Genomic DNA, 45827 nt, shown 5'->3' on the forward strand with positions numbered 1-45827 from the left:
GGCGAGGTCGTCGTGGTTGTCGATCTCGACCCACTTGACGTCGCCGATCGGCGCCACGTCGACCTTGAAGCCGCGGTTCACCAGCTCCTGGTAGCCGTCCTCGTAGTACAGCTGCGGGTCCCGCTCGAAGGTCGCCTTCAGCGCGTCCGCCAGCTCGGCCGCCGCCTCGCCCTCGATCAGCGTGACACCGATGTACTCGCCGGTCGCCTCCGCCGGGTCCATCAGCTTGGTGATCCGCTGCACGCCCTTGTCCGGGTCGACGACGACCTTCATCTCCTCGTCGGCGAGCTTCTTCACCGTGTCGAGCGCGAGGATGATCTTCTTGCCGTCGCCGCGGGCCGCGAGCAGCGTCTTCTCCACGGAGACCGGGTGCACGGTGTCGCCGTTGGCGAGGATCACGCCGTCCTTGAGGGCGTCACGGCCGCACCACAGGGAGTAGGCGTTGTTCCACTCCTCGGCCTTGTCGTTGTCGATGAGGGTGAGCTTGAGGCCGTACTTCGCCTCCAGCGCCTCCTTGCGCGCGTACACCGCCTCCTTGCGGTACCCGACGATGATCCCGACCTCGGTCAGACCCACCTCGGCGAAGTTGCCCAGGGTCAGGTCCAGCACCGTCAGGCTGTCCTCCGCGCCCTCGGGCCCCACCGGCACCAGCGCCTTGGGCAGGGTGTCGGTGTAGGGGCGCAGACGCCGTCCGGCGCCGGCCGCCAGCACGAGGCCGATCATGCGGGTTCTCCTTCGTCGTGTACGGCGGGTGAGCCGCCCTTGTGGGCGGCGACCCAGAAGCGGATGCTCTCCACGAGCACCACGAGGGCGACGGCCACGGCGAGGACCGTGAGCGCGACCTTGAAATCAGTGGCGGTGAGCAGGACGGCCAGCACGGCGATCAGCAGCGTGCGCCCCTCGTGCCCCCCGATCGCCCGCACCAGCAGGCGCGGGGGCGCGCCCGCGTCGCCGCGGATGCGGTAGACCGTGTCGTAGTGATGGTAGGCGACCGCGGACACCAGTCCGAAAGCTGCCGGAAGTGCCCCGTTCACGTCCGCTTTGGCCGCCAGTACGAGGACGGTGCCGTACTCGGCGGCGCGGAAGAACGGGGGGACGAGCCAGTCGAGGGCGCCCTTGAGGGGGCGGGCGACGGCCAGGCCGGAGGTCAGGGCGTACCCGAGCGCGGCGACCGCCGGCCAGGGGCTGCCGAAGCCGGTCAGCGCGGCCGTGGCGACGACGGCGGCGCCGCCGAGGAGGGCGACGGCCGGGGCGGTGAAGCCGGGCAGCCGGCGGGCGGGCCGCTTGAAGGCGGCGGCGAAGCCCTCGGCGAGGGGGCCCGAGTCGGCGAGGTCGGCGAGCGCCTGCGCCGCCCGGTCCGTCCGCCGCGCCTTGCGGGTGAGCGAGCGCAGCACCCGGCCCGCGGTGGTGTACGTCGCGGCGAAGGCGCAGCCGATCAGCAGGACGTAGAAGGTGATCCGCGGGGTGGTGGCCGCGGTCAGGACGGCGATCATGGCCCAGCGTTCGCCGATCGGCAGGACGATCATGCGGCGCAACCAGACGGTCCAGCCGACGCTGTCCAGCCTGTCGGAGAGGGCGGCGGTGGGGCTGGTGTTGGCGGTGGCGTCGTGGTTGGCCTCGTTGAAGGAGAAGTCCACGACGTGCCGGCAGGTCTGGAGGACCATCGCGCCGAGGGCGAGGGCCCACACGTCGTCGCCGCCGCGGGCGGCTCCGAGGGCGAGGCCGGCGTAGTAGGCGTACTCCTTGGCGCGGTCGAAGGTGGCGTCCAGCCAGGCGCCGAGCGTGGAGTACTGCAGGGAGTAGCGGGCGAGCTGCCCGTCGGTGCAGTCGAGGACGAAGGAGGCGATCAGCAGGATGCCGGCGGCGACGAAACCGCCGCGGGTGCCGGTGGCGGCGCAGCCCGCCGCTATGAGCGCGGTGAGCAGCGAGGCGGTGGTGACCTGGTTGGGGGTCAGACCGCGCCGGGCGCACCAGCGGGCGATGTAGCGGGAGTAGGGGCTGATGAAGAAGGTGGTGAAGAAGCCGTCGCGGCCTTTGACGGCCGACTTCAGGCGCACGGCCTCCTCGTCGACCGAGGCCACCGCCTGCCGTGCCTCGTTGCGGGCCTGCGGGTCGGCGGGGACGGCGGCGACGAGGCTGCCCAGCTCGGGCCGGTGCACGGCCTCGCCGTCGGCGTCGAGGACGGCGACGATCCGGTCGGCGAGGCTGTCGACGTCCCTCACGATCGACGCTCGCGCGGGGGCGCCCCCACCGGCCGTGCCGGCGCCGGCGGAGTTCTCGCGGGCCATCGCCCGGGTCAGCGCCTGGCGGGCGTCCGGCTGGGCCGTCACGGCACCCGGGACGGCGGCGAGCGGGAAGCGCGGGTCGGTGAGGCCGAGGCGCAGGGCGTGCAGGTGGCCCACGAAGCGGGCGTCGACCACGGCGACCCGTTCCCCGGCGGGCACGCGGGCCAGCAGGGTCTCGGCGTCGGCGGCGTCGGCAGCGGGGCGCACGTCGAAACCGAGGGACCGCAGATCGTCCTCGATCGACGAACCGGGGACCGGCTGACCGGTGAGGATGGCGGTCGACAACCGAACTCACTCCCTGGGTGCCGACGCCGGGGCGCCGGGCCTGTGCATGGTGGGGCGCCCGTGCCTGCGGCACCCGGGCGGCATGTCGGCAGAGGCTATCGGATGCCCGGAGCGCCGCGTTCACCGCCCGTTTCACGGTCGGTCGCCGCGACGTGCACCCGTCTTTGCCGCGATCATCATCGTGGATCCGGGGCCCGCCCCACAAACCGCGCTCCCAGAACGGACATCGTGGACATCGCGCCGGGTGGTGAGTCGTCCGCCCGGCCGAACGGCGCCGCCGCAGTCCGTCGCCGGCGGACGCCGGTGGGCCGGGCCCGCGCTGCTGCGGCGCTCTGACCTGGGCAACGTTTTTGCAGGTCAGGGCACATGACAACGGTGTTCAGTGCCGCGTTGCGGATACCCCCCTCCCGTAGTTGACTGTGCTCCGGACGCACACGGAGAGGCGGCTTTCATGGGGGCTGGGCACGATCACGGGCACGGGCACGCGCACGGCGCTCCCGCCGGCGGCACGGTGACCGCCGCGTACCGCGGCAGACTGCGGGTGGCGCTGGCGATCACCCTCACCGTCATGGTCGTCGAGATCGTGGGCGGTGTGCTCGCCGACTCGCTCGCGCTGATCGCCGACGCGGCACACATGGCGACGGACGCGGTGGGCCTCGGCATGGCGCTGCTGGCGATCCACTTCGCGAGCCGCCCGCCGAGCGACCGGCGGACGTTCGGGTACGCCCGCGCGGAGATCCTGGCCGCCCTCGCCAACTGTCTGCTGCTCCTCGGGGTCGGCGGTTATGTCCTGTACGAGGCGATCGAGCGGTTCATGACGCCCGCCGGCACCGAGGGCGGGCTGACCGTGGTGTTCGGCGCGGTCGGCCTGGTGGCGAACATGGTGTCGCTGACGCTGCTGATGCGCGGGCAGCGGGAGAGCCTGAACGTGCGCGGCGCCTTCCTGGAGGTCGCGGCGGACGCCCTGGGCTCCCTGGCCGTGATCGTCTCGGCACTGGTGATCCTGGGCACGGGCTGGCAGCCGGCCGACCCGATCGCCTCGCTGGTCATCGGCCTGATGATCGTGCCGCGCACCTTGCGGCTGCTGCGCGAGACGCTCGACGTGCTGCTGGAGGCGGCACCCAAGGACGTGGACATCGCCGAGGTGCGCTCCCACATACTGGCGCTGGACGGGGTGGAGGACGTCCACGACCTGCACGCCTGGACGATCACCTCGGGAATGCCGGTGCTGTCGGCGCACGTGGTGGTGAGCACCGAGGTGCTGACCGCGATCGGCCACGAGAAGATGCTGCACGAGCTGCAGGGCTGCCTCGGCGACCACTTCGACGTGGAGCACTGCACCTTCCAGCTGGAGCCCGGCGGCCACGCGGAGCACGAGGCCCGGCTGTGTCACTGAGTCCCCGGCTCCGTCGCTGAGTCCCCGGCCCTGTCACCGGTTCTCGGACGGTTCCCGGTTCCCGCCGCCGGGCACGATCTTCTACCGGGTCCCCTTCCGGCGTCCGACCGGTGACGGCCGCGGCCCGCGCCGCCGGGCGCGGGGACATGCGGGTGCGCCGCGAAGTGCCGGGAGTGCCGGATTCGTACGGCACACTTGGGGCGCGAGGACCGATGCGAAGGATGGGTATGCCGATCACACCTGCCGCCGAGACGCACAGCTCGTCGAGCGGCGCCGCAGACGCGATTTTGCTGGAACTGGTCGACGAGAACGGCGTCACGATCGGCACCGAGGAGAAGCTCGCCGCGCACCAGCCGCCGGGGCTGCTGCACCGCGCCTTCTCCGTGTTCCTCTTCGACGAGCGCGGCCGGCTGCTGCTCCAGCAGCGCGCGCTGGGCAAGTACCACTCCCCCGGCGTGTGGTCCAACACCTGCTGCGGTCACCCCTACCCCGGCGAGGCGCCCTTCGCGGCGGCGGCCCGGCGGACGTACGAGGAGCTGGGGGTCTCCCCGTCGCTGCTCGCCGAGGCGGGCACGGTGCGCTACAACCACCCCGACCCGGCCTCCGGTCTGGTCGAGCAGGAGTACAACCACCTGTTCGTCGGCCTGGTGCAGGCACCCGTGCGGCCCGATCCCGAGGAGGTGGCGCAGACGGCCTTCGCGACCCCGGCCGAGCTGGCCGAGCGGCACGCGAAGGACACGTTCTCGGCGTGGTTCATGACGGTGCTGGACGCGGCCCGTCCCGCGGTCCGGGAGCTGACGGGCCCGTCCGCCGGCTGGTGAGGCGCCCCTACGGCAGCTGAGCGTGTTTGAGCGGCAGGGCGGCCCAGATCACCTTGCCGCCGCTCGCCGTGTGCGCGACGTCGCAGGCCCCGCCGGCCTCCCGGGCGATCTCGCGCACCAGGAGCAGTCCGCGTCCGCCGGTCCGGCCGTGGTCGGCCTCCAGGGCGGTCGGGCGGTAGGGGTGGTTGTCCTCCACGGACACCCGGACCCACTCGGGGCCGACGGCGACCTCCACGGCGAGCATCGGGGACAGCAGCGCCGCGTGCCGGACGGCGTTCGTGACCAGCTCCGAGACGATCAGCAGCAGGCCCTGGGTCACGTCGTCGGAGACCGGTACCCCCTGGCGCAGCAGCAGGTCCCGCACGGCGTGCCGGGCCTGCGGGACCGAGACGTCGACGGCGGGGGCGGTGAACCGCCAGACGCCTTCGTACGGCAGCGGCCCGGTGGGCCCGGTCTCGTCGGGGGCCGCTGCCGGGCCCTCTGGGCGTGGGCCGGGCCCGCGCCCGTGGTTGTCCATCGTCCGGTCGCCACCCTTGCGCTCGATTGTCACCACACCCCTGAGTGTTGGTAACGAGTCGCTCCGCTCCGGAGACCTGAACACAAGTCGGCGGATATCGAGCGTTTCTGATCGTTGGCGTATGACACGGTCAGTTGTGGGACTGTTCCTGCCCCGCTTGCGCCGACTCGGCGAACTATTCGGGTTGTACGGGTTTGGCGGCTCCCGCACCCGTCCGCCCGACCGGTTCCGCGAGAGGTCCTTCCGGGGCCCTGCCCGGGCCCCGATAGCATCCGGCGCATGGAGCCGCAGCTGCTGCACCGGGTCGCCGACTCGGTCGCCACCGTCGTCGTCCACCACCCCGCCAAGCGCAACGCCATGACGGCCGCGATGTGGCGGGCGCTCCCGCCGCTGCTCGACGCCCTGGCGGGCGATCCGGCGGTGCGGGCGCTGGTGCTCACCGGCGAGGGCGCGACCTTCTGCGCCGGGGCCGACATCTCGGCCCTGCGCGAGTCGGCCGAGGAGGCGCAGGGGCTCGCCGTGCGCGCCGAGGAGGCGCTCGCCGCCTTCCCCAAGCCCACGCTGGCGGCGGTCCGGGGGCACTGCGTGGGCGGCGGGGCCCAGTTGGCCGCGGCCTGCGATCTGCGGTTCGCCGAGGAGGGGGCGCTGTTCGGGGTGACGCCGGCCAAGCTGGGCGTCGTCTATCCGGCGTCCGCGACCCGGCGGCTGGTGTCGCTGGTGGGGCCGGCCACCGCCAAGTACCTGCTGTTCTCGGGCGAGTTGATCGACGCCGGGCAGGCACTGCGCACGGGCCTGGTCGACGAGGTGCTGCCCGAGGGCGAACTCGGCAAGCGCGTCGCGGAGTTCACCCGGATCCTGGTGTCGCGCTCGCAGCTGACCCAGGCCGCGGCGAAGGAGTTCGCGGACGGGCGCACCGACCGGGACGCGCACTGGTCCGCACAGGCACGCGGCAGCGGCGACACCGCGGAGGGCGTCGCCGCGTTCCTGGAGCGCAGGCAGCCGCGCTTCACCTGGAGCGTGCCTACGTCAGGATGAACCGGCTCCTGCCGCGGAACTCCTCGACGAGGTGCGCGGGCGCCTTCTGCGGGGACCCGGCGTCGTAGGGCGGCTGCGGGTCGTACTCGGTGAGCAGCTGCACGGCCCGGGCGTGGTCGTCGCCGGCGATCCGGCCGAGCAGGGTGAGCCCCATGTCGATGCCGGAGGAGACGCCGGCCGCGGTGACGTACTTGCCGTCGGTGACCACCCGCTCCCCCGTCGGCTCGGCGCCGAACCGCTTCAGGAAGTCCAGGGCCAGCCAGTGCGAGGTGGCCCGGCGGCCCCGGAGCAGCCCGGCGGCGGCGAGCAGAAGGGAGCCGGTGCACACCGAGGTGGTCCAGGTGCTGGTGGCGTCGGCGGTGCGCAGCCAGTCCAGCAGGGCCTCGTTCTCCATCTGCGGGGTCTGCCCGGGTCCGCCCGGGACGACGACGATGTCGGGGGCCGGGACGTCCGCGAGGGTCCTGTCGGCGGTGAGGGCGAGGTTCCCGGTCTCGTTGCGGACCGGGCCGGTCCGCTCGGCGACGAAGACGGTCTCGGCGTCCGGGAGGCGGCCGAGGGTCTCGTACGGGCCCACGGCGTCGAGTGCGGTGAAGCGGTCGTAGAGGACGATGGCGATCTGCACGGGTTTCCTTCCCATGGTGTCGGCGGTGGTGCGGGGCTCAGTGGACGGGGGCGGGACGGAACCGGCGGCGGTACTCGGCCGGTGAGGTGCCGAGTGCCCTGAGGAAGGCGCGGCGCATGGCCTCGGGCGTGCCGTAGCCGCTGGCGCGGGAGATCTCCTCGACGCCGTCGGCGGTGTCCTCCAGCAGGCGGCGGGCGTGTTCGAGGCGGACCCGGTCGACGTACCGGCCGGGTGTGGTGCCGGTCTCGGCCTGGAAGGCACGGGCGAAGTGGCGCGGGGAGAGCCGGGCGCGGGCGGCGAGGGACCCGACGCTCAGGTCGGCGCCGGGGTGCTCGGTGATCCACTGCTGGACCTCCCGCAGGGGCTCGCGGCGCGCGGTCTGGGCGGCGAGCTGGGCGCTGAACTGCGACTGGTTCCCGGGCCGGCGCAGGAAGACGACCAGGTGGCGGGCGACGGTGAGGGCCACGTCCCGGCCCAGGTCCTCCTCGACCAGGGCCAGGGCGAGGTCGATGCCCGAGGTGACGCCGGCGGAGGTGGCGATGTGCCCGTCCCGGACGTAGATGGGGTCGGGGTCGACGTCGACGGCCGGGTGGTCGCGGGCGAGCTTGTCGCAGTAGGCCCAGTGCGTGGTGGCCCGGCGCCCGTCCAGGAGTCCGGCCGCGGCGAGCAGGGCCGCCCCGGTGCACACGGAGACCAGTCTGCGGGCGCGGGGGCCGTGCCGGCGCAGCCAGTCGGTCAGGCGCGGGTCGGGCCTGCGGGTGCCCTGGCCGCCGGGGACCAGGAGGGTGTGCGGCTCCGGCGCGGCGGCGAGGGCCAGGTCCGGTACGAGGGCCAGTCCGCTGGAGGTGCGCACGGGGCGCCCGTCCAGGGAGGCCGTCCGGATGCGGTACATCCCCGGCGTGTGCTTCTCGGCGCCCGCGAAGACCTCCACGGGGCCGGTGACGTCGAGGCTCTGGACGTCGTCGAAGAGGACGACGAGGACGGTTCGCTGCGCCATGCACACGATTGTTTTCCCACCCGGCGACGGCCGCAATGACGAGTTCCCCACCTTTCCTGCCATGCCGCGCGGGGCCGTGGAGGGCGTACTGAGCGGTTGGTAACGTGCGCGGCATGACGACTGCCACCCTCGACGGACGCGCCGCGCGCCGCTGCCACAACGCGCTCAACTCGCTGCACTCGACGCACTACTTCTCGCCCGACCTGGGCCGGGAAGCGGGTGCTCTCGGCATCACCGAACCCCAGGCCGTCAACTTCGCGGTGCGGGCCGCCGCCCTCGGACCGGTCGGGGCCGGTGCGGTGGCGGCGACGTTCTACAACTACAAGTACGAGCTCGTCGCCCGGCACGTGCCCGCGGTGTGGGCGACGGCCGGCCCGGAGCAGGTCCTGGCCGCGCGCCTGCGGGCCGTCGACGCGACGCTGCGCCGCCTGCTGGGCGAGGACGCCGTGACGTCCGCGGACATGGCGGAGGCCGCCCGCCTGGCGCTGCGGGCCGCCGAGGGCTGTTCGCGCAGCGCCCGCCCGCTGTACTCCGCCCACGCCGATCTGCCCGTGCCCGAGGAGCCCCACCTGGCGTACTGGCACGCCGCGACCCTGCTGCGCGAGCACCGGGGCGACGGGCACCTCGCCGCGCTGATGGCCGCCGGTCTCGACGGCCTGGAGGCGCTGGTGACCCACACCGCGACCGGCAAGGGCCTGGCGCCCAAGTGGGTCTTCAGCACCCGTGGCTGGACGCGGCAGGAGTGGGACGCGGCGACGGCCCGGCTGCGGGACCGGGGCCTGCTCGACGAGGACGGCGAACTGACCGGGCGGGGCGTCGCGCTGCGCGAGGAGATCGAACACGAGACGGACCGGCTGGACGCGGCCCCCTACGCGCACCTGGGCGACAAGGACGTGGCGCGCCTGACGGAGCTCGCGGCGGCCTTCGCACGCACCGCGCTCGGCGCCGGTGCCTTCCCGGCGGACCTGCTCGGCAAGCGGTGAGCACGGCGGCCCGGCGCGTCCCCCGGGCATGCCGGGCCGTCGCCGAGGTACCCGTGCCTCTCCCGGCCGCAGGGGCCGGGAGAGGAAAGGAGTTCTTCGTGTTCCGTGCCATCGCAGACGTACTGCGCCAGATCGGCGGCGCCGTCGCCACCGTGGTGACGCTTCCCTTCCGGGCCCTGGCCCGGCTCTTCGGCGGGGCCTCGTCCGCCGGACACGGCCGCAGGGTCTGAAGCCCCCGGGCGGCTCACCGGGAGCCACGACCGGCCGGTGCGGCGCCCTGATCCCCGATTGTCGGCACCACCTGCCACAATTGCCGCGCAACCTCAGTGAGAAGGCGGTACGGGATCGTGACGACACCCGGGTCCAGCGGGTCCATTGCACCAGGGTCCATCGAAGGCAGGATCGCCGAGGAGCTCGGCGTACGGGAGCGGCAGGTGAAGGCCGCGGTGGAGCTGCTCGACGGCGGCTCGACGGTGCCCTTCATCGCCCGCTACCGCAAGGAAGCCACCGAGATGCTCGACGACGCGCAGCTGCGCACGATCGAGGAGCGGCTGCGCTATCTGCGTGAACTGGAGGACCGGCGTTCGGCGATCCTCGACTCGGTGCGCGAGCAGGGCAAGCTCACCGACGAGCTGGAGGCGCGGATCCGCGGGGCGGAGACCAAGGCGCGCCTGGAGGACATCTACCTGCCGTTCAAGCCGAAGCGGCGCACCAAGGCGCAGATCGCGCGCGAGGCCGGCCTGGAGCCGCTGGCCGAGGGGCTGCTCGGTGATCCGGGCGTCGACCCGCTCGCCGCGGCCGCCGCGTTCGTCGACGCCGCCAAGGGCGTGGCCGACGCGCAGGCCGCGCTGGACGGGGCCCGGGCGATCCTCACGGAGAAGTTCTCGGAGGACGCCGACCTGATCGGGGAGCTGCGCGAGCGGATGTGGACGCGGGGCCGGCTGGCCGCCAAGGTGAAGGAGGGCAAGGAGGAGGCGGGCGCCAAGTTCGCCGACTACTTCGGCTTCGCCGAGCCGTTCACCGAGCTGCCCTCGCACCGGATCCTGGCGATGCTGCGGGGTGAGAAGGAGGAGGTCCTCGACCTCGTCCTCGAACCGGAGGAGCCCACCGACGGTCCGTCGTCGTACGAGGGGATCGTCGCGAGCCGGTTCGGGATCGCCGACCGCGGCCGGCCCGGCGACAAGTGGCTCGCCGACACGGTCCGCTGGGCCTGGCGCACCCGCATCCTGGTGCACCTCGGCATCGACCTCAGGCTGCGGCTGCGCACGGCCGCCGAGGACGAGGCGGTGAACGTGTTCGCCGCGAACCTGCGCGACCTGCTGCTGGCCGCCCCGGCCGGTACGCGCGCGACGCTCGGCCTCGACCCGGGCTTCCGCACGGGTGTCAAGGTCGCCGTGGTCGACGCCACCGGCAAGGTCGTGGCCACCGACGTGATCCACCCGCACGTCCCGGCCAACCGCTGGGACGAGGCGATCGCCAAGCTGGCGCGGCTGGCGAAGGAGCACGCGGTCGAACTGATCGCCATCGGCAACGGCACGGCGTCCCGCGAGACCGACAAGCTCGCCGGGGAGCTCATCGCCAAGCACCCGGAGCTGAAGCTCACCAAGGTGATGGTGTCCGAGGCGGGCGCCTCCGTGTACTCGGCCTCCGCCTTCGCCTCGCGGGAGCTGCCGGACATGGACGTCTCGCTGCGCGGCGCGGTGTCCATCGCCCGCCGGCTCCAGGACCCGCTGGCCGAGCTGGTGAAGATCGACCCGAAGTCGATCGGCGTCGGCCAGTACCAGCACGACCTGTCCGAGGTGAAGCTGTCGCGCTCGCTGGACGCGGTGGTCGAGGACTGCGTCAACGGCGTGGGCGTGGACGTCAACACGGCGTCGGCACCGCTGCTCGCCCGCGTCTCGGGCATCACCTCCGGGCTCGCCGAGAACATCGTGGCCCACCGGGACACCAACGGACCGTTCAGGTCCCGGGCCGAGCTGAAGAAGGTGCCGCGGCTCGGGCCGAAGGCGTACGAGCAGTGCGCGGGCTTCCTGCGGATCCGGGGCGGCGACGACCCGCTGGACGCGTCCAGCGTGCACCCCGAGGCGTACCCGGTGGTGCGCCGGATGGTGAAGACCACCGGGCAGGAGGTGGCCTCCCTGGTCGGCAACACGGCGGTGCTGCGGTCGCTGAAGCCGACGGACTTCGTGGACGAGACGTTCGGTCTGCCGACGGTGACGGACATCCTCAAGGAGCTGGAGAAGCCGGGGCGCGACCCGCGGCCGGCGTTCCGGACGGCCAGCTTCAAGGAGGGTGTGGAGAAGATCTCCGACCTGTCGTCCGGGATGGTCCTGGAGGGTGTCGTCACGAACGTCGCGGCGTTCGGGGCGTTCGTGGACGTCGGTGTGCACCAGGACGGGCTGGTGCACGTGTCCGCGATGTCGAAGACGTTCGTCAAGGATCCGCGCGATGTGGTCAAGCCCGGGGACATCGTCAAGGTGAAGGTGCTGGACGTCGACATTCCGCGCAAGCGGATCTCGTTGACGTTGCGGTTGGACGACGAGGCTGCTCCGCAAGGGGAGCAGCGGGGGGCGCAGCGGGGTGGGCGGCCGCCGAAGCAGCGGCAGCAGCAACAGCGCCAGGGGCGCGGTGGGGATCGTGGTGGGCGGCAGGCTCCGCCGCCTGCCAACGGGGCGATGGCCGACGCGTTGCGGCGGGCCGGGTTGGCCTAGTCGTCCGGTGCGCCGGGTGCCCCTGCGTTGTGGGGGCGCCCGGCGTTGTGGCTCAGGGGTGGGGTGCGCAGCCCGGCGCTGACGGGGTGCCGCCCGCGGGCTGACGGCATCGACTGCCCGCAGCTAGGTCCGTTCCGTCACCTTGCCGTGGGTCACCTCCAGGCGGCGGGTGACCCTTACGGCGTTCAGCATGCGGCGGTCGTGGGTGACCAGGAGGAGGGTGCCCTCGTAGGCGTCCAGGGCCGATTCCAGTTGTTCGATGGCCGGCAGGTCGAGGTGGTTGGTCGGCTCGTCCAGGACCAGGAGGTTGACGCCCCGGCCCTGGAGCAGGGCCAGGGCGGCCCTCGTGCGTTCGCCCGGGGAGAGCGTGGAGGCCGGGCGCAGGACGTGGTCGGTCTTGAGGCCGAACTTGGCGAGCAGGGTGCGGATGTCGGCCGGTTCGGTGTCCGGGGTCGCCGTGCGGAAGGCGTCGAGCAGCGATTCGGGCCCGTGGAACAGCTTGCGTGCCTGGTCGACCTCGCCGAGCAGGACGCCGGAGCCCAGCGCCGCGTGCCCCGCGTCGAGCGGGACGCGGCCCAGGAGGGCGCCGAGCAGGGTGGACTTGCCCGCGCCGTTCGCCCCGGTGACCGCGACCCGGTCCGCCCAGTCGATCTGGAGGCAGACCGGGCCGAGGACGAAGCCGCCGCGCCGTACCTCGGCGTCCCGCAGGGTGGCGACCACCGCGCCCGACCTCGGGGCCGAGGCGATCTCCATGCGCAGTTCCCACTCCTTGCGGGGTTCCTCGACGACCTCCAGCCGTTCGATCATGCGCTGGGTCTGGCGGGCCTTGGCGGCCTGCTTCTCGCTGGCCTCGCTGCGGAACTTGCGGCCGATCTTGTCGTTGTCGCCCGCCTTGCGCCGGGCGTTCTTGACGCCCTTGTCCATCCAGGCGCGCTGCATCTGGGCCCGGTCCTGGAGGGCCGCCCGCTTGTCGGCGTACTCCTCGTACTCGTCGCGGGCGTGCCGGCGGGCCACCTCGCGTTCCTCCAGGTACGCCTCGTAGCCGCCGCCGTAGAGGTTGATCCGCCGCTGGGCGAGGTCGAGTTCGAGGACCTTGGTGACGGTGCGGGTGAGGAACTCGCGGTCGTGGCTGACGACGACCGTGCCGGCGCGCAGTCCGGTCACGAAGCGTTCGAGGCGTTCCAGGCCGTCCAGGTCGAGGTCGTTGGTCGGCTCGTCCAGCAGGAAGACGTCGTAGCGGGACAGGAGCAGGGAGGCGAGACCGGCGCGTGCCGCCTGGCCGCCGGACAGCGACGTCATCGGCTGGTCGAGGTCCACCGCGAGGCCCAGGGCGTCGGCGGTCTCCTCCGCGCGGTCGTCGAGGTCGGCGCCGCCGAGGGCGAGCCAGCGCTCCAGGCTCGTCGCGTACGCGTCGTCGGCGCCGGGGGCTCCGTCCACCAGCGCCTGGGTGGCCTCGTCCATCGCCCGCTGGGCCTCGGTCACGCCGGTGCGGCGGGCCAGGAACGCCCGGACGGTCTCGCCGGGCCGGCGCTCCGGCTCCTGCGGCAGGTGACCGACGGTCGCCGTCGGCGGGGACAGGCGCAGCTCGCCCTGTTCCGGTGCGGTCAGTCCGGCGAGCATCCGCAGCAGGGTGGACTTGCCCGCGCCGTTGGCCCCGACCAGCCCGATGACGTCCCCGGGCGCGACGACGAGGTCGAGCCCGGTGAACAGGGAGCGGTCCGCGTGGCCGGCGGCGAGGTTCTTGGCGACGAGGGTGGCAGTCATCAGAGCGCCGATCCTAACGGCCGGCGCTCCTCCCGTTCAGCCGGGTTTCCGGCGGGTCACGGCCTCCACCAGCACGCTGCCCGACTCCCTCGCCACGACGAAGGACTCCCCCTTCGCCGTCTTCGGGTCCAGGGGGATGCGGTGGCTGCCCGGTTCAAGGATCCCGTCGAAGACCTCGTGGGTGTGGGTGCGGTTCAGGCGGTCGACGCGGTACGCGGTGAGCCGCACCCGGCAGGGCGAGCTGACCTCGACGTCCGCGGCGCCGTCGGCCGCGGCCAGCCGGGTCAGGCGGCGCCGCTCCACCGGGCCGCGGTCCAGGGCGTGTTCGATCTGGGCGACGAGCAGCGGGACGATCGGGGCGAGGCCGTCGACGTAGGCCACGTCGACCCCGGCGCCGGTGAAGGCGCGGCGGACGGCGGCCCGCTCCTGTTCGCCGACCGAGCGGCCGAAGGCGACGGCTCCGTAGGCGCGCAGTTCGTCGGCCGGGACGTCACCGGCGTCACGGGTGATGTCGGCGCCGATGCCGATGGTGCGCAGCGCGGCGGCGAGCCTGGCGAGCAGGGCGACGCGGTCGCCAATCAGCAGGACGCGGCGGCCGGTGTGCGCGGTGCCGTCGAGCAGGGCGGCCAGCGCCGCGCGGTACTCGGCGCCGGAGAAGCGGAACGGGCCGATGCCGTGGTAGCCGTTGAGCTCCAGGTCGGCGTGTTCGCCGGTCTGCCAGGCGAAGTCCCGCCAGACGAAGTCGTCGCCGTCGCGCCGGATCACGGCGGTCACGGCGCCGCAGGCCAGGTCCTCGCACTCGGGACAGCCGTAGATGACGTACCGGCCGCCGGGCAGCGGGGCGTCGGTCTCCAGCAGCAGGCTGCGGACCTGCGCGGTGAAGATGGCGGGCGGGATGTCGGAGGCGAGCGGCGAGACGGCGTCCAGGTCGGAGAGCCGGAACAGCAGGGGACGTCCGTCGACGATGAAGTCCACGAAGTCCCGGTGGACCTGGTAGTCGCCGTCGGAGAGGACTCCCCCGGCCCGCATCGCCGGTGCCAGACCGAAGGTCGCGTACTCGGCAGCCATGCGGTGAGTATTCCCGGCGCGGCACCGATGTGCGCACGGCGCGGCGTATTCGGTTAACGTCCCGGTGTGGGCAGCGAACCGGGTGACGAGGTCGTCGTGGTCGGCGGCGGGGTGATCGGTCTGACGACGGCCGTGGTGCTCGCCGAGAGCGGCAGGCGGGTGCGGCTGTGGACGCGGGACCCCGTCGAGCGCACCACCTCGGCGGTCGCCGGCGCGCTGTGGTGGCCCTACCGCATCGAGCCGGTCGTGTCGGCGCGGGAGTGGGCGCTGCATTCCCTGGGCGTGTACGAGGAGTTGGCGGCACGGCCCGGGCTGACCGGCGTACGCATGGTCGAAGGAGTGCTGGGCGAGACGGACCTGGACGAGGCCGGCGGCTGGGCCGGCGCCCGGCTGCCAGGGCTGCGGGCGGCGACCACCCAGGAGTACGGCGGGACGGGGCTGTGGGCCCGGCTGCCGCTCATCGACATGCGGGCTCATCTGCCGTGGCTGCGGGAGCGGTTGCTGGCGGCGGGCGGGGTGGTGGAGACGCGGGCGGTGACCGGCCTGGCGGAGGCCGGGGCGCCGGTCGTGGTCAACTGCACGGGGCTGGGCGCCCGGGACCTGGTGCCGGACGCGTCCGTGCGTCCGGTGCGCGGGCAGCTGGTCGTCGTGGAGAACCCGGGCATCCGCACCTGGCTGGTCTCCACCGACCCCGTCTCGGGGGAGATGGCGTACTTCTTCCCGCAGCCCGGCCGGCTCGTCCTGGGCGGCACGGCCCAGGAGGACTCGTGGGCGGCGGAGCCGGACCCGGCCGTGGCGGAGGCGATCGTCCGGCGGTGCGCGGCGCTGCGGCCGGAGATCGCCGGGGCGCGGGTGCTGGAGCACCGGGTGGGCCTGCGGCCGGCGCGGGACGCGGTGCGGCTGGAGCGCGAGGAGCTGCCGGACGGGCGGCTGCTGGTGCACAACTACGGGCACGGCGGCGCGGGCGTGACCGTGGCCTGGGGCTGTGCGCGGGAGGCGGCGCGGCTCGCCTCCCGCTGACCGGGGTCCGCCCGCGTCCGGTCAGTCGTGCTTGTTGCCGATCGGATCGCCCTCCACGTCGGTGCCGGCGCCCGGTCCGATGCGGATCTCGAAATCGCCGTCGTACCGGCGGTGACCCTCGATGACGGCCATCCCGACCGCCTCGGAACCCATTTCGCCGCGCACGATGAGCGGGTCCCGGCGCAGGTCGCGCATGAGGGCGACGCACATGAAGATCATCACGATGACGAACGGGGCCGCCGCGAGGATCGTCAGGTTCTGCAGGCCGGTGAGCGCGTCGCCCTGGCCGCTGCCGACCAGGAGCATGATGGCCGCGACCGCCCCGGTGACCACACCCCAGAACACCACCACCAGACGGCCCGGTTCGAGCGCGCCCCGCTGCGAGAGGGTGCCCATGACGATCGAGGCGGCGTCGGCGCCCGAGACGAAGAAGATGCCGACGAGGACCATCACCAGCAGGCTGGTGACGGTGGCGATGGGGAACTCCCGCAGCACGGCGAAGAGCTGGCCCTCGGGGGTCGTCTCCGCGCCGAGGCGTCCCTGTTCCTGCATCTTCATCGCCGAGCCGCCGAAGACGGCGAACCAGACCAGGCTGACCGTGCTGGGCACGAGGATGACGCCGCCGACGAACTGCCGGATCGTGCGGCCCCGGCTGATGCGGGCGATGAACATACCGACGAAGGGCGTCCAGGAGATCCACCAGGCCCAGTAGAAGACGGTCCAGCTGCCCAGCCAGTCCGCGACGCCCTCGCCGCCGCTGGCCTCGGTGCGGCCGGCCAGCTGCGGCAGTTCGCCGAGGTAGGCGAAGACCGAGGTGGGCAGCAGGTCGAGGACGATGATGGTCGGGCCTGCGACGAACACGAACAGGGCGAGCAGCAGGGCCAGCACCATGTTGGTGTTGGACAGCCACTGGATGCCCCGCTCCACGCCCGAGACGGCGGACACGACGAAGGCAGCGGTCAGCACCGCGATGATGCCGACGAGCAGCCCGGTGCTCACCTTGTCCATCCAGTCCAGTTCCTGCACACCGGAGCCGATCTGCAGCGCGCCGAGCCCGAGCGAGGCCGCGGAGCCGAAGACGGTGGCGACGATCGCGAGCATGTCGATGATGCGCCCGCCCACGCCGTTCGCGTGCTTCTCGCCCATGAGCGGGGTGAACACGGCGCTGATGGTCTGGCGGCGGCGCCTGCGGAAGGTGCTGTAGGCGATGCCCAGGCCGACCACGGCGTAGATGGCCCACGGATGGAGCGTCCAGTGGAAGAGCGTGGTGGCCATGGCCAGTTCCATGCGCTGGCCGGAGTCGGCCGGGTCGGTGCCGGGCGGGGCCGTCGTGTAGTGCGCCAGCGGCTCGCTCACGCCGTAGAACATCAGGCCGATGCCCATGCCCGCGCTGAACATCATCGCGACCCAGGACACCGTGCGGAACTCGGGCTCCTCGCCCTCGGCGCCGAGGTGGATCCGGCCGTAGCGGCTGACGGCGAGCCAGAGCGCGAAGACGACGAACCCGGAGGCGGCCAGCATGAACGCCCAGCCGCCGTTGTGCATCAGGCCGCTGAGCGCGCTGCTGGAGACGTCCTCCAGGGAGTCCGTCGCGGCCGCGCCCCAGACGACGAAGGCGAGGGTCAGTACGGCGGTGACCCCGAACACGACCCGGTCGGTCCGGGGCCGTTCCGGCCCGGCGAGGCCCGCTTCCGAACCCGGCAGCGAGCCCTTCGGGAAGTGATCGTTGTCGCTTGGTCGGTCCTGCGTCACAGGCGGCACCTTTCAGCGAGTCGACGAGGCCGAGAATGACCCCTGGTAGGCCCTTACCACATGTGACGCAGAACTCACCCCATCAGCAGTTCATGTCCGGTTCACCCGCCGTCAGGTGGTATGCCGCGCGCTCGTCGAGCAGCAGCGGCACGAGGGCGCGCAGCGGCTGACGCAGCGGTACGCGGGCGCCGTCGCCGTCCGGGCGCACCCGTACGCCGTGCAGCGCGAGTTCGTCCTTCACCTCCGCGTACTGACCAGGGGTGAGCCGGTACCCGCAGGGCGGGTCCTGGATCACCTGGGCGGGGTCGGGCGGGTCGTTGTCCGCGCCGCCGACGTAGACCGGTCCGGTGTCGGCGAGGCCGGCCAGCCGGGCCGCGCCGGTCGCCGCCTCGATGCGTCCGCGGCGCTCGTCCGAGTAGGCGGACAGGCCGCGCAGCGCGGCGAGTTGGGAGGCGACCCGGCGCCGGTTGTTCAGTGCCTCGTCCCGCTGCTCGGCGTCCGTGAGGGCGTCGACACGGCTCTCGATGAGCAGGCCGACCGCGTGCTTGACGCCGGACATGTTGCGCAGGATGCGTTCCTGGCCGTCCCCGGCGGTCTGTTTGACCGGGTCGCCGGTGACGGGGTCGGTCCAGATGCCGTAGGTGCCGGTCGAGTAGCCGGCCCCCTCGGCGGCGGGGCGGACGTACGCCCGGGACAGGGTCTCGGCCTCGTCGTGGACCGCCGCGTCGGTGTTGAGGTTGCGGGGCCACAGGTCGAACAGGTCCTTGTCGTAGTACGGGGGTGTGGCCCCGTACTCGTGCAGGTCGTAGACGACGTCGGGGCGCCGGTCGCGGACCACGGCGGCCAGGGCGCGTGCCTCGGCCGTGCGCAGGGCGAGGTGGTCGCGGTTGACGTCCACCCCGTCGCCGTTGCCGCGGGTGTCGGCGGCCCGGCCGTCGGGGTTGGCGGTGGGGATCACCAGCACGGTCGTGCGGTCCAGGAAGCGCCGGGTCCGCCGGTCCTCGGCGTACGCGAGGTCGCGGACCGTGGACAGGCAGGCCTCGCGGCCGGAGGGTTCGTCGCCGTGCTGGCTGCACACGAGGAGCACCTTGTTCGGGGCGGAGTGCCTGCCGATCGTGACGAGTTGCAGCGGCCGGCCCTGTTTCGTGGTGCCGATGCGGTCGACGGCGACGCGGGCGCTCGCCCGGTCGGCGGCGGCGAGGAGGGCCTGTTCCTCGGGCTGGGTGGTCCAGCGGGCGCCGTGGGACTGCTCGAAGCCGGTGCGCGGCGGGGAGTGCGGGATACCGGCGGCCTGGGCCGGTGCCGCGACGAGCGACGCGGCGAGGGCGGCCGCGGTCAGGGTCAGGGCGTGGAAACGGTTCACTGGCCTCCGTCCGGGACGCGGTGGGTGGTGTGCGGCGCGGTCACGCCGTCGAGGGGCGTGACCGCGCCCGCCGAAGCGGCCGGTGCCGCGCCGGAGGTGGCCCGGGCGAACGCGGCCGTGCCGCCGACGAACGGTACGCGGGCCGACGTGCGGGAGAGGTCCAGGGTGAGCGTCGGCGTGTCGGCGGGCGGGTCGATGAGGTCCTTGTCGGTGCCCGCGACGATCAGCGCGAGGCGGTGGCCGGCCGGGACGACGTGGTCGGTGGCCGCCAGGTCCAGGGTGATGGTGTGGGCCTTGCCCGGGGTGAGCGGGACGCCCCGCCACTTGGACGCGTGGTTGCCGAGGTCGGCCCAGCCGCGGCTGACGACCGTGTACTCCACGTCGGCCGTCTTGGCCGCGGTCTCCTTGTAGCAGGCACTGTCGCCCGCGGTGCTCGCGCCCCAGCAGGTGCGGTCGGTGAGCGTGGTGATGCCCTCGCCGCCGTCGGCGTAGTCGCGGATCGTGTCGGGGCCGAGGTCGACGAGGACGGCGGAGAGATGGGCCGTCCGGGTGGTCGGGGTCGCGGTCACGGTCACCGTGGAGGAGCCGGACAGGCGCAGGTCGCGGCTGAGCGGACGGGTGACGAACCCGGCCTTGTGCGGGGTCGGCTCGTCGATGTGCGCGGCCCAGTCGGTCTCGCTCAGCGACGGGTCGTCGGTGAAGCTCTCACTGCCGCGGTTCGTGCGCAGGCCGAGGGTGCCGACGCCCGGCCGGTCGCCCTCGCCGGGGTGCAGCGTGGTGGTCCGCGTGCCGCGCGGCGGCCAGCTCTCGGAGGTGACCCACCGGTCGGGGCTGCGTTCGATGTCGGCCATGGGTTCGCGGTCGATGCCGTTGTCGTAGCCGAGGAGTTCGTGGTCGAACCAGCGGTGCAGGGTCTCGACCCACTCGGCGCGGCGGAAGTCGAACGGGTCGACGTGGCCGGTCTGAGAGAGCCAGATCTTGCGGTCGACGCCGTTCTTCGCCAGGGCGTCCCACCAGGGCCCGACGTGCTGCATGCGGACGTTGAGGTCCTGCATGCCGTGGACGAGGAAGACGCTCGCCCGGACCTTGCCCGCGTCCTTCACGTAGTCGCGTTCGGTCCACAGGCGCGTCCAGTCGCCGGTGCGGGGCGCGCCGTCGACGAGCCTTTGCTGGACGGCGTCGCACCGGGCGCGGGCGTCGGGGCTGTTGACGTAGTCCGACAGCCAGTCGGGGCCCGAGCCGTACAGCGGGGCGCCCTTGGTGAAGTAGTAGTCGTACCAGGAGGAGATCGCGGCGATGGGGACGATCGTCTCCAGGCCCTCGACGCCGGTGGCGGCGACGCCGTTGGCGATGGTGCCGTCCCAGCTCTTGCCGATCATCCCGGTGCGGCCGTTGGTCCAGGTGGCCGCGGCGCGCTCGGTGCCGGTGCGGGTGGTGTACGCCTTCGCACGGCCGTTCAGCCAGTCGACGACGGCCTTCGCGGACTGGATGTCGGAGCGGCCGCCGACGTCGACACAGCCGTCGGAGCGGTTGGTGCCGGCCAGGTCGACGCCGATGACGGCATAGCCGCGCGGCACGAAGTAGTTGTCGTAGAACAGCGGCATCTGGACGACGTCGCCGTCGGCGTCGTACGTCTTCTTCTGGCTCTCGTTGCCGCGCCCGCAGCAGGAGTAGTAGGGGCTGGCGTCCATGATGACCGGGATCTTCCGGCCCTGCCGCGCGGGTTCGCGCGGGCGGACGATGTCGACGGCGACCCGGTCGTCCTCGCCGTCGCCGTCCCCGTCGTATCCGGTGTCCACCCAGACGGCCTCACGGATGGCGTCGTCGTAGGAGTGGACGGGTTCGCTGCGGCTCGGGGCGGCCTCGGCCGCCGTGGGCGAGAGGAAGGCTGCCATGAGGGCGGCGGTGGCCGCCGTCGCGAGCGGTCTCCAGATCGTGAAGCGCATGCGTGTCGGCATGCGCGGGACGGTACATCGGTCAACTGCCGGGCAGAAGAGGGCATGCGGGAAGCGCACGGGGATCGTGAGGGAGCCGTGGCGGGTGTCGTATGACGGCCGGATGGCGATCGTGTGACAGCGGCGGCCATGGACACGGCTGGGCTGACAGGGACTCAATAGGATCCGAACAGACTTCCACCTCCTACCGTTTGGAGCCTTCGTGCACCGCAGAATCACCGTGCCGGCCGCACTGGGCGCCGCCTCCGTCATGCTGGCGATCCCGGCCTCGGCGGCGAGCCCCTCCACCGGCGCTCCGGGCATCGGCGACCCCTACTACCCGGCCTACGGCAACGGCGGATACGACGTCTCCCACTACGACCTGCGCCTGAAGTACCAGCCGGCCACCGACCGGCTGGAGGGGACGGCGACGATCCTGGCGCGGACCACCCAGGACCTGACACGCTTCAATCTGGACTTTCTGCTGGACGTCGGCGAGGTGAGGGTGAACGGCGCGAAGGCGTCCTTCGCGACCTCCGGCGAGCACGAGCTGGAGATCACGCCGAAGAGCCCGCTGCGCAAGGGAACGCCCGTCACCGTCGTGGTCCGCTACAGCGGCGTGCCGTCGTCGGAGCAGGCGTACGGCTTCACCAGCTGGCACCGCACCCCGGACGGCGGTGTCGCCGCCAACGAGCCCGAGGCGGCCTGGTGGTGGTTCCCGAGCAACGACCACCCGCTCGACAAGGCCACCTACGACGTGTCCGTGCAGGTGCCGGACGGCACCCAGGCCATCTCCAACGGCACGCTCCAGTCGACCGTCTCGCGGCTCGGCTGGACCCGCTGGAACTGGCGGTCCGACAAACCACAGGCCACCTACCTCGCGACGCTGGCCGTCGGCAGGTTCGACCTCACCACGGGTACCACCGAGGGCGGCATTCCGGTCGTCAACGCGTACAGCAAGGACCTGGGCGCCCGCGACGGCGCGGCACGGGCCAGCGTGGAGCGGACCGGGGAGGTCGCCGACTGGCTGACCGGGTACTTCGGGCCCTACCCGTACAACGCGCTCGGCGGATACGTGCCGAACACGGACACCGGGTACGCGCTGGAGACGCAGACCCGGCCGTTCTACAGCCCGCGGCAGTTCGCGAACGGCTCGAACGTGTCCGTCGTCGTCCACGAGCTGGCCCACCAGTGGTACGGCGACCTCGTGTCCGTGCGCGGCTGGAAGGACATCTGGATCAACGAGGGCTTCGCGCGGTACGCGCAGTGGCTGTGGTCCGAGCACGAGGGCGAGGGCACGGCGCAGGAGCTGGCCGACTACACCTACGCCTCGCATCCGGCGGACGACCCGTTCTGGACGGTGCGGCCCGGTGACCCGGGGCCGGAGAACCAGTTCGACATCGCCGTGTACGACCGGGGCGCGCTGGCCCTGCAGGCGCTGCGGAACGAGATCGGCGACGAGGCGTTCTTCACCCTGCTGAAGGGCTGGCCGCAGAAGTACGCCCATGGCAACGCGTCCGTCGCCGACTTCCGGCGGTACGCCGAGGAGGTGACCGGCCGGCCGCTTGACGCGCTGTTCGACACCTGGCTGTACCAGCCGTCGAAGCCGGCCGCGCCGGCGGCGCGCGCGGCCGCCCTCGCGACGGCGTCGGACGCGCCCGCGCAGCCGAAGTCGTGGAAGAAGATCGCCGCGACGAACGACGTGCACGAGCACTGACGCGCCGGGTGCCGCCCGGCGGTCTACGGTGGGTGCGTGCGCCGGGCGCGCGGACCGGCCGGCGCCGCCGGGCGGACGAAGGAGCCGGACGTGCGGGACGTGGCGATCATCGAGGCTCCCTCCGTGCTGGGACTGCGGCCGAGCGGCGTCGAGGAGCTGCCGGAGGCGCTGGTCGGCGCCGGTCTGGCCGCCGGGCTCGGCGCGGTGCGGGCGGGCAGGGTCGAGCCGCCCGCCTACGACCCCGGGCGGGACCCGGAGACCGGGGTGCTCAATCCGGCCGGGATCGCCGCCTACACGGTCGCGCTGGCGGACGCCGTGGGCGGTGTCCTCGACGACGGCCGGTTCCCGCTGGTGCTGGGCGGTGACTGCAGCGTCCTGCTCGGCAATCTGCTGGCGCTGCGCCGCCGGGGGCGGTGCGGTCTGCTCTTCCTGGACGGCCACACCGACTTCTACCAGCCGTCGGCGGAGCCGGCCGGCGAGGCGGCCTCCATGGAGCTCGCCCTGGCGACCGGCCGCGGTCCCGGCGTCCTGACCCGCTTCGAGGGGCTCGGCCCGCTGGTGCGGGACGAGGACGTGGTCGCCTTCGGCTTCCGGGACACCGAGGAGTCCGCGGCCGCCAGGATGCAGCCGCTGCCGCCCGCGCTGCACGCGATGGACCTCGACGCGGTGCGGGACCTCGGCGCGGCGGAGGCGGCGCGCCGCGCGGTCGGGCTGCTGACCGGCGAGGGTCGCGGCGACGGGTTCTGGGTGCACCTGGACGCCGACGTACTGGACGACGCGGTCATGCCGGCGGTCGACTACCGGCAGCCCGGCGGGCTGGACCCGCGGGAGCTGGAGACCGTCCTGCGGACGGCGCTGTCCGGGCCGGGTGCGGCCGGCCTCGACGTGACGATCTTCAATCCCCGTATGGACCCGGACGGGTCCGCCGCGAGGCTGCTGACCGACTGCCTGCTGCGGGCGTTCGCCGCGCGGGACTGACCTCGCCCGCTCCGGTGCCCGCCGGCCGGGCCGGGTCAGTCCTGGTCGTACACCGTCACGGCGATGCCCCGTGCGACCAGCCGCTCGGTGATGAGCGGCTCGATCCGGGACCAGCTGCCCCCGGCCAGTCCGCAGCCTATGCGGGGCATGTGGACGGAGGCGTCCAGGGCGGTGGCCTCGTCGGCGAGGCGGGCAAGGGCCGTGTCGATCGCCTCGTAGCGGACGGGGACGCCCTTGCTGCCGGTTCTGATGCCGCGCTGGCCGATCATGTTGGCCACCCACACGTACGGCTCGACCCGGACCAGCTGGACGGCGCCCAGCGCGAAGTCGTTCGCCGCGCGGTCGCGATGCCAGGCGCGGTAGGCCGCCTCCGGCTCCGGCCAGCGGCGCGAGACGGCCAGGACGAAGCCCTTGCCCCAGCCGCCCAGGTCGTTGCAGACATGGGCGATCACTTTGACGCCCTTCACCGACGGGACGGTGGCGTCACCCCGGACGTACGTGATCTCCGACATGACGCCACCCTAGGGGCCGCCACTGACAACGGCCCCGGCCTGCTAGTTCGTCAGCTCGGACAGCTCCCTGTCGGTGTTCCGCACGACCCGGCGGCGCACGCCGAACCAGCCGGCGACCAGCATCAGCGCGATCAGGGGGATGAGCAGCAGGGTCTTGCGGCCGACCTCGGGGTCGTTCCACATCATGCCGAGGCAGGCCAGCAGGAAGGCGATCGTGGCGATCTCCGTGACCGGGCTGCCGGGCAGGCGGAAGTGCGGCCGGGTGACCTGGCCCGCGCGGGCGCGGCGGACGAAGATCAGGTGGCAGATCATGATGATCACCCAGGTGCTGATGATGCCCAGGGAGGCCACGTTCAGGACGATCTCGAAGGCCTGGCTCGGCATCAGGTAGTTCAGACCGACGCCGAGCACGCACACCGCGCAGGTCAGCAGGATGCCGCCGTAGGGGACCTGGCTGCGGCTCATCACGCGGGTGAACTTCGGCGCGGAACCCGCCATCGCCATGGAGCGCAGGATGCGGCCGGTGGAGTACAGGCCGGAGTTCAGGGAGGACATCGCGGCGGTCAGGACGACCAGGTTCATCACGTCGCCGGCCGCCGGGACGCCGATCTTGGACAGCACCGTGACGAAGGGGCTCTGGTCACCCGAGTAGACCGAGCCGGGCAGCAGCAGGGCCAGCAGGACGACCGAGCCGACGTAGAAGAGGCCGACGCGCCACATGATCGAGTTCACCGCGCGCGGGACGACCTTCTCCGGCTCGGCGGTCTCGCCGGCGGCGACGCCGACCAGCTCCAGGGCCGCGTAGGCGAAGATCACGCCCTGCATGACCAGGACGACGGGCATCAGACCGTGCGGGAAGACACCGCCGTGGTCGGTGATCATGCTCAGGCCCGGGGTGTGGCCGCCCACGTCGTGCTGGGTGGCCAGCAGGAAGATGCCGATCAGCATGAAGCCGACGAGCGTGGCGACCTTGATGATCGCGAACCAGAACTCCATCTCGCCGAAGATCTTCACCGAGATGAGGTTCACGGCCAGCACGACGGCGAGCGCGATCAGGGCGAGCACCCACTGCGGGATGCTCGTGAACAGGCTCCAGTAGTGCGTGTAGAGCGCGATCGCGGTGATGTCCGCGATTCCGGTCGTCGACCAGTTCAGGAAGTACATCCAGCCGGCGACGTACGCGCCCTTCTCGCCCAGGAACTCGCGCGCGTACGACACGAAGGAGCCGGACGAGGGCCGGTAGAGGACGAGCTCGCCGAGCGCCCTGACGACGAAGAAGGCGAAGACGCCGCAGACGAGATACGCCAGCGCGAGCGCCGGACCCGCGTCGTGGAGGCGCCCTCCGGCGCCGAGGAAGAGGCCGGTACCGATGGCGCCGCCGATGGCGATCATGTTGACGTGGCGCGCCTTGAGGTCCTTGCTGTAGCCGGCGTCGCCCGCGTCCGCGGGCGTCGCAGTCGCCTCGGGGTGGGCGGCGACCTGTGCCGTGTACACGGCGTCCTTGCTCACGGGTGGTTCCACTCTCTGGTGCGCCCGGGCCGGGTGCGCCCGGGTCGTCCGTACAGTGACACGGCCCGCACCACCCATCGCGGCACAGACCAATGCAGCACTTTCCCATGACGCTCCGCTCATACGCGGTGGTTCATGTCACAGAGCGTTACTTCTCACACGATCCCCTCTCGGGCTTGCGTGATGATCACCGGGTTTTCACACCGCGGTCATCGAGGGGGCCCGTGAGGTTTCGCAGCATTGGTGAGACAGCGATACTGCTGAACATGACGACGCCCGACACCGAGGAGCCGACCCTCACGATCGACGAGCTGGCCGCGCGGGCCGGGGTCACGGTGCGCACGGTCCGCTTCTACGGCACCAAGGGGCTGCTGCCCCCGCCGGCGATCGGTCCGCGCCGGGTGGGGCACTACGGCAGGGAGCACCTGGCCCGGCTGGCGCTGATCGAGGAGCTGCAGCACCAGGGCATGACGCTCGCGGCGATCGAGCGGTACCTCGGGCAGCTGCCGCCCGGGCTGACCGCGCACGACCTCGCCCTGCATCGCGCGGTGGTGGCCTCGTGGGCGCCGGACACGGTGGAGACCCTCGGCCGGGAGGAGCTGGACCGGCGGGCGGGCCGGCCGCTGAGCGACGAGGAGGTGGATCGGCTCGCGGCGATGGACGTCCTCGCGCGGGACGGGGACGCCTACCGCGTCGACGCCGGGCTGCTCCGGCTCGGCGTCGAGCTGCTCGACGTGCCCCTGTCCCACGAGACGGTCCTCGCCGCCCGCACGGCCCTCCTCGACCACTCCCGCGCCGCCGCCCGCGATCTGTCCAGGCTGCTGCGCGACGCGGTCGCCGAACGCGACGCGCGGGACGTGAAGTCCCTGTCCGCCCACATGCACCCGCTGGTGGTGCAGGCGCTGCTGACCACGTTCCAGCGGTCGCTGCGGGAGGAGCTGCGGGCGTGGCTCGACGGGGACGGCGAGGAGGACGGGGAGCGGCCCGGCGGCGCGGACGAGGGGTCCGGCCGCCCGGACCGGTGACCGGCGTTGGTCCGGCGGCTCAGCGGCCGTCGGTGAAGACCTCCCCCTTCTCCGCCTTCTCCACCAGCAGCGCGGGCGGCGCGAACCGGTCGCCGTAGCGCTCGGCCAGCTCACGCGCGCGTGCCACGAAGCCGGGCAGGCCCCCCTCGTAGCCGTTGATGTACTGCAGGACGCCGCCGGTCCAGCCCGGGAAGCCGATGCCGAAGATCGAGCCGATGTTGGCGTCGGCGACGGAGGTCAGCACGCCCTCCTCCAGCAGCCGGACGGTGTCCAGCGCCTCGGAGAACAGCATGCGCTCCTGCATGTCCCGGAACGGGATCTCGTACCCGGGCTTGGTGAAGTGCTCCCTCAGACCCGGCCACAGGCCGGCCCGCTTGCCGTCCTCCCCGTACTCGTAGAAGCCGGCGCCGCCGCTGCGGCCGGGGCGGGAGAACTCGTCGACCATGCGGTCGATGACGGCCTCGGCGGGGTGCGGGGTCCAGGTGCCGCCGCTCTCCTCCACGGCCCGCCTGGTCTCGTTGCGGATCTTGCGGGGCAGGGTGAGCGTCAGCTCGTCCATCAGGGAGAGCACCTTGGCCGGGTAGCCGGCCTGCGCGGCGGCCTGCTCCACGGAGGCGGGCTCGATGCCCTCGCCGACCATGGCGACGCCCTCGTTGATGAAGTGGCCGATGACGCGGGAGGTGAAGAAGCCGCGCGAGTCGTTGACGACGATCGGCGTCTTCTTGATCTGCCGGACCAGGTCGAAGGCGCGGGCCAGGGCCTCGTCGCCGGTGCGCTCGCCCTTGATGATCTCCACCAGCGGCATCTTGTCGACGGGCGAGAAGAAGTGCAGCCCGATGAAGTCGGCCTGGCGCTCGACGCCCTCGGCGAGGGCGGTGATGGGGAGGGTGGAGGTGTTGGAGCACAGCAGCGCGTCGGGGGCGACGACGTTCTGGATCTCCTGGAAGACCTTGTGCTTGAGGGAGGTGTCCTCGAACACGGCCTCGATGACCGCGTCGCAGCCGGCCAGGTCGGCGACCTCCGCGGTGGGCGTGATGCGGGCGAGCAGGGCGTCGGCCTTCTCCCGGGTCGTACGGCCCTTGTCGACGGCCTTGGCGCACAGCTTCTCGGAGTAGCCCTTGCCCTTGACGGCCGCCTCCAGGGACACGTCCTTCAGGACGACGTCGATGCCGGCGCGGGCGCAGGAGTAGGCGATGCCGGCGCCCATCATGCCGGCGCCGAGGACGGCGACCTTGCGGACCTGGCGGGGCTCGATGCCCTGGGGGCGGTTGGCGCCGGAGTTGACCGCCTGGAGGTCGAAGAAGAACGCCTGGATCATGTTCTTCGAGGTCTGGCCGGCGGCCAGCTCCACGAAGTAGCGGGCCTCGATGACCTGGGCGGTCTCGAAGTCGACCTGGGAGCCCTCGACGGCGGCGGCCATGATGTTGCGCGGGGCCGGGTAGGGGGCGCCGTTGGTCTGCTTGCGCAGGTTGGCCGGGAAGGCGGGCAGGTTGGCCGCGAACTTGGGGTGCGCGGGCGTGCCGCCGGGGATGCGGTAGCCGGGCCTGTCCCAGGGCTGGGCGGACTCGGGGTTGGCGTCGATGAAGGCGCGGGCCTTGGCCAGCAGCTCCTCACGGGTCTCGGCCACCTCGTCGACCAGGCCGTTCTCCTGGGCGCGGCGCGGGCTGTACTGGGTGCCCTGGAGCAGTACCTTCAGCAGCGCGTCGGTGATGCCGAGCAGGCGGACGGTGCGGACGACGCCGCCGCCTCCGGGGAGCAGGCCGAGGGTGACCTCGGGGCAGCCGATCTTGGAGCCGGGCGCGTCGAGGGCGACGCGGTGGTGACAGGCCAGGGCGATCTCGTAACCGCCGCCCAGTGCGGCGCCGTTGATCGCGGCGACGACCGGCTTGCCGAGGGTCTCGATGCGGCGCAGGTCGCGCTTGATCGCCATGCCGCCGTCGAACAGCTCCTGCGCGGTCTCCGGGGTGACCCGGATCAGGTCGCGCAGGTCGCCGCCGGCGAAGAAGGTCTTCTTGGCGGAGGTGACGATGATGCCGCGGATCGAGTCCTTCTCGGCCTCCAGACGGTCGGTGACCGCGGCGAGCGATGCGCGGAACGCCTGGTTCATGGTGTTCGCGGACTGGTCGGGGTCGTCGAGGACGAGGGTGACGACGCCGGTGTCGTCCTGTTCCCAGCGGATGGTGGTGCTCTCGGTCATGACAGGGTCTCCGTAGAAGTCTCTCGGGTCCGGATCCGGGTTCCGCCGGGGATCAGATGCGCTCGACGATGGTGGCGATGCCCATGCCGCCGCCCACGCACAGGGTGGCGAGGCCGTACCGCTTGTCCTGGCGCTCCAGTTCGTCGACGAGGGTGCCGAGGATCATCGCGCCGGTGGCACCGAGCGGGTGGCCGAGCGCGATGGCGCCGCCGTTGACGTTGACCTTGTCCAGGGACAGGCCCATGTCCTTCACGAAGCGCAGGACGACCGCCGCGAACGCCTCGTTGATCTCGACGAGGTCGATGTCGTCGATGGTCAGCCCGGCCTTGGCGAGGGCCTTGCGGGTGGCGGGGGCGGGCCCGGTGAGCATGATGGTGGGCTCGGAGCCGGAGACGGCGGCGGAGACGATCCGGGCGCGCGGCCGCATCCCGTGGCGGTCGCCGGCCTCCTTGGAGCCGATGGCGACCAGGGAGGCGCCGTCCACGATGCCGGAGGAGTTGCCCGCGTGGTGGACGTGGTCGATCTTCTCGACCCAGTGGTACTTCTGCAGCGCGACCGCGTCGAAGCCGCCGAGTTCGCCGATGTCGGCGAAGGACGGCTTGAGCGCCGCGAGGGAGTCGGCGGTGGTGCCGGGGCGCAGGTGCTCGTCGTGGTCGAGGACGGTCAGGCCGCTGCGGTCCTTCACCGGCACGACGGACCGCTCGAAGCGCCCCTCCTTCCAGGCCGTGGCAGCGCGCTCCTGGGACAGGGCCGCGTACTCGTCGACGTCCCGGCGGGAGAAGCCCTCGATGGTGGCGATGAGGTCGGCGCCGATGCCCTGGGGCACGAAGTTGGTGGCGAGGTTGGTCATCGGGTCGTTGAACCAGGCCCCGCCGTCCGAGGCCATCGGCACCCGGGACATCGACTCGACGCCGCCGGCGAGGACCAGGTCCTCCCAGCCGGAACGCACCTTGGCGGCGGCCAGGTTCACGGCCTCCAGGCCCGAGGCACAGAAGCGGTTCTCCTGCACGCCCGCCACGGTGTCCGGCAGCCCGGCGGCGATGGCCGCGATCCGGGCGATGTCGGAGCCCTGGTCGCCGACCGGGCCGACGACGCCGAGGACGATGTCGTCGACGGCGGCCGGGTCGAGGTCCGGGAAGCGGGACCGGATCTCGTGGATGAGGCCGACGACCAGGTCGACGGGCTTCGTGCCGTGCAGGGCGCCGTTCGCCTTGCCGCGCCCGCGCGGGGTGCGGATCGCGTCGTACACGTACGCTTCGGTGGTCACTGGCAGACCTTTCACTGAGGGTTTCGGGGTGAGGTCAGGAGTCGGGGGACGTCCCAGTCGCGGGCCACGGCGTCGGTGTCGGCGCCCGGCCGGGCGGGCCCGGTGCGGATGGCGGTGGGGGTCGCCGAGAAGCGGGGCGCGGGGGCCGGCTGGGTGATGCCGGCGTGGTCGGTGAAGGTTCCGCGGGCGGCGAGGTGCGGGTGATGCGGGGCCTCCCGGAGGGACAGCACGGGGGCCACGCACGCGTCGGAGTCCTCGAAGACGGCCGTCCACTCGTCCCGGGTACGGGCCTTGAACCGGGCGGCGATCGCCTCGCGCAGTTCGCTCCAGCGGGCGGTGTCGTCGCGGGCCGGCGCCTTGCCGGGGATGCCGAGCAGTTCCATGAACACGTCGTAGAACTGGGGCTCCAGGGCGCCGACCGCCATGTGGCCGCCGTCGGCGGTCTCGTAGGTGCCGTAGAACGGGCAGCCGCCGTCCAGGAGGTTGGCGCCGCGCCGGTCCTGCCAGCCGCCGGCCGCGAGCATGCCGTGGATCATCGCCGAGAGGTGGGAGGCGCCGTCGACGATGGCGGCGTCGACGACCTGGCCGGTGCCGGTGGCGCGCGCGTGGTGCAGGGCGGCGAGGACGCCGACGACCAGGTAGAGGGAGCCGCCCGCGAAGTCGCCGAGCAGGTTGGCGGGGACGGCCGGGGGCGCGTCGGGGGCGCCGATCATGCCCAGGGTGCCGGTGAGGGCGATGTAGGAGATGTCGTGGCCGGCGCGCGGGGCGAGCGGGCCGTCCTGGCCCCAGCCGGTCATGCGGCCGTAGACCAGGCGGGCGTTGCGGGCGTGGCAGGCCCCGGGGCCGACGCCCAGGCGCTCGGCGACGCCCGGGCGGTAGCCCTCGATCAGGACGTCGGCGCGTTCGGCCAGGTCGAGGACGCGGGCGGCGCCGTCCGGGGCCTTGAGGTCGATGATCACCGAGCGCTTGTTGCGGTTGGTGACGTCGTGCGCGGGGTCGATCGCGAGGCCGGGGCCGTCCGGCCGGTCGACGCGGACGACGTCGGCGCCGAGGTCGGCCAGGAGCATCGCGGCGAACGGACCGGGGCCGATGCCGGCCAGCTCGACCACCCGCACGCCGGTGAGCGGGCCGTGCGGTGGCGTCGTCGCCGTGGTGCCTGCCGTGGTCATCGGGCCCCCACTCTGTGACACAACTGATGTAACACCAGCGATGCTAGGAACGTGTTCCAGTCGGCACAAGGCCTGAGCGAGCAAGCGCTTAGCCAATTGTGCCCCGCGGCGCGCGCCGGCCGGGGCACCGTCACCGCGCGTCCAGCTCGGCCGCCAGCCGTCTGGGGGCGATGGCGCGGTAACTCTCCTCCACCCACTCGCACAGCAGCTCGGCCCCGGGTGCGCCCTGCTCCCCCAGCGGGATGCTGACCCAGCCCGATCTGCCGAGTCCGTAGGCGGCGCGCTCGGCACCGGGGCAGGAGAGGGCATGGGCGTGGGCCGCCTCGTCCGTGAGCTTGAGCGTGACGCCCATCGGGTGGCTGCCGTCGGTCACGCCGAGGAAGACGAACACCTTCCTGCCGACCTTCGCGACGGACTCGCCCCAGGGGAACTCCTCGGCGGCGCCCGGCAGACCGAGGGCGAACTCGCGCACTTTCTCCCACTTCCTGAGGGCGTTCCTGGGCACGGCCACCTGGTACCTCCGGGCTCGTCGTCGGGCTCCGCACTCCTCACGCTAGCCTCAGCGACCGACAACGGCGCGTGCTGCGGACCGAGGGGTCGCGGACGGGTGGCGAAGGGGTGTCATGAGCAGGCTGAACAGGGCGGACCGGCCGTACGACGTCGTGCTCTTCGGGGCGACCGGATTCGTCGGCGGACTCACCGCCGAGTACCTGGCCGCCCACGCTCCCGAGGGGCTGCGCTGGGCGATCGCCGGCCGCAGCGAGGAGAGGCTGCGGCGGCTGCGCGAGCGGCTGCCGGGCGCCGCCGGTGCCGGCGTGCTGCGGGCCGACGTGTCCGATCCGGCCTCGCTGCGCGAACTCGCCGGGCACGCGCGCGTGGTGGCCACGGCGGTGGGCCCCTACGTGCGGTACGGCGAGCCGCTGGTCGCCGCGTGCGCCGACGCCGGCACGGACTACCTCGACCTGACCGGCGAGCCCGAGTTCGTGGACCTGATGTACGTCCGCCATGACGCACGCGCGCGGGAGACGGGTGCCCGGCTGGTGCACGCCTGCGGCTTCGACTCGGTCCCGCACGACCTGGGTGTGTACTTCACGGTGCGGCAGCTGCCCGAGGGCGTGCCGCTGACCGTCGACGGCTTCGTGACCGCCGACGCCGCCTTCTCGGGCGGTACGTTCGCCTCCGCGCTGGGCCAGTTCGCGCGCGTCCGGCAGATGCGGGCCGCGGCGCTGGACCGCCGGCGGCACGAGCCCCGGCTGGTGGGCCGCCGCGCGACGACGCCGACGGGCGCGCCGCGGTTCGCCGGGGAGGTCGGGGCGTGGGCGCTGCCGCTGCCGACCGTCGACGCGCAGATCGTGCGGCGCTCGGCGAAGTCCCTGGAGCGTTACGGCCCCGACTTCCGCTACCGGCACTACGCGGCCGTCCGGCACCTGCCCGTCGCGGTGGGCGGCGTCGCGGCGGTGGGCGCGCTGGTGGCGGCGGCCCAGGTCCCGCCGGCCCGGCGCTGGCTGTCCGGCCGGCTCAGGCCGGGGGACGGGCCGAGCCCCGAGAAGCGGGCCAGGAGCTGGTTCTCGGTCCGCTTCGTGGGCGAGGGCGGCGGCCGGCGGGTGTTCACCGAGGTCGCGGGCGGCGACCCCGGGTACGACGAGACGGCGAAGATGTTCGCCGAGGCCGCGATGTCCCTGGCCCTCGACGATCTGCCGCCGACGGCCGGTCAGGTCACCACCGCGACCGCGATGGGCGACGCGCTGACCGGGCGGCTGCGGGCGGCGGGGATCCGGTTCCGGGTGGCCGCGAGCCGCTGACGGCCCGTCTACAGCCCCCAGCCGGCGACGGTGTAGATCATCCCGCCGATCCAGCCCACCCCCGCCAGCACGGCGAGCACCAGCCCGACGGTCACGGCACGCTCGACGGGCCGGCTGGGGTGGGCGACGGGCTTCGGGGCTCGGTGCGAGGTCATGCCCCACAGCCTGTCCGCACCGGCGGCGCCGGACATCCGTACGCGTACTCAGGGCCCGTACTCAGAGCCGTGCGCCCGGACTTCACGTCTCGTTGAGTTCCGACTTGGGACTTTTCCCCACCGGGTTCCTCCCTCACCGGTGCCCTCGTGAGCAAAAGTGCCAAGAAGGAGTTGAATGACACACTTGAAGGCATGAAATTCGTACTCGAAGTCACGATGGACGAGGACGTGTCCGCCGAGGACCGCGCGGGCGAGCTGGGGCGGATCCTGCGGTACTGGGGCGGCAACGTGCGCCACTACGCGCTGCTGCCGGGCGACGGTTCGGCGGTGTACGACTCGGAGTACCGGGAGGTGGGCCGCTGGGCCGTCGAGGATCAGGCCGGGTAGGTGGCCTCCCGCAGCGCCTTCCGGCACAGGGCGTCCGCCCTGCGGGTGGTCTCGGGGAGGCGGTAGGCGGGGGTCAGGGCGAGCGTGTGGGCGCAGGCGTTGTCGAGGCTCACCCGGTGGCCGACGGAGACGAAGACCGGCTTGACGGCGTCGCGCGTGCGCAGCGCGCGCCCGACCTCCTCGGCGCCCGCCAGCAGTGCGGACGTGCTGCCGCGCGGGGCGCCCGGTTCGTCGTAGGTGAAGGTGAACGGGTTCTTGGCCACGCCGATCGTGGGCAGGCCGGTGAGCACACCGAGGTGGCTGGCGAGCCCGAAGCGGCGCGGGTGGGCGAGGCCGTAGCCGTCGCAGACCACCAGGCCGGGCGGGTGGGGCAGGGCGTCCAGGGCGGCGAGGACGGTCGGGATCTCGCGGAAGGCGAGCAGCCCGGGCACGTAGGGGAAGGAGATCCGCCCTACGGCGGTGGCCTCGGCGACGACCGCGAGCGTCGCCGCGTCGAGGACGACGGCCGCCGCCGCGACGACGTCCCGTTCGTCGTCGTAGGCCACGTCGACTCCCGTCACGTGCCCCGTCCCGGGCGGCGGACCGGGCTCGTCGAGCACCACCCGCTCCCGCAGCTCGTCCTGGACGGCGCGGGCCTGATCCTCGGTGGCGGGCCAGCCCGCCGGTATGCGTACGGTCGTCATGGTGGCCATGAGCCTAATGGGGCCGCTCACCGGCGGGCGGACGAGTAGGCTCATGATCATGTTCGTACTGGAGCTGTCCTACACCGCCCCGCTCGATGCCGTCGACGCCGTGCTGCCGGCGCATGTGGCGTGGCTCGACGAGCAGTACGCGAAGGGCGTGTTCCTGGCGTCCGGGCGCAAGAACCCCCGCGACGGCGGGGTGATCATCGCCGTCGCGGGGGACCGGGCGTGGATCGAGGAGATCACGGCGGGCGATCCGTTCGTCGCGGCCGGGGTGTGCGCGTACCGCATCACCGAGTTCGCCGCCACGAAGACGGCGCCGGCGCTGGAGCGGTACCGGGAGCAGCCCGGCTGAGGGCTCCGGCTCACTTGCCGAGCGCGCGCTGCAGCTCGCCCTTGTTCATGTTCGAACGGCCGTGGATGTCCCGGCGCTTGGCCTCCTGGTAGAGCTGGTCGTAGGTGGGCCCCTGGGAGCCCTGCCCCGACCCGGACCGCTGCCCGCCCCGCTTGCCGGACGACTTGTCCTGCGTCGAGGTGCGGCTCGCGCTCTTGGACTCGCCGGACCGGGCGCGTTCCTTGTTCACCGTCCGGGCCGCGATCTCCTTGGCGCGGCCGGTGCTCTCGCCACGGTCCTGCGCGCTCTCCTTGATGTGCTCGTACTGCCGCTCCCGCTTGGAGCTCGAACCGCGTGGCATGTCCGCTCACTTCCTTTCCCGTTCAGCGAACGGATACCCACGTTACGGACAAACACGGCACCCCGCGCGGCGTCAGCGTTCCAGCCGGGCCACCCGCCCCCGTTCCCCCGCGGCCCAACAGCTCAGCTCCGGGGTGCAGTCCACGGTGTCGTACGAGCCGGTGTCGACCGTCCGCCACGTGCGGCCGCCGTCCGTGGTGAGGTCGGTGCCGGTGGGGCCCACCGCGAGGGCGGCGGTGCGGCTGTGCGGCAGCCAGGCGACGCCGGAGCGGTAGGCGGCCGGGGGCCGCTCGGCGGGCCGCCAGGTGCGGCCGCCGTCGTCGGTGTGCGCCGCCGGCCGCGGCGAGGACTGCTCCGGACGGAAGTCGCCGCCGACCGCGAGGCCGTGGGCGCGGTCGCGGAAGGCGAGGGCGAAGACGCCCCGGGCGGGGTCGCCCGCCGGGACCGGGGCGTCGGAGGCCGTCCAGGTCAGCCCGCGGTCGGCGGAGTGCAGCACGCGCGCGCGTGCGGCCCCGCCGGTGGCCAGCCACACGTCCTTCGGCCCGGAGGCGACCAGGCACTGCCCACTGGCCGCGAACCCGGCCTCGCCCTCCTGGGCGGCCGGCATACCGTCGTCCGGCAGCACCTTCCAGGAGCGCCCGCCGTCGGAGGTCGACAGGATCCGGAACCTTCCGTCCACGGGGTCGCTCATCGCGAGGCCGTGGCGACGGTCGAAGAAGGTGAGGCAGTCGTAGAAGGCGCGGGGGTCGGGGTTACGGAAGGACTCCGTCCAGGTCGCTCCGCCGTCGTCGGTGCGGAAGATGCGGGACGCCTCGCCCTCGCCGATGGCCAGGACCACGGCCCGACGGGCGTCGAACGCCTCGATGTCCCGGAACTGCAGTTCGCCGGCGCCCGGCGGGGAGACGTTCCGCCAGGCGGCGCCGCCGTCGGTGGTGCGCAGGACGGTGCCCTGCGTGCCGGCCACCCAGGCGGTGTCCCGGCTCACGGCCGCGAGTCCACGGAAGCGCACCTCTGACGCCCCGGTCTCCTTCAGCTCCCAGTGGGGCCGGTGGTGCGCCTGCGCCTGCGCCGGCGCGTTCGTGAGCGCCGCAAGCGCCGCCGCGCACACCGCGCCCGCGGTCACCACCCGTCCCGTACGCCTGCCGCCGATCCGTACCGTGCGTCGCATGCTCCCCAAGCGCCTCATGGCGGGCGAAGCTAGCCCACCGTGCGGACGTCGTCCAGAGGACCGGGCCCGGCTCCCAGGGGGTGGGCGGGTGCCCCAACTGCCCTTCGGGACAGGCGAGGAGAGGCGTCTCACTCGTGTGCATGAAGGCGGTGACAGAGGTCACTCGGACGTCCTGTGCACGGATCGACCGATTCCGTCGTCTCTTCCAGTGCCCGGCCCGATCCACCCCCGTGCCCGTCCAGCCGTCCCGAGGAGCAAGGCGTTGTCCACCGTCATCGAGCAGCCCGTCGAGGCGCGGCTCGTCGCCGCCGCGCCGCGTATGCCGAGCATTCCCGCCACGCTGCACTACGACCGGAGCGACCCGTTCGCCGTCCGCATGACCTTCCCGGCCCCCGCCACCCTGGAGGGCGTGGAGGTCTGCTGGACCTTCTCCCGCGAACTGCTCGCCGCGGGCATGCGGGAGCCCGAGGGCCACGGCGACGTGCGGGTGCGCCCGTACGCCTACGACCGCACCGTCCTGGAGTTCCACGCCCCCGAGGGCACCGCCGTCGTGCATGTCCGCTCGGGCGAGCTGCGGCGGTTCCTGGCGGCCACCAGTGAGCTGGTGCCGCCCGGTCTGGAGCACCTGCAGCTGGACCTGGAGCGCGAGCTGGCGGAGCTGATGCGCGGGACCTGCTGACGCCCGCGACGGGCGGTGCGGTGGACTCGACGGCGCCGGGCGTTGACAGCCCGCCCGGCCTCTTGTACGGTGTACAGCGGTTCTGTTGCCGTCGATTGGAGAAGGACGTTGCTCGTCTGAGGTCCTGAGACACCGCGTCACACATCAGGTGTGCGCTGCGTGCGACCTCGGCGTTCGAGCCGTCCTTGCGGAGCAGGGCCTTTTTCATGCCCGGCGCTTCCGCGGACCCCTCTCTTCCTCGCCCGACGACGGCCGCCGCCCCGGTGTCTCGATACGCGATTGCCCCTGACCGCATCAAGCAACCGCGGAGGCCCCGTATGCCTAGTTCCATCACCTGTACGTCCCTCTCGTTCGCCTGGCCCGACGGCACCCCCGTCTTCGAAGGGCTCGACACCTCCTTCGGCCCCGGCAGGACCGGGCTCGTCGGTGTCAACGGGTCCGGCAAGTCGACCCTGTTGAAGCTGATCGCCGGGCAGCTCACGCCCGCCGACGGCACCGTCCGCGTGGCCGGCGAGGTCGGCCATCTCCCGCAGAACGTCACGCTCGACACCGCCCTGCGGGTCGACGAGGCGCTCGGCATCGCCGCGCAGCGGGCCGCGCTGCACGCCATCGAGGCCGGGGACGCCGCCGAGGAGCACTTCGAGACCGTCGGCGACGACTGGGACGTCGAGGAGCGCGCCCTGGCCACGCTCGGCGAGCTCGGCCTCGGGCACGTCGATCTGGACCGCACCATCGGCGAGGTGTCGGGCGGCGAGTCGGTCCTGCTCCGGCTGGCCGCACTGCTGCTGCGCCGGCCGGACGTCCTGCTGCTGGACGAGCCCACCAACAACCTCGACGTGTACGCACGGCGCCGGCTGTACGCGGCCGTCACCTCCTGGCCGGGCGTCATGGTCGTCGTCAGTCACGACCGGGAGCTGCTGGACCTGGTCGACCAGATCGCCGACCTGCGCTCCGGGGAGATCACCTGGTACGGCGGCAACTTCTCGGCGTACGAGGAGGCCCTCGCCGTCGAACAGGAGGCGGCCGAGCGCATGGTGCGGGTCGCCGAGTCCGACCTGCGCAAGCAGAAGCGCGAACTGGTCGAAGCCCAGGTCAAGCTGGCCCGCCGCAAGCGGTACGGCCAGAAGATGTGGGACCAGAAGCGCGAGCCCAAGATCGTCATGGGGGCGCGCAAGCGCGCGGCGCAGGAGTCCGCGGGCAAGCACCGCATCATGCACGAGGAGAAACTCGCCGAGGCCAGGGAACGGCTCGACGAGGCGGTCGAGGCCGTACGGGACGACGACGAGATCCGCGTCGACCTGCCGTACACGGCCGTGCCTCCCGGGCGGTCGGTCCTCAGCCTCCGGGACCTGGAGCTCGCGTACGGCGCACGCGTGGAGGGCGGCCTCGACCTGCACGGCCCCGAACGGATCGCGCTGATCGGGCGCAACGGCGCGGGCAAGACCACGCTGCTGCGCACGATCGCGGGCGAGCTGGAGCCGGTGGCGGGCGAGGCGACGGCGCACGTGCCGATGCGCTTCCTGCCGCAGCGCCTGGACGTCCTCGACGACGAGCTGACCGTCGCCGAGAACGTGGCCCGGTTCGCGCCGGGCGCCACCAACAACCGGATCCGGGCGCGGCTGGCCCGCTTCCTGTTCCGGGGCGCCCGCGCCGACCAGAAGGCGGCGACGCTGTCCGGCGGCGAACGCTTCCGGGCGGCGCTGGCCGCGCTGATGCTGGCCGAGCCCGCGCCGCAGCTGCTGATGCTGGACGAGCCCACGAACAACCTGGACATGGCGAGCGTACGGCAGCTCACCACGGCCCTGGAGTCGTACGAGGGGGCGCTGCTGGTGGCCAGCCACGACCTGCCGTTCCTGGAGTCGGCCGGGATCACGCGCTGGCTGCTGCTGGAGGAAGGGAAGCTGAGGGAAATCACGCCGGAAGCTGTCGGGTATCCCGCCTAGCTTCGGGTGGATGAGCGAGTTCACGAACGGGTCCACCAGCGGATTCATCACCATCACCGGAGCGAGGGAGAACAACCTCCAGGACGTCACCCTGCGCATCCCGAAAGGCCGGCTGACCGTGTTCACCGGCGTTTCGGGATCGGGGAAGTCGTCGGTCGTGTTCGACACGATCGCGGTCGAGTCGCAGCGCCAGCTCAACGAGACGTTCACCTGGTTCGTGCGCAACCGGCTGCCCAAGTACGAGCGGCCGCACGCGGACGCCCTGGAGGACCTCTCCCCCGCGATCGTGGTCGACCAGCGGCCGATCGGCGGCCACTCCCGGTCCACGGTCGGCACGATGACCGACGTCTACTCGGTGCTGCGGGTGCTGTTCTCCCGGCACGGCACCCCCAGCGCCGGGCCGGCGACGGCGTACTCGTTCAACGACCCGTCGGGCATGTGCCCCGGATGCGACGGGCTCGGCCGGAAGGTGCAGGCCGCCTGGGACCGGATCCTCGATCCGGCCAGGTCGCTGGCGGACGGGGCGATCCTCTTCCCGCCGTTCGCGGCCGGCACCTGGCAGGGGCAGACGTACACCAACACCACCGGCGTGGACGTGCACAAGCCGGTGGGCGAATTCACCGCAGCCGAGCGGGAGTTCCTGATGCGCGGGCGCGGGGCGACCGTGAACGTGGACAACACCGGCGGCTCGCGGGACATCGCGTACGAGGGGCTGGCCGACCGCTTCGAACGGCTGTACCTGAAGCGGGACCTGTCCGCGCTCAGCGAGAAGACCCGTGACCTGGTGGAGCGCTTCGTGGTCGAGGACACCTGCCCCGACTGCCGCGGCGCCCGCCTCAACCCGGCCGCGCTCGCGACCCGGATCGACGGCCTGTCCATCGCCGACTGCACCCGGATGCAGGTCACCGATCTGATCGCCGTGCTGAAGCGGATCGACGACCCGGTGGCCCTGCCGGTCGCCGGCGCCGCCGTCGCCGCCCTGGAGCGCATCGAGGCGATCGGGCTCGGCTACCTCAGCCTCGACCGGGAGACCTCCACCCTCTCCGGCGGCGAGGGCCAGCGGCTGAAGACCGTACGGCACCTCGGTTCGAGCCTGACCGGGATGACGTACATCTTCGACGAACCCAGCGTCGGACTGCATCCGCGCGACGTCGGACGCCTCGGCGATCTGCTGCTGCGGCTGCGCGACAAGGGGAACACGGTGCTGGTCGTCGAGCACGACCCGGACGTCATCCGGCTCGCCGACCACGTCGTCGACATGGGGCCGCGGGCCGGCGCGCACGGCGGCCGGGTGGTGTTCGAGGGGACGCCGGACGCGCTGGCCGCGGCGGACACCCCGACCGGGCGCTGCCTGGGGCGGCGTACGACGGTGAAGAGGCGGCCGCGGACGGCGACCGGCGGGCTGTGGGTGAAGGGCGCCGGCCGGCACAACCTGCGGGACGTGACCGTGGAGTTCCCGACCGGGGTGCTCACCGCGGTGACCGGGGTCGCCGGGTCGGGCAAGAGCACGCTGGTCGCGGAACTGACCGCCGCCCACCCGGACGCCGTGGTCGTCGACCAGTCGTCCATCGGCATCTCGGCCCGGTCCACCCCGGCGACGTACCTGGGGATCATGGACACCGTGCGGAAGGTCTTCGCGCGGGAGACGGGCGCGGAGCCGGGCCTGTTCAGCTTCAACTCGGCCGGCGCCTGCGGCACCTGCGGGGGACGCGGGATCATCTACACCGATCTCGCCTTCATGGACCCGGTGACGACGACCTGCCACGACTGCGAGGGGCGGCGGTTCCGCGAGGAGGTGCTGCGGCTCACGGTCGGCGGCAGTTCCATCGCCGACGTGCTGGGGATGACCGCCGGCCAGGCCCTGGACTTCTTCACCGACAAGGGCGTACGGCGGCGGCTGCACGCCCTGCGGGACGTCGGCCTCGGCTACCTCACCCTCGGACAGCCGCTGTCCACGCTCTCCGGCGGTGAGCGGCAGCGGATCAAGCTGGCGACGCGGCTGCACCGCACCGGCGCCGTGTACGTCCTGGACGAACCGACGACCGGACTGCACATGTCGGACGTCGACGGGCTGCTGGCCCTGCTGGACCGGCTGGTGGACACCGGCAACACGGTGGTGGTCGTCGAGCACAACCTGGACGTGGTGGCGCACGCGGACTGGGTCGTCGACCTCGGCCCGGACGGAGGACGGGACGGCGGCCGGGTGATCTTCGAGGGAACCCCCGCGCGGTTGCTCACCGCCCGTGGCTCCAGCACGGCGGAGCACCTCAGGAGGGCCACGGCCCGCTGACGCGGTTTCGTCCGCGCGGGCCGTGTTTCGTCCGCGCGGGCCCGCACGGCATGATGGCGGACCGGCGCCGCCCCACCGGCCGCCGGAAAGCCGAACGCCCCTACGGAGATCCCTCGTGCCCAGCAAGAAGGCCCTCGTCCGCCGCCCCAGCCCCCGTCTCGCCGAAGGCCTCGTGACCCACATCGAGCGGCAGAAGGTCGATCACGACCTCGCGGTCGAGCAGTGGGAGGGCTACGTGGCGGCGCTGCGCGCGCACGGCTGGGAGACGCTGGAGGTGGACCCGGCCGACGACTGCCCCGACTCCGTCTTCGTCGAGGACACGGTGGTGATGTTCCGGAACGTCGCCCTGATCACGCGGCCCGGCGCCGAGTCCAGGCGGGCGGAGACGGCGGGCGTCGAGGAGGCCGTCGCCCGCCTGGGCTGCTCGGTCAACTGGATCTGGGAGCCGGGCACGCTGGACGGCGGTGACGTCCTGAAGATCGGCGACACCGTCTACGTCGGACGCGGCGGTCGCACCAACGCGGTCGGCGTGCAGCAGCTGCGGGCCGCCTTCGAGCCGCTGGGCGCCCGGGTGGTCGCCGTGCCCGTGCACAAGGTGCTGCACCTGAAGTCCGCGGTGACCGCGCTGCCCGACGGGACGGTGATCGGGCACATCCCGAGGACCGACGCGCCGTCGCTGTTCCCCCGTTTCCTGCCGGTGCCGGAGGAGTCCGGAGCGCACGTGGTGCAGCTCGGCGGCGGCAAGCTGCTGATGGCGGCGAGCGCGCCGAGGACGGCGGAGTTGCTGGCCGACCTCGGTCATGAGCCGGTCGTCGTCGACATCAGCGAGTTCGAGAAGCTGGAGGGCAGTGTGACCTGCCTCTCGGTCCGGCTGCGGGAACTGTACGCCTGAGGGTGCTCGTGCCGGCTCCGCGGCCCCGGGACCTGCGGGTCCCGGGGCCTGTCCGCAGCCGTCCGGCGTCCTCCGGCGAGGTGGCTGATCAGCGACCTTTACAGTGCGTTTAACCTACGCCCTCGTAACCTACGGTTTCGTAGCCTACGATCCCGTAGGTTCCGGCACCGCTCGCCGGCCGTTTCCGTTCTGTCGCACGTCCCCTGGAGTTCTTCGTGACCATCACTTCCCCGAACCTCGGCAGCTCTGCCGCCTGGACCGACGCCCGGCTGCTGTACGCACTGGAGGAAGTGGTCGAGAAGGAACTCAACCGGCATCTGAAGGTCGCCAAGGACTGGATGCCGCACGAGTACGTGCCGTGGAGCGACGGCCGCAACTTCCCCGGCCTCTTCGAGGACGGCGAGGCCTGGGACAAGGAGCAGTCCAAGGTCACCGAGATCGGTCGCATCGCGCTGGTGGTGAACCTCCTGACGGAGGACAACCTCCCCAGCTACCACCACGAGATCGCCACTCTGTTCGGCCGCGACGGCGCCTGGGGCACCTGGGTGCACCGCTGGACCGCCGAGGAGGGCCGGCACGGCATCGTCATGCGGGACTACCTGCTCACCTCCCGCGCGGTCGACCCGGACAAGCTGGAGCAGTTCCGCATGGCCCACATGAGTGAGGGCTTCGAGTCGGACAACCGGCACTCGATGCTGCACTCGGTGGCCTACGTCGCCTTCCAGGAGCTGGCCACCCGCATCTCGCACCGCAACACCGGCCACCAGTCGGGCGACCCCGTCTGCGACCGCATGCTGGCCCGCATCGCGACCGACGAGAACCTGCACATGGTCTTCTACCGCAACCTGCTCAAGGCGGCCTTCGAACTCGCCCCCGACCTGACGATGCAGGCCGTGCGGGACGTCGTCGTCAACTTCCGCATGCCGGGCCACGGCATCCCCGGCTTCGAGCGGGCCGCCGCGCAGATGGCGATCGGCGAGGTCTACAACCTGCGCATCCACCACGACGACGTGCTCCAGCCCGTGCTGCGCTTCCTGAAGATCATGGAGATCGACGGCCTCGGCCCGGAGGGCAGGCAGGCCCAGGAGGAGCTGGGGCTCTTCATGGGCGGACTGGACGCCGAGGCCGCCAAGTTCGACGAGAAGCTGGCGGCGCGCAAGGCCCGCATGGCGGCCCGGGCCGCGGGCTGACGTCGCCCTGGAGACGCGCCGACGCGGGATCACCGCGTCGGCGTGTCCCGGCCGGCCCCGTCCGCGCCCGGTCCCGGGCTCAGCGCGAGGTGCGTCTGAGGGCTCAGTGCGAGGTGCGTCTGAGGGCTCAGTGCGAGGTGCGTCTGAGGCCGAGGCGTTCCTTCTCCGACAGGCCGCCCCAGACCCCGAAGCGTTCGTCGTTGGTCAGCGCGTACTCGAGGCAGGCCGGGCGGATCGGGCACAGGGCGCAGATCCGCTTGGCCTCGCGGACGGAGCTGCCGGGCTCGGGGAAGAAGAAGTCTCCCCCGGTCTGCGCGCACAACGCCTCCTCCTGCCAGGCGAGGTCGGGCGGTGTGGTCGTTTCGATGTGCATGGCAGCGATGGTGCCGGGCGGCGAAAAACGTTCGATCAACGCGGGATCAACGCCGCGGAGCAGGGCCCCCGGCCGCCCTGATGCTCCCCCCTTCGGCGACGGGGCGCACGGCGGCGCGCGGGCGCGGGGGAAATCGGCGCGGTCACCGGGACCGGTCACCGACCGTGACCGGTCGCGGTGTCCCGCCCCCGCCCGGCGCTCCGGCAGCGGTTGTCAGTGGGCGGTGCGAGACTCGGCAGAGCAGGCAACGGGACCCTTCCGAGGAGGGCGATGATGCTCACCACCCGTTTCGTCACCGGCGCCCCCAACTGGATCGACGTCGGCACGTCCGACATCGACGGCGCGGCCTCCTTCTACGGGGGCCTCTTCGGCTGGCGGTTCCAGTCGGCGGGGCCCGATGCCGGCGGCTACGGCTTCTTCCAGCTGGACGGCAGGACCGTGGCCGGTGGTATGCGCAGCGCCCCGGAGCAGGGCCCGCCGTCCTGGACGGTGTACTTCCAGAGCCCGGACGCCGAGGCCGCCGCCAAGACCTCCGAGCAGTCGCGCGGCGGTGTGCTCGTGCGGCCGGTGGAGGTCGGGGACCAGGGCTCCATGGCGGTCCTCGCCGACCGGGCCGGGGTGCCGTTCGGCATCTGGCAGCCGGGGCGGCGGGCGGGCGTGGACGTGGCCGCGGAGCCCGGATCCCTGTGCTGGGTCGAGCTGTACACGCCGGACATCGCCGCCGCGGCCGCCTACTACCACGCGGTGCTCGGGCTGGAGACCTCGGCCGTCTCCTTCCCCGGCGGCACCTACACCTGCGTCAACCCGGCGGGCGGGGGCGAGGAGAGCATGTTCGGCGGTGTCGTCCCGCTGGCCGACGACCCGACGGAGACCGACGCTCACTGGCTGCCGTACTTCGGGGTCACCGACACGGACGCCGTGGTGGCGCGGGCCCGGGAGCTGGGCGGCACGGTGCGCCTGCCGGCGACGGACATCGAGGGCGCCGGGCGCGTCGCCCGGCTCGCCGATCCCTACGGCGCCCGGTTCGCGGTGATCCGGCCCGCGCCCGCGCAGGCGTAGCCGAAGACCGGGCCCGCGGCGGGCGCGTGCCCCGGACCGTGCTCACGCGGAGGCGCGGCGGACCAGGGTGGTCGGCAGGACCACGCCGGACGGTGCGGGCGCCGCGATGGCGGAGGTCTCGTCGCCGCTCGCCCGGCGGTCCAGGCCGCGCAGCAGCAGGCGGGCCATCAGCCGGCCCATCTCCTCGATGTCCTGACGGATCGTCGTCAGCGGCGGGTCGGTCTGCTCGGCGACCGGCAGCATGTCGTCGAAGCCGACCACGGCCACGTCGTCCGGTACCCGCCGCCCGCGTTCGCGCAGCACTCGCAGGGCGCCCGCGGCGGTGAGGTCGTTGGCCGCGAAGACGGCGTCCAGGCCGGGGCACCGGTCGAGCAGCTCCCGCATCGCCCGCTCCCCGCCGCCGGAGGTGAAGTCGCCGCGCTCGATCAGGCCGGGGCCGGCGTCGGCCCTCAGGTCCCGGAAGCCGGCGAGCCGGTCGGCCGCGGAGGTCTGGTCGAGCGGACCCGTGATGTGTGCGATGCGGGTGCGGCCGAGGCCGGTGAGGTGGCGCACCGCCGCGCGGGCGCCGCCCCGGTTGTCGCTGTCCACGTAGACCACGCCGTCCCGGCCGTCGTCCCAGCCGGGGCGCCCGCCGAACACCGTCGGCACGCCGGCCCGGCGGACGAGTCCGGGCAGCGGGTCGTCGAGGTGCAGGGAGAAGACGAGCGCGCCGTCGACGTGGCCGCCGGCCAGGTAGCGGCCCACACGGGCGTGGTCCTCGCGGCCCTCGGTGAGCAGCAGCACGAGCTGGTTGTCATGGGCCGTCAGCTCTTTGCTGATCCCCCTCAGCTGCTGGGCGAAGAAGGGATCGGCGAAGACCCGGCTCTCGGGTTCGGCGGCGACGACGGCGACGGCGTCGTGCCGCTTCGTCACCAGGCTGCGGGCGGCCTGGTTGGGGACGTAACCGAGTTCCTCGACCGCGCGCCGGACCCGTTCGGCCAGCGCTTCCCGGACGCCGTGCGCCCCGTTGACCACGCGGGAGACGGTGGCCCGCGAGACGCCGGCCCGCTCGGCCACGGCCTCCAGGGTGGGGCGCGGCGCTGTCTCGGTCACTTCGGGCTCCTCGTCGGCGATTGCCGATCAGGATAGCCCTGGCCAGGCGGGGAGGTGAGAGCGCTCTCCGGCACCACTCACACGTGCGCCTTGCGGCATCCGCCGGGCACCGGTCCGGGCTCGGCCCCTGACCGCCCCCTCCGGACCGGGGGTCGGGAACGGGTAGCGCGGACCCATGACCGCGGTCCCGCACCGCTCAACTGCCGGGCGCCGGCCCGCGATCGGACCCTGACCGCCCCGCTCCGAACCGGGAACCGGGGACCGCGGACCCGGACCGCTCAGCCGCCGGTCCCGGATCGAGCCCTGGCCGCTCCCTCCAGACCGGGTACCGCGGCCCGTGACCGCGGACCCGGACCACTCAGCCGCCGGGCGCCGGTCCGGATCGGGCCCTGGCCCGCCCCCTCCGGACCGGGGGTTGGAAACGGGGAATGCGGAACCATGACCGCGGAGCTGTCACCGCGGACCCGTGACCGCAGGTCCGTGACCACGCGCC

At 72.8% G+C, this 45827-nt stretch carries 41 protein-coding genes; 19 read left to right on the top strand and 22 right to left on the bottom strand.

What is annotated here, in order from left to right:
• Together H0H10_RS08415 and H0H10_RS08420 are read right to left on the bottom strand one after the other, a co-directional pair.
• The coding region (locus H0H10_RS08415) for a phosphocholine cytidylyltransferase family protein (protein WP_188180228.1) at nt 1-723 on the bottom strand (723 nt) is incomplete at its 3' end.
• Nucleotides 720-2570 (bottom strand): DUF5941 domain-containing protein, encoded by a 1851-nt coding sequence (locus H0H10_RS08420; protein ID WP_188180229.1) that lies wholly within the window; start codon nt 2568-2570, stop codon nt 720-722. The genes H0H10_RS08420 and H0H10_RS08415, both read right to left, overlap by 4 nt.
• Before the next feature lie 451 nt (nt 2571-3021).
• On the opposite strand from H0H10_RS08420, the gene H0H10_RS08425 reads away from it, so the two are divergent.
• On the top strand, nt 3022-3966 hold the full coding sequence (locus tag H0H10_RS08425; RefSeq protein ID WP_188180230.1) for a cation diffusion facilitator family transporter: 945 nt from the start codon (nt 3022-3024) through the stop codon (nt 3964-3966).
• A gap of 227 nt (nt 3967-4193) precedes the next feature.
• The gene (idi, locus tag H0H10_RS08430) at nt 4194-4787 is read left to right on the top strand and encodes an isopentenyl-diphosphate Delta-isomerase (protein ID WP_188180231.1); all 594 of its coding nucleotides are present in this window, start codon (nt 4194-4196) and stop codon (nt 4785-4787) included.
• A gap of 7 nt (nt 4788-4794) precedes the next feature.
• Here idi and H0H10_RS08435 read toward each other — a convergent pair whose 3' ends face one another.
• Nucleotides 4795-5304 (bottom strand): ATP-binding protein, encoded by a 510-nt coding sequence (locus tag H0H10_RS08435; protein ID WP_223179569.1) that lies wholly within the window; start codon nt 5302-5304, stop codon nt 4795-4797.
• A 279-nt stretch (nt 5305-5583) separates the two neighbouring features.
• On the opposite strand from H0H10_RS08435, the gene H0H10_RS08440 reads away from it, so the two are divergent.
• Nucleotides 5584-6339 carry an enoyl-CoA hydratase/isomerase family protein gene (locus H0H10_RS08440; protein ID WP_188180233.1) on the top strand — a complete coding sequence of 252 codons (756 nt, stop codon included), beginning with the start codon at nt 5584-5586 and terminating at the stop codon, nt 6337-6339.
• On the opposite strand, the gene H0H10_RS08445 is transcribed toward H0H10_RS08440, so the two are convergent.
• A complete protein-coding gene (locus H0H10_RS08445) occupies nt 6326-6961 on the bottom strand; it encodes a DJ-1/PfpI family protein (RefSeq protein WP_188180234.1) in 636 nt (211 codons plus the stop codon). The two genes, H0H10_RS08440 and H0H10_RS08445, sit on opposite strands and share 14 nt — an antisense overlap.
• A gap of 37 nt (nt 6962-6998) precedes the next feature.
• Nucleotides 6999-7958 carry a GlxA family transcriptional regulator gene (locus H0H10_RS08450; protein ID WP_188180235.1) on the bottom strand — a complete coding sequence of 320 codons (960 nt, stop codon included), beginning with the start codon at nt 7956-7958 and terminating at the stop codon, nt 6999-7001.
• A 113-nt stretch (nt 7959-8071) separates the two neighbouring features.
• Between H0H10_RS08450 and H0H10_RS08455 the strand changes: the two genes are divergently transcribed.
• From H0H10_RS08455 to H0H10_RS08460, 3 genes are all read left to right on the top strand, one after another.
• Entirely contained in the window at nt 8072-8941 is an 870-nt protein-coding gene (locus H0H10_RS08455; protein WP_188180236.1) for an SCO6745 family protein, read from the top strand.
• A gap of 98 nt (nt 8942-9039) precedes the next feature.
• Nucleotides 9040-9171 (top strand): LPFR motif small protein, encoded by a 132-nt coding sequence (locus H0H10_RS40500; RefSeq protein ID WP_309141751.1) that lies wholly within the window; start codon nt 9040-9042, stop codon nt 9169-9171.
• A 117-nt stretch (nt 9172-9288) separates the two neighbouring features.
• Nucleotides 9289-11652, top strand: a complete 2364-nt coding sequence (locus tag H0H10_RS08460) for a Tex family protein (RefSeq protein ID WP_188180237.1) — start codon at nt 9289-9291, stop codon at nt 11650-11652.
• Between the two features lie 123 nt (nt 11653-11775).
• Here H0H10_RS08460 and H0H10_RS08465 read toward each other — a convergent pair whose 3' ends face one another.
• Both H0H10_RS08465 and H0H10_RS08470 read right to left on the bottom strand, forming a co-directional pair.
• Nucleotides 11776-13416: an ABC-F family ATP-binding cassette domain-containing protein gene (locus H0H10_RS08465; protein ID WP_188180238.1), complete on the bottom strand. Its 1641-nt coding sequence runs from the start codon at nt 13414-13416 to the stop codon at nt 11776-11778.
• 36 nt (nt 13417-13452) lie between these two features.
• Entirely contained in the window at nt 13453-14484 is a 1032-nt protein-coding gene (locus H0H10_RS08470; protein ID WP_188180239.1) for an oxidoreductase, read from the bottom strand.
• A gap of 66 nt (nt 14485-14550) precedes the next feature.
• On the opposite strand from H0H10_RS08470, the gene H0H10_RS08475 reads away from it, so the two are divergent.
• Nucleotides 14551-15504 carry an FAD-dependent oxidoreductase gene (locus tag H0H10_RS08475; RefSeq protein ID WP_188180240.1) on the top strand — a complete coding sequence of 318 codons (954 nt, stop codon included), beginning with the start codon at nt 14551-14553 and terminating at the stop codon, nt 15502-15504.
• A gap of 21 nt (nt 15505-15525) precedes the next feature.
• Here the strand turns inward: H0H10_RS08475 and H0H10_RS08480 are convergent, their stop codons facing one another.
• The 3 genes from H0H10_RS08480 to H0H10_RS08490 all read right to left on the bottom strand — a co-directional run bounded on the left by H0H10_RS08480 (nt 15526) and on the right by H0H10_RS08490 (nt 20577).
• Nucleotides 15526-17256, bottom strand: a complete 1731-nt coding sequence (locus H0H10_RS08480) for a BCCT family transporter (protein ID WP_188180241.1) — start codon at nt 17254-17256, stop codon at nt 15526-15528.
• An 82-nt stretch (nt 17257-17338) separates the two neighbouring features.
• Nucleotides 17339-18619 (bottom strand): M14 family metallopeptidase, encoded by a 1281-nt coding sequence (locus H0H10_RS08485; RefSeq protein WP_188180242.1) that lies wholly within the window; start codon nt 18617-18619, stop codon nt 17339-17341.
• Nucleotides 18616-20577: a Xaa-Pro dipeptidyl-peptidase gene (locus H0H10_RS08490; RefSeq protein WP_188180243.1), complete on the bottom strand. Its 1962-nt coding sequence runs from the start codon at nt 20575-20577 to the stop codon at nt 18616-18618. Before H0H10_RS08490 ends, H0H10_RS08485 begins: the two co-directional genes overlap by 4 nt.
• A 199-nt stretch (nt 20578-20776) precedes the next feature.
• On the opposite strand from H0H10_RS08490, the gene H0H10_RS08495 reads away from it, so the two are divergent.
• Both H0H10_RS08495 and H0H10_RS08500 read left to right on the top strand, forming a co-directional pair.
• The gene (locus H0H10_RS08495; RefSeq protein ID WP_188180244.1) at nt 20777-22270 is read left to right on the top strand and encodes a M1 family metallopeptidase; all 1494 of its coding nucleotides are present in this window, start codon (nt 20777-20779) and stop codon (nt 22268-22270) included.
• 90 nt (nt 22271-22360) lie between these two features.
• Nucleotides 22361-23248, top strand: coding sequence for an arginase family protein (locus tag H0H10_RS08500; protein ID WP_188180266.1), 888 nt, complete (start codon nt 22361-22363; stop codon nt 23246-23248).
• A gap of 35 nt (nt 23249-23283) precedes the next feature.
• On the opposite strand, the gene H0H10_RS08505 is transcribed toward H0H10_RS08500, so the two are convergent.
• Together H0H10_RS08505 and H0H10_RS08510 are read right to left on the bottom strand one after the other, a co-directional pair.
• Complete coding sequence (locus H0H10_RS08505) at nt 23284-23760, bottom strand: macro domain-containing protein (protein WP_188180245.1); 477 nt, start codon at nt 23758-23760, stop codon at nt 23284-23286.
• 42 nt (nt 23761-23802) lie between these two features.
• On the bottom strand, nt 23803-25269 hold the full coding sequence (locus H0H10_RS08510) for an amino acid permease (protein WP_188180246.1): 1467 nt from the start codon (nt 25267-25269) through the stop codon (nt 23803-23805).
• A gap of 266 nt (nt 25270-25535) precedes the next feature.
• Here H0H10_RS08510 and H0H10_RS08515 point away from each other — a divergent pair, with 266 nt between their 5' ends.
• Nucleotides 25536-26294, top strand: a complete 759-nt coding sequence (locus H0H10_RS08515; protein ID WP_188180247.1) for a MerR family transcriptional regulator — start codon at nt 25536-25538, stop codon at nt 26292-26294.
• Nucleotides 26295-26313: 19 nt separating this feature from the next.
• Here H0H10_RS08515 and H0H10_RS08520 read toward each other — a convergent pair whose 3' ends face one another.
• From H0H10_RS08520 to H0H10_RS08535, 4 genes are all read right to left on the bottom strand, one after another.
• On the bottom strand, nt 26314-28491 hold the full coding sequence (locus H0H10_RS08520) for a 3-hydroxyacyl-CoA dehydrogenase NAD-binding domain-containing protein (RefSeq protein ID WP_188180248.1): 2178 nt from the start codon (nt 28489-28491) through the stop codon (nt 26314-26316).
• 52 nt (nt 28492-28543) lie between these two features.
• Nucleotides 28544-29758, bottom strand: a complete 1215-nt coding sequence (locus H0H10_RS08525) for an acetyl-CoA C-acetyltransferase (protein ID WP_188180249.1) — start codon at nt 29756-29758, stop codon at nt 28544-28546.
• Nucleotides 29759-29769: 11 nt separating this feature from the next.
• Nucleotides 29770-30927 (bottom strand): CaiB/BaiF CoA transferase family protein, encoded by a 1158-nt coding sequence (locus H0H10_RS08530; protein ID WP_188180250.1) that lies wholly within the window; start codon nt 30925-30927, stop codon nt 29770-29772.
• Nucleotides 30928-31057: 130 nt separating this feature from the next.
• Nucleotides 31058-31438 (bottom strand): MmcQ/YjbR family DNA-binding protein, encoded by a 381-nt coding sequence (locus H0H10_RS08535; protein WP_188180251.1) that lies wholly within the window; start codon nt 31436-31438, stop codon nt 31058-31060.
• Between the two features lie 112 nt (nt 31439-31550).
• Between H0H10_RS08535 and H0H10_RS08540 the strand changes: the two genes are divergently transcribed.
• A complete protein-coding gene (locus tag H0H10_RS08540; protein WP_188180252.1) occupies nt 31551-32729 on the top strand; it encodes a saccharopine dehydrogenase family protein in 1179 nt (392 codons plus the stop codon).
• Nucleotides 32730-32737: 8 nt separating this feature from the next.
• Here the strand turns inward: H0H10_RS08540 and mmpA are convergent, their stop codons facing one another.
• Nucleotides 32738-32884: a morphogenic membrane protein MmpA gene (gene mmpA / locus H0H10_RS08545; protein WP_188180253.1), complete on the bottom strand. Its 147-nt coding sequence runs from the start codon at nt 32882-32884 to the stop codon at nt 32738-32740.
• Nucleotides 32885-33076: 192 nt separating this feature from the next.
• On the opposite strand from mmpA, the gene H0H10_RS08550 reads away from it, so the two are divergent.
• Nucleotides 33077-33271: a hypothetical protein gene (locus tag H0H10_RS08550; RefSeq protein WP_188180254.1), complete on the top strand. Its 195-nt coding sequence runs from the start codon at nt 33077-33079 to the stop codon at nt 33269-33271.
• On the opposite strand, the gene H0H10_RS08555 is transcribed toward H0H10_RS08550, so the two are convergent.
• A complete protein-coding gene (locus H0H10_RS08555; RefSeq protein ID WP_188180255.1) occupies nt 33259-33954 on the bottom strand; it encodes an endonuclease V in 696 nt (231 codons plus the stop codon). The genes H0H10_RS08550 and H0H10_RS08555 overlap by 13 nt on opposite strands.
• A 58-nt stretch (nt 33955-34012) precedes the next feature.
• On the opposite strand from H0H10_RS08555, the gene H0H10_RS08560 reads away from it, so the two are divergent.
• Nucleotides 34013-34309, top strand: coding sequence for a YciI family protein (locus H0H10_RS08560; RefSeq protein WP_188180256.1), 297 nt, complete (start codon nt 34013-34015; stop codon nt 34307-34309).
• Nucleotides 34310-34319: 10 nt separating this feature from the next.
• Here H0H10_RS08560 and H0H10_RS08565 read toward each other — a convergent pair whose 3' ends face one another.
• Both H0H10_RS08565 and H0H10_RS08570 read right to left on the bottom strand, forming a co-directional pair.
• On the bottom strand, nt 34320-34649 hold the full coding sequence (locus tag H0H10_RS08565) for a plasmid stabilization protein (protein ID WP_188180257.1): 330 nt from the start codon (nt 34647-34649) through the stop codon (nt 34320-34322).
• Between the two features lie 72 nt (nt 34650-34721).
• Nucleotides 34722-35816: a WD40/YVTN/BNR-like repeat-containing protein gene (locus tag H0H10_RS08570; RefSeq protein ID WP_188180258.1), complete on the bottom strand. Its 1095-nt coding sequence runs from the start codon at nt 35814-35816 to the stop codon at nt 34722-34724.
• A gap of 262 nt (nt 35817-36078) precedes the next feature.
• Here H0H10_RS08570 and ssgD point away from each other — a divergent pair, with 262 nt between their 5' ends.
• From ssgD to H0H10_RS08595, 5 genes are all read left to right on the top strand, one after another.
• A complete protein-coding gene (ssgD, locus tag H0H10_RS08575) occupies nt 36079-36495 on the top strand; it encodes a spore wall synthesis regulator SsgD (protein WP_188180259.1) in 417 nt (138 codons plus the stop codon).
• Nucleotides 36496-36812: 317 nt separating this feature from the next.
• The gene (locus tag H0H10_RS08580) at nt 36813-38438 is read left to right on the top strand and encodes an ABC-F family ATP-binding cassette domain-containing protein (protein WP_188180260.1); all 1626 of its coding nucleotides are present in this window, start codon (nt 36813-36815) and stop codon (nt 38436-38438) included.
• Between the two features lie 10 nt (nt 38439-38448).
• Entirely contained in the window at nt 38449-40728 is a 2280-nt protein-coding gene (locus H0H10_RS08585; RefSeq protein WP_188180261.1) for an ATP-binding cassette domain-containing protein, read from the top strand.
• A gap of 115 nt (nt 40729-40843) precedes the next feature.
• Nucleotides 40844-41620: a dimethylargininase gene (gene ddaH, locus H0H10_RS08590; protein ID WP_188180262.1), complete on the top strand. Its 777-nt coding sequence runs from the start codon at nt 40844-40846 to the stop codon at nt 41618-41620.
• Nucleotides 41621-41835: 215 nt separating this feature from the next.
• Nucleotides 41836-42810, top strand: coding sequence for an acyl-ACP desaturase (locus tag H0H10_RS08595; protein WP_188180263.1), 975 nt, complete (start codon nt 41836-41838; stop codon nt 42808-42810).
• Between the two features lie 127 nt (nt 42811-42937).
• Here the strand turns inward: H0H10_RS08595 and H0H10_RS08600 are convergent, their stop codons facing one another.
• Nucleotides 42938-43183 (bottom strand): WhiB family transcriptional regulator, encoded by a 246-nt coding sequence (locus H0H10_RS08600; protein WP_188180264.1) that lies wholly within the window; start codon nt 43181-43183, stop codon nt 42938-42940.
• A gap of 273 nt (nt 43184-43456) precedes the next feature.
• Between H0H10_RS08600 and H0H10_RS08605 the strand changes: the two genes are divergently transcribed.
• Nucleotides 43457-44242 carry a VOC family protein gene (locus tag H0H10_RS08605; RefSeq protein ID WP_188180267.1) on the top strand — a complete coding sequence of 262 codons (786 nt, stop codon included), beginning with the start codon at nt 43457-43459 and terminating at the stop codon, nt 44240-44242.
• Between the two features lie 42 nt (nt 44243-44284).
• Here the strand turns inward: H0H10_RS08605 and H0H10_RS08610 are convergent, their stop codons facing one another.
• Nucleotides 44285-45334 carry a LacI family DNA-binding transcriptional regulator gene (locus H0H10_RS08610; protein WP_188180265.1) on the bottom strand — a complete coding sequence of 350 codons (1050 nt, stop codon included), beginning with the start codon at nt 45332-45334 and terminating at the stop codon, nt 44285-44287.
• Nucleotides 45335-45827: the final 493 nt, after the last annotated feature.

It is taken from the genome of Streptomyces griseicoloratus (assembly GCF_014534645.1).
In the GTDB taxonomy this organism is placed as follows: domain Bacteria; phylum Actinomycetota; class Actinomycetes; order Streptomycetales; family Streptomycetaceae; genus Streptomyces; species Streptomyces griseicoloratus.

Coding starts and splice junctions, on each gene's coding strand:
- H0H10_RS08425 (WP_188180230.1), top strand. CDS start 3,022: ATGGGGGCTGGGCACGATCACGGGCACGGGCACGCGCACGGCGCTCCC.
- idi (WP_188180231.1), top strand. CDS start 4,194: ATGCCGATCACACCTGCCGCCGAGACGCACAGCTCGTCGAGCGGCGCC.
- H0H10_RS08435 (WP_223179569.1), bottom strand. CDS start 5,304: ATGGACAACCACGGGCGCGGGCCCGGCCCACGCCCAGAGGGCCCGGCA.
- H0H10_RS08440 (WP_188180233.1), top strand. CDS start 5,584: ATGGAGCCGCAGCTGCTGCACCGGGTCGCCGACTCGGTCGCCACCGTC.
- H0H10_RS08450 (WP_188180235.1), bottom strand. CDS start 7,958: ATGGCGCAGCGAACCGTCCTCGTCGTCCTCTTCGACGACGTCCAGAGC.
- H0H10_RS08455 (WP_188180236.1), top strand. CDS start 8,072: ATGACGACTGCCACCCTCGACGGACGCGCCGCGCGCCGCTGCCACAAC.
- H0H10_RS08465 (WP_188180238.1), bottom strand. CDS start 13,416: ATGACTGCCACCCTCGTCGCCAAGAACCTCGCCGCCGGCCACGCGGAC.
- H0H10_RS08470 (WP_188180239.1), bottom strand. CDS start 14,484: ATGGCTGCCGAGTACGCGACCTTCGGTCTGGCACCGGCGATGCGGGCC.
- H0H10_RS08490 (WP_188180243.1), bottom strand. CDS start 20,577: ATGCCGACACGCATGCGCTTCACGATCTGGAGACCGCTCGCGACGGCG.
- H0H10_RS08505 (WP_188180245.1), bottom strand. CDS start 23,760: ATGTCGGAGATCACGTACGTCCGGGGTGACGCCACCGTCCCGTCGGTG.
- H0H10_RS08515 (WP_188180247.1), top strand. CDS start 25,536: ATGACGACGCCCGACACCGAGGAGCCGACCCTCACGATCGACGAGCTG.
- H0H10_RS08520 (WP_188180248.1), bottom strand. CDS start 28,491: ATGACCGAGAGCACCACCATCCGCTGGGAACAGGACGACACCGGCGTC.
- H0H10_RS08530 (WP_188180250.1), bottom strand. CDS start 30,927: ATGACCACGGCAGGCACCACGGCGACGACGCCACCGCACGGCCCGCTC.
- H0H10_RS08540 (WP_188180252.1), top strand. CDS start 31,551: ATGAGCAGGCTGAACAGGGCGGACCGGCCGTACGACGTCGTGCTCTTC.
- mmpA (WP_188180253.1), bottom strand. CDS start 32,884: ATGACCTCGCACCGAGCCCCGAAGCCCGTCGCCCACCCCAGCCGGCCC.
- H0H10_RS08550 (WP_188180254.1), top strand. CDS start 33,077: ATGAAATTCGTACTCGAAGTCACGATGGACGAGGACGTGTCCGCCGAG.
- H0H10_RS08555 (WP_188180255.1), bottom strand. CDS start 33,954: ATGACGACCGTACGCATACCGGCGGGCTGGCCCGCCACCGAGGATCAG.
- H0H10_RS08560 (WP_188180256.1), top strand. CDS start 34,013: ATGTTCGTACTGGAGCTGTCCTACACCGCCCCGCTCGATGCCGTCGAC.
- H0H10_RS08565 (WP_188180257.1), bottom strand. CDS start 34,649: ATGCCACGCGGTTCGAGCTCCAAGCGGGAGCGGCAGTACGAGCACATC.
- H0H10_RS08570 (WP_188180258.1), bottom strand. CDS start 35,816: ATGCGACGCACGGTACGGATCGGCGGCAGGCGTACGGGACGGGTGGTG.
- H0H10_RS08580 (WP_188180260.1), top strand. CDS start 36,813: ATGCCTAGTTCCATCACCTGTACGTCCCTCTCGTTCGCCTGGCCCGAC.
- H0H10_RS08585 (WP_188180261.1), top strand. CDS start 38,449: ATGAGCGAGTTCACGAACGGGTCCACCAGCGGATTCATCACCATCACC.
- H0H10_RS08600 (WP_188180264.1), bottom strand. CDS start 43,183: ATGCACATCGAAACGACCACACCGCCCGACCTCGCCTGGCAGGAGGAG.
- H0H10_RS08605 (WP_188180267.1), top strand. CDS start 43,457: ATGCTCACCACCCGTTTCGTCACCGGCGCCCCCAACTGGATCGACGTC.